A 57,671-nucleotide genomic window follows, 5' to 3' on the forward strand; every position below is an offset into this window, starting at 1 on the left:
GATTTATATAGGATTTTATCCTTATGAATCAGCCTATCCATAAAATCATAAAAAGTACCTATGCCAGGTATTTGATCAGCAACTATGCCTTCGGCTTTAAAAGGCGAGTAGCAAGCAGGGATAAAGCCTGACAGAATTGCATAAAACGGTTCTGAACGTAATGTCTTTATCCAAGATGATATGCTGGTTTCTTTACAATAAGCCATAATAATAAGTGATCTGAGTAAAGCTACCGCATCTTTGGGCGGAGCCCCTTGATTGGAGTTAGAATAAGCACTTTGTATTAGAGGGACAATTCCGGTTAGGTCGGCAGACCAGATTTTTGTTATTATTGAACTACGCTCAAACAAAGTAATTTCTTGATTATTTTGAATAAAGAATTTTTCTAGAAATGTTTCAACGAAATTTTGATATTGAGTATGTGAGGCCTTAACAGTTAACATAAAAATCACTCCTTATAAATGAAAAATGGTAATAATATACATAATTCATTTTGCGAAATTTTTACTGCTGTCAAGTCTTATTTAAAACTATTTAATTAAAATAAATCGATAATACTAAGGATAGCTTAGACTATCTATGCTATCCGAAAGATATAAAACTCGAAGAAATTCTGGGGTGAAGTTGATATATGAATAAAAATGAACCTAGAATTAGCAATGGCTTGAGAGTTTCCGAGAGTACTACTATTAAAAAAGTGAGGTGTTAAAAATGGCTATAGCCCATAAAACAGTTATTTCATTTGGCCTTGTTGCTATACCAATATCCATGTATACCGCAACACAAGATAACGACATACATTTTAATCAACTTCATAAAGATGACAATTCAAGAATAAAATACAAAAAATCATGTAGTCATTGCGGCAAGGAAATTACAACTAAAGATATTACCAAAGGATATGAATATGACAAAGATCATTATGTAGTCATAACCGATGATGATTTAGAAAAAATCAAAACCGAAAAAGAAAAATCAATACAGATAATGCACTTTGCACAACTTAATCAAATCTCCCCTATTTTTTACGACAAAACATATCAAGCCATTCCTGAGGCTGGCGGTGATAAAGCTTTTGAACTTTTGCGTGTAGCGCTTATGAGCGAGCAAAAAATTGCAATTGGCAAAACTGTAATGGGTACAAGAGAGACCTTACTTGCTATAATCCCACGTGAGGATGGAATACTAATCTCGAAAATGTACTATGAAGATGAGATTAAAGACCTTCCCAAATCTTATAATAAACCAGAAATAATAGATGCTGAGATTACTATGGCAAAGGCATTAATTAATTCAATGGCCACTCCTTTTAATCCGTCAGAATATAAGGATGAGTACCAGGTAAAGTTACGCGAGTTACTGGAAACTAAAATATCTGGTCAAGAGATTGTTGCTTCCAAACCCGAGACACCAAGTAATATTATTAATCTTATGGACGCATTAAAAGCAAGCATCGAGCAAAATAAAGTAAAAGAAACTCCAACAAATAAAGAAAAACGTAAAAGAACTCCAAAAGGTGCATAATGGATTTGTTTGATAATAAAAACATTAAGCCTATGTTAATCGGTGAAATACAAGAGGCATTTGACAGCCCTAATTATATTTATGAGTTAAAACTTGATGGTGAACGATGTATCGCTTATTTAGATAAGGACATGACAGAACTACGTAACAAACGAAATATAAAGATGCTTGTAAAGGTACCAGAATTGTCGAATATACACAAGCAGATAAATCACCGTTGCATTTTAGATGGTGAGTTAATCGTTATTAAAGACGGCAAACCAGACTTTTATGAAATTCAAAGGCGATCTCTGATGTCAAATACCTTTAAAATACAACTTGCATCATCTAAATTACCAGCCAGTTTCACAGCCTTTGATATTCTCTACTATGATGATCAACAGGTTACAGATTTGCCATTGATGGAGCGGAAAAAGCTACTTGAAAAAGCTATTAATGAAAATGAGCGCATTGCTATTTCTAGATATATTGAGAAGCGAGGGGTTGAATTTTATAAGATTGCTAAACAAAATGAATTGGAGGGCATAGTAGCTAAGAGTAAGGATAGTAAATATTATCTAGACAAACGCACTAAGGATTGGATTAAAATTAAAAATCTTCTGGATGATGATTTTATAGTGTGTGGTTTCATTTTTAAGCAAACCGGTGTAATCAGCATTGTACTTGGTCAATATTCAAGCAAAGGGTTGGTATACAAAGGCCATGTCACTCTGGGGATATCGACCGGAGACTTTCAATTAATAAAATCCATGCCCGGAATAATCACACACCCTTTTACTGATTTGCCTTCTGGAAACGATAATGCAGTGTGGATACAACCTAGGCTTGTATGCACCGTAAAATATATGATGAAAACAGCAAACGGTTCCTTGCGTCAACCCGTATTCAAATGTTTGAGGAACGATAAAGAGCCTGAAGATTGTATCGTAGAATAATTATTATAAAATTATTTTTGTTTAAACTAGTTTCTATTACTAATAATAAACCTAGTCTCAATACTCATTAGAAAAGATTTCAAGTACTATCCAACATCAACAACTATTATTTTGAATCACTTCCGATAAGTATGCTGATAAATAGAAAATGTAGCCTAACAGAACTATTAGGCTACATTTTACATTTAAATTTCAAATCATTTCAACTCCATTTGCATACTATCTGTAGACCACTCTTTCAAGGCTTCCTGGCTATTTTCCTCATTTTGCATCTAGACTGCTACTTTCAGAAGTCAGTTGGTGCTACTTAGCATCGGTCATGGATCTTTATAGCGGGAAAATAATAAGTCATGCTATGTCTAAATTCATTGATACTACATTAGCTCTACAGACTGTTAAAATGCTATACCGCTACAAAAGCCAACCAAGACGCTAATACTTCATAGCGATTTGGAATGCCAATTTACAAGCTGCGCTTTTAAAGCATATATAAATAGCACTAAAATTATTAAACTCTCATTTAGTGCCAATGGTTGCCCATATGATAATTCTTGCATTGAATCATTTCATGCCTCATTGAAAAAAGAAGAGGTTTACCATGTTAAATATTTTGATTATGACGCTGCAAGATTAGGAACATTTGAACATATAAAAGCTTGGTACAATATAAAAAGGATACATAGTAGTATTGGGTATATTACGCCTCAACAGTGTGAAGATTTGGCTAAAAAGGCTTCATAAAAAGTTCAACTTTTTATGTCTAAGATATTGACATATATCCACTGTCCCCTTGTCCCTTTTATTAATGAGTATACTATTATTAAATCAGCTTTTTCTAATTTATAAAAGTATATTCTTTAATTTGGTAAATAGGTATACAAAAGAGAAGTTCACCGTAGCGACTATAACTTAGACTTTTAATAGTCTAAAAAAGAACTGCTTCAGAATAATTAAAAACCTATTTTGAAGTAGCCCTTTATACTTTAGCTATTAAATTCATCTAGTGATGTTTAAACATTAAAATAAAATTTCTCACTTCTGAACACACACTTATTTTTATCATATCATTATTATTTGATGATCAAAGGGCGATTTCGATCTCGTTTATAATTCTGCATTAATTTCGAGTGTAATCTTCTTTTGCTGAGTAATAATTCTTCTTATACTTTTATCCGAAAGATAGTATTCCTGAGCTAAATCTAAAATTTCAGAACCTTTTATATATTCTAAATAAATTTCCGCATTTCTTTTTTTCAAAGTATCTCTTGAGCCGCTTTGTTCTCCCCATTTCTTTTGTTCTTCTTCTTTTCTAGGTATATATAAATATTCCCCATCCACATATTCTTGAATAACTTTTACTATATCAATCGGTAAAACCTTGTATGCATTACTATATTTCATATCTTTACTCCTCCAAAAAATTATTTTTGTTGAAGCAAAGACCAAAAAAACTGTTACAAAACTACGTTTGCAACAGTCTCCATTCTTATATAAAGGAAGGAATGAATGTATGAAATTATCTGTTAAATCACCTAATGCTGAATAATTGCGCACAACTAAAGCCCTCTAATATAAATCAAAAAGAGCTTAGCAAGACCATATAATTCAACATCAACTATTTTAACAAAATAATCTCCAAGCAAAGCATAGCCGATTTAGTTCTTATGGCCTTCGCAAGGAGTTGCTTTTAATCCTAATTCATTTTTGTAAATCATACTGTTCACACCTTCCATAAATACTAACTTCTAATTATATTAAGAAATAATATTTATAGTATACTATCTTTTCTTAAAGTTTTCAATTAAAACGATAAAATCTGGGGAGTAAAACTTCTATGCTCATAATCATTACAGAATTATTTATTAGATTGAATGTTTATTTTAAACTATGTTATGATTTCATTGTGCCAATCCAATAGAAGTTATCATTTCTAATTTAAGACAAGGTTCAAAAGAAAATCATTGTGAATATGAAGTACATTTTAAATCAGGATGATTATTGTTACTTTCATTTGGAGTAATAATAGTCATCTTTTTGTTAGCGGACTTATGGTAAAATGAACCTGGAAGTAATGTTATATTTACTTCCATAATAAAAATAAATTTTTTAGAAAAGAGGTGCTAGATTTTATGAAAGCTTTTATTAAAAAACATGAGTATAATTATATAAGAAAGCGCTTATATGATTTAAATAATGCTTTCAGAGTTTGTCTAGATATTAATATTATTGAAGTTACTAAAGCATATAAACACCTGCAAATATTAAATATTTTCACGAATTTATCCGAGGAAGAAAAAGAACTACTTGATATTAGTAAAATTATTAATATTCCTTTCCGTTTTATATTATAATTATGAAGAAAAAGAACTACTTGATATTAGTAAAATAACCACCCCATTACACATCGATAAATATTTAGCTGAATTGAATGAATATGTATATGGAATGCCAAACATTACAAATGCACAAATTAGTAGATTATTTAAAAAGGAAAAGAAATTCAAATTACCTAACTTAAATGCACAGGATTCAAAGAATGTATATTTAGGTTGGATTGATAACTCCATCAGAAAATTATTTGTAGCTTATAATATGGATGGTAAACTTATAGGTATGGCATGTAGCATTTCAAGTAATGGTTCCAATAACGCTCATAGATGTGTGCTTTGCAATCACTCGGCTGGTGAAAATGAAGTAAACTTTGTTTCACCTATCTGCAAAACAACTGGGGAAGGTGCATATAGGTCAATAGGCTTTGATCTATGTTTAGATAGCAAGAAGTGTAACGAACGAATTGTAGCAATCGAAAAGCTTGAGAAAATTTTAAAGGATGTTAACAATATAAAGTGATAGCGGAGTTCGTCAACATAGTTGTCGTAATTTTTATTTTTAACCTTTTTATGAAGATGCCTTCTCTATTCAAACAAGCTCTTCTTCCTTTATTGGATTTAATACCACATATTTTGGCAAATCCCAATTTCTGATTTTCCTACTCCACCTTTCAGGATGATTCCTCTTTGCCATTTCATACACTTTTTTTCTATTCTCTATGATATTTTTATCTAAACTATAGTGGCGCTGGTATGGGGTCAAATATTTGATGCCACTATGCATATGAACATGGTTGTACCAGTAAACAAACCTAGTCACCCATTCTCTTGCGTCAGCAATGCTTACAAAACCAGCATTAGGGAATGAAGGTACATATTTCATTGTTTTGAATAATGATTCCGAGTAAGGGTTGTCATTGCATCCTCTAGGCCTTGAAAAGGAACTCTGAACCCCTAGTTTCTCTAATGTAGCAAGGAAAGTTGCAGCTTTCATAGGACTTCCATTATCAGAGTGAAGTATAAGAGGCTTACCTGATATTTTCTGAGAAAGAATGGCGCGTTTAACAAGGAGTTGGGCATACTCTGCATTCTCTGTTTCCCAAACTTCATAACCATCTGAAGCAATGTAAATTCCCTGATCAGCAAGCTTTTGAACTATTTGTGCAGGTACTAAATCAGCATACTCGTGGCTATTTATAACTTGTACAATCTCAGCTCTTTCTTCATCACTAACCTTGTTTTTAGGGGGATTCCTATGTACTATGGGACGTTTATCTTCCGTGGATTCTGGCGTTAGCGACCATCGTTCATAGGTCCTAGTCGATATTCCAACTTCGTTGCAGCATGGGCTCACCCGAGCACCAGCTTGCACCGCTTCATTAATCAGTTTTAAAGCTTTAATGCGATCTGAGGCACTGATTAGTCTTCCTCTTGGTCCCCCAAAATCGCATGGACGTTTTTTCTTAGTACTAAAAGTGCCGCTGTTTCGGCTAAAGCTTTTTCTTTGAATCTAAGTTCTTTTTCAATTTTTCTGACTTTATCTTTTTCTTCTTCTCATTAAACCTACAAACCGATTACTCAGAGTGCAGTTTCGAGCGGGGATACGTTTAGTAACTAACGCAGTTTCTCACGAAACACTACTATTTAGCGACTTCTTGTCGCACCGAACTTTATGAAAACTACGAATTAAAAACATTTTAAAATAGGGTTGCTTGAAAGCATAATATACCATTACTAAAACCCTTGGTAAGATTTCCTTCATGTTTTAAATAAATTGGATTATCACCATAAACAGGATAAATATATTTTACTTCTATTTTATTTGTTTGAGTTTTGTTACAAAGTTCTTTCAAAATAAACAAGCCTTGCACAACAGGATTTTCAGAAAGATGAATAGAATTAGTATCTCCTGTTAGATGACTAAAATCTGCGATTTCTTCTTTTGAGAAATTACGCCATAAAGTCTCCCCGTCTTGAATAGTTTCTGTTTGAACAGATTCTTTAACAGTTACATTCATCATTAAATATACTGTTAATGTCTCTGCAATTTCATTTTCAATATATCCACTACAGTTGGCTATACAAAGCCTTTTATTACTTTTTACAACTTCATTTCTATAAGTTTCTTCATTTAATTTTAGCTTGAAACGTTGATATTTTGCTTTAGCAATAAATGCACCGTCATAAAAAAAATCTTCTGTTGTAGAAAATGCTCTAAATAAATCTATCATTTTTATTCTCCTTATATCTTCATAATTATTAACTTCACACAAAATTACAACCTAAAGTATATATTTAATAATATAATTATTACCACATATTTTTTGTATTTATTTCTTGGCGTAATTTAAAAAAATTCGAATTAATTATTTTTTATATAAATATAATTTACCATTTTTAGGTCTTTTTATATTTTGTCCATTAGCACCCCTACTTTTAAGTTCCTTTTGTAATGTGTTCATAAAGAAACCATGACAAACAATTAATATATTGTTATTTGATTCATCCTTAATACTATCCAAAAACTCATTCACTCGTTTTTGAGTATCTTTTTTATTTTCTATTTGAGATTTGCACTGAAAAAGCCAGGCAAATCTTCCACTTATACACCAAAATATATAAGGTATTTTTATATTGGTATTAAATATCGGGGCCATAGGCACTTCTCTTAATAATTGAGTTCTTATTATTTCACCTTTGAAAATAGATTGTGAAGTTTTAATGGCTCTTGATAAATCACTTGAAAAACATTTGTCCCATTTTATGTTTCCTATTTTAAATTTATTTTCTATAACATTACTATTATCATACTGTTTTACCCATTGCTTAAAATCATTTGATGTCATAAACATCTTTGTATAACAATTAACTTTAAAATGTCTAACCAATCCTATATTCATTTCTCCTCCAATAATACGCAATTTTATACACTTGTTCATTTATCGTAGAATGTCACGGTAAACGTACTAGTCACCCAGTACGCCCCGTACAGATCCCGGCGTGCGGAAGTACCGCACCGGACTCTTCAAATATATTCACTTCCGTAATCACTCAAAACAGATTTCGATTCTCATTTGTGTTTCTGCTCTTTCCACTACTCTAGGTTTAATTAGTCCATACCAATTCATCTTTTTATTAAACTCTTCCCAGTTGAAACCCTTTCTTTGACTTCTACGATTCATCCATTTATACAATATTTTTAGGGATGGTCCATAGAACTCACTAAGTCCCTTACTATTTCCTATTACTCCGTAATAGTTGAAATATCCTCTGTATTTAGAATTTAACATTGCCACTATCTTTTTAATTCTCTTATAACGATTTTGTTTACACCATAAATAAACGCCTTTATTGATTTTCTTAGTTTGCTCCTACTAGTTATTCTTTTTATTGTATCTTTTCCTTTAAGAGAAACTCCCCATCGAAATTCAAATCCAAGAAATTCAAAGCTTTTCCTCTCATATTTCCTGAAGCGTAATTTGAAGTATTTCTTACTATAGAAGTCTAAAGTCCAATTTTCATAAAGCTCACTGTGAAAGGTAAATGTTTATACTTTCTTGTACCTGTATGTATAAATCCTAACCCACTGTACCAATTCCTTAATTTCGTACTTTCTTCAATTACTCCAATAGTCATTTTATTACTTCCCATTTGTCTGACTTTATCCATTGCAAAAATAATCATTTCTCTGCCATAACCTTTATGGCGATATTCTACCAATACAGCAAGATTATTCAGCTCAAAACTCCCACCATCATTCTTGCCAAGCGAAAAATAACCTACAATGATACCATTATCAAGACACGCAAACATTGGTCGACCTTCATCATACTGCTTATATAATTTTTCAACTTTCATAAAACTTGCATTCCCTGGACAATTCTCTTTTGTAAGATTAAATTCTTGTGCTACCGTTCCAAAACTTTTTCTGATTACTTGTACACATACTTTAATCTCATCTCTTTCTATCTGCCTTATCATTTTTATCACTTCCATACTCACATTTTGAATAGGTTTGGATTCAGATGTTGAGCCGATAAAAACTATCACCTTAAGTATATACTTAAAAGATGATAGCCACTAAAATTGCTCAATTTCTGAAACAAGCTATAGAACGATGCCGCGTTAGCACTGCTATGGGGATTCAATCTTCTCCCTCTTTCTGAAATTAGCTTTAACATTAAGGTTATTAACTGTAATTTCCAGAAATGTATCTGCACTCCTTTTAAATTTTGATTATTTTCTAAAAATAGACGTACTTTCCCCCTCCCCTAAATAAACACTTTATGCTATTCTATTTGTTTCTCCTGGCGGAGAATAGTTTTGGCGAATTAACTTCTCTTTTGTCATCATTTTACCTTTACCACAGCATGAACAAATATTTATATCTATTCCTGTGAGCTTAAGAAGAAGCTCCGCTGCATTTAATTTAACCTCTGAGTCTTGTTTTTTACTTTGTACTCCACCTATAAGCTCTTTGCATTTTTGAAGCTTGGTTGACCTATTTCTGTTACTTAATATCCCGTAGTGTCTAATTTTAACAAACTTTCTTGGCAAAACATGCATTAGAAATCTTCTAATAAATTCATCTACTGTTAGAGTCATAAACTTTTCCTTGTTATGCTCTTTATAATCTCTCCACTTGAAAGTGACATAGCCATTTTCTAAATTTACAATCCTATGATTAGATATAGCTACTCTATGAGTGTATCTTCCAAAATATTCAAGCACGTACTCCGCACTACCAAAAGGAGGTCTACAATAAACAATCCATTCTTTTTTATATAACTTATCTATGAAACCCTGAAATATATGTTTTTCTGTTAATTCCTCAATACCAGTTGTGTATTTAAGGGCATTACTATAATATGCTCTTTTAAGGTAAAATAAAAATTTACCTCTAAATTTTCTTGAAAGCACTTTAACTGGGATAAAAAAATCTTTCTTCGAGTTTATCCATCGGTTACCATCTAAAGTTAACCCACCACTTGGAACTATACAATGTATATGTGGATGGTTCATTAAGTTCTGACCCCAAGTATGTAAAATTGCCATAAACCCAATTTCGGCTCCTAAATATTTTTTATCTCTTGAAAGTTCAAGCAGTGTTTCTGAAACAGCTTTAAAGAGAATAGAATACATCTCCTTTTGGTTAGTTAGAGTTATATAGTTAAGTTGCTCAGGTATAGTGAAAACAATATGAAAATACCCTACGGGTAATAAATCTTCTTTTCTTTTTTCAAGCCATCTTTCCTTAGCTAAAGTTTGGCACTTAGGACAATGCCTATCTCGACAAGAATTATAAGAAATTCTCATGTGACCACATTCATCACACTCATCTACATGACCACCAAGCTCCGCTGTTCTACAGGCTTCAATAGAAATCATAGTCTTTTGAATATGTAGTGGAAGCTTATGATTTCTTCTGTATTCATCACCATATTTATTAAATATATCTTGAATTTCAATCATCCTGTTCACCTTTATTATCTAAGAGTATATCCAATGGACTCCTTATATTAAGTAAATCCATTCTCCTAAGATGTAAATAAATAGTGGAGTTATTCGAGTATGTCCTAAAAGCCTTTGAATATAACAAATATCTGTACCAGCATCTAGCAAATGAGTTGCAAAACTGTGACGAAGGGTATGAACCGTTGCATTCTTAGTAATTCCAGTTTTTTTTATAGACTTCTCCAACATTTTTTCAACACTACGTGATGTTATTGCATCTGTACGACCCCTTCCAGAAAATAAAAATTCTTTAGGGTGATATTTTTTCCAATACTCTCTAAGAATTTCAAGATTTGAGTTTGATAACAATGAATATCTATCTTTTTTACCTTTACCTTGTCTTATTAATATTTGCATATTTCCACTATCAATATCTGTTACTTTTAAATTACAAACTTCACTAACCCTTAATCCTGCGGAGTAAACTGTCATAAGAATTGTTTTATGCTTAAGGTTTTCAGTAACATCAAAAATGGATTTAACTTCCTCAGGGGACAAAACAGCAGGTAATTTTGTTGGTTGTTTGACTCTTGCTAGCTTATCCATATTCCAGTATCTATTAAGAATTTTTGTATAAAAAAATTTTAAACTTGCATTAATATAATTAACTGTACCTTCACTTAATCTTTTTTTCATGATACAATAATGCAGATAGTCACGTATTTCTTTTTCTCTTAAAAGCTCTGGTGATTTGTTGTAAAATTTAGCGAAACTACTGACGTTATTGATATAATTTTTTATTGTACTTGGGCTATAACCACGTAGTTCCATATCCATTTTCATTCTTTTTCTTAATTCTGACATAAATAATAACACTTCCTCATTTTTTATTTCAACAATAAAAGTTTAAAGGAAGTGTACATTATAATAAAGAAGTATCTTAGTCAAATAGGATACTTCTTTCTATTTTATTTAAGCAAAAATTAAATTAATGTAATTAGCACTCGTCTACCACCGTTTTTAGCGGTTTAGTTCTCTATTAATAATCTTTACTTTGTATTAAACTACGAGTTCGACATATCGCCGGTCTTTAACGAAGAGAAATGTCTGTAAAACATGACTTTTCAGCCGACTACGATATTCCCTACACGCATCAATTAACATATACCTTAATTATACTACAAATTTTATCATAATCTCTTTATTTTACCTTTGATATTTCTTTTACTTTTATCTACGATTTAAACTAAAACCGCTCCATCTAAATTACTAGCCTAACAAAAAAAATAGCAAAACCTTATAACAAAGTTTTTATTATCTTTTTCTAATTATCATACCTCTATTTTCTTACGGGTAGCGAACAGCACTCCACATGCCTTGATACGTTAAAAAGAACATATTTTAGCTTTATTAGTTATACTCCTTTTTCACACAGTGTGTTGTACGTTGAAGATAAATACACATCTTCAATTGTATTCTTATAGAAAAGATGCCTGTAAATGCAGTGTTTTAGCCGACTGGCTTGATAGTCGAGTTGCTAAATCGGGCTGTTTCGTTGACATAGGGAAATGGTAAGTATAGTATTGGAAGTGAAAAAATACTAGGAGGAATTTCTATGGAAGATAAAAAGTCATTTGGAGAATTTATTACGCAAAAAAGGAAAAAAGCAGGATTGACTCAGAAGAGTTTCTCAGAGAAAATATTTGTAACAGAATCTGCAATTTCAAAATGGGAAAGGGGAATCTCTTATCCTGACATCACCCTTATAAGTGACATCTGTGAGGTGCTTAAGATTAACGAACATGAACTGTTGACCGCCAGTGAAGACCTTCAAACAAGAGCTACTGAAAAATTAGCCACAAAATATATAAAAATATTAAACAGATATAAATATACATTATTTTTTATGTATGGAATATCTTTATTAGTATGTTTTATATGTAATCTGGCTGTTCAACATAATCTGTCGTGGTTTTTTATTGTGCTGACTGCAGAATTGATTGCATTTACGTTAACACTGCTGCCTGTTTTGGTGACTGAGTATCGTGGAGAGATCACGCTAGGATCTTTATTTACTTCGCTTGTTCTTCTTTTGATGACTTGCTGCATTTATACGGATGGAGACTGGTTCTTTGTGACATTTATACCGTTGCTGTTTGGTATGACGGTTGTTTTTTTACCAATTATACTAAATCGCATATGGCTTCCGGAGTTCTTGGCAAATAAAAAAGTATTGCTGTGTTTTATGGTAGATACCGTGTTACTATTATTACTGATTTTTGTATGCGATATGTATACAGGCGGAGGATGGTTCTTAACGAAGGGTCTTCCGATTACGTTATTATGTCTGATTGTTCTGTGGAGTATGATGCTTATTATTAGATATTCTAGAATCAATGGGTTACTGAAGACTTCAGGATGTTTCGCTGTAATTTCTGTATTTGAATTTTTTATACAAGGTCTGATAAATATGGTATTGGGGCTTGAACCTTCTGTATTTGGATTTCAATACAATTTTCAAGATTGGAGTGACAAATATATGAATGGGAATATACATATGATTATAATCATTTTGTTATTGGGAATGACTGCGTCGTTTGCAATAGCAGGAATTATAAAATCAGTAAATAAAAGTTCTAAAAATTTGAACACTAATTAATAACTTTAGCAATTTTAAAGGAGTATCTTAGATGAAAAATAAAAAAAAATTGATGAAAATTTATATACATATCGGAGTAATTATTATAGCATTGCCAATAATGGCACTTCTCTTCCCTACATGGACTCCGGATATAAAAGGTGAAAACAGTATAAGTGTATTAGAACAAGTAAAGATAAATGAAAGTAATCATGAAATTATGATACGCGGTAATGATAGGACTAATCCAGTTATTATTTTTGTACATGGAGGACCTGGATGTCCGGAAATACCATATGCTGATAAATACCAAAATTTATTGGAAACCAAATTTACAGTTGTTAATTACGACCAAAGAGCTAGTGGAAAATCATATCAATTTTTTGAGGACTATTCGAATCTTTCAACAGACTTATTGGTTAAGGACTTATTGGAGATGACGGATTATATCTCAGCACGTCTTGGCAAAAAAAAGATAATACTGAGTGGTCATTCTTTTGGTACATATATTGCAATGCAAGCTGCCTATAAATCTCCTGAAAAATATGAAGCATATATTGGTATTGGACAGATGAGCGATACAACAGAAAGTGAGATCGACAGTTTGAATTACTGTATTAATCAAGCTCAAAATGTTGCCAATACAGATGATGTTTTGTATCTACAAGGATTAACTAAAGAAATCAAAAATGGCAATATGTATACCCCACGATCTTATGTTATTAAATATGGTGGGGCTTCAATACTTATTGATGCCCCCGATAATAATAGTATAGGTTTTTTATTCAGTAGTGAGTATAACTTGTTAGATGTTATCCGTTATGACTATGGGATATCCTTATCTCAAAAGATTTTGGTAAAGGATTTATTAAAAAATCCTTTACCAACTATAGTAACAAAACTTAAATTACCATGCTATTTCATCATGGGTAAATATGACTATATGACTTCAGCTAGTGCAGCAAAAAAATATTTTGATATGATTAAAACGGATAAAAAAGAATTTATTGTCTTTGAACAATCAGCTCATTATCCGCAATTTGAAGAGAAAGAAAGATTTAATAAATGGATGTGCGATACATTTATTAAATAAATATAATGCAAACTTGAATTAATTTGCCATCCTTACTTACTACAACTTATGTTGGGCTACAAAAGCAACTGGCGAGCTCCAAACCCATTCACAAAGATTGGGGCTTACTGAGAAGATATTTGATTATAAGGATATTATCTATTTTAGATGATATTAATTAAACACAAAACAGAGTAGAGAAATTTAATAGAGTTCGACTAAATTTATTAAAAATCAGTTGTCCAATAAGAATACTTAATTTTCATGTTATAGTTTAATCGAGTAGGAGGCTAATCATTATTTGATTAGCCGACCTCTCACACCACCCTGCATACCGTTCGGTACAAGGCGGTTCTATAAGAACTAACAAGTTCTAAGATAATATTTCGTTATACTGATTAGACCTAGACTTTCTAGGTCTTTATCTTTATATGCAATATTCATAATTGGACTCTTGGATATTCTCCAATAACTTCTTCGTGTATTTGCATATTCCCAAGACTTTTGTTTTGATAGCCCTCTCTTTTTAAGTTCCTTGAATCTCGTTCTGACCCTTTTCCATTGTTTCCATATACAGAGGCGTATCCTTCTCCTTAACCATCGGTCTAGCTCTTTTGCTATAGTTTTCATATTAGCTATTCTGAAATAATTTATCCATCCTCGAAGTTTCTGATTCAGTTTTTGGAATCTCCATTCTAGGCTTTTCCCATTACTTCTTGAAGTTACTTCTTTGATGTTTTTCTTAAGTTTTTCTATAGCTTTCGGGTGTACACGTACTTGAATTCCACCTTTGCCATTGTAAAATGAAAAACTTAAGTATTTCAGTTTCCATGGCCTAGCTACCTTACTTTTGTTTAGATTTATTTTCAGTTTCAGTTCTTCCTCCAGAAATTTTGTAACTGACCTCATTACTCTTTCCGCAGATCGTTTGCTCTTAACGTAGATATTGCAATCATCTGCAAAACGACAGAACCTTAATCCACGCCTTTCCAGTTCTTTATCCAATTCATTTAGATAAATATTACTGAGTAGCGGACTACATGGACCACCCTGCGGGCATCCGAGGTCTGTTTCTGCGACCACTCCGTTTATCATTACACCTGATTGTAAATATTTCCTTATTAATCTTAATACCTTTTTGTCATCTAAATCCTTGGATAGGATGGACATGAGTTTATCATGATTTACAGTATCAAAATACTTAGATATGTCAATGTCAACGACCCATTTATAACCGTCGTTGATGTGTTCTTTACATTTTTCAATCGCTTGGTGTTGACTTCTTCCTGGTCGGAATCCAAAACTTGTTTCTGAAAACTTTTCCTCGTAGATTGGTGTTAACACTTGGGCTATCGCCTGTTGTACTACCCTGTCTACTACCGTAGGTATTCCTAGAAGTCTTTTCCCACCGTCGGGTTTATCTATTTCTACCCTACGGACTGGCATTGGGGTATAACTTTCTTCTATTAAATCCTTTTGAAGTTGGCTGTTGTTACGTTTTAGGTATTCTAGTAGTTCATCTACTGTCATTCCATCCACGCCACTACTTCCTTTATTTTTCTTCACCTTTTTGTATGCTTTGTTCAAATTGCCACGATGAAGAATTTGCTCCATTAGGTTATTAGTATCTCGTTTCTTGTCGTCTCTTCCATTCCTTGACGCCGAAGAAATACTCATCACTTCTATGTTATCTTGGATTTCCAACCCTACCTCGCATAGATAGTCTTCATTATGAAGTTTTCTGATTTCTACATATTTCTTTGAGTTCTTCAAAATTTTCAAAACCTCCTATAGTTCAGCCCTTCCCAAAATATTTATAAATATTTTGGTACTATGGCGTCGGCTGACTGCTCATGATAAATCTTATTTCAACCATGTATCGAAATACATCTTAACATGTCCATGAGCTCTCCCCGGGTAAGAACGCAATCTTTCTCTCCATGTATCTGCTACATTTACACAGTATATTTTTTTGAATAGTTTTGGGCTTCAATTTGTTTAGCAATTTTACCCAGTATACCATGCCTTATATGTAATTTCTGTTCGTCAGACTGGAAATTTGTCTACACCTGCCTTCAGATTCCTCGTCGCCGAGGACACCCTTGGTGTTCAACTATGTGCTTGGCACTATCAACCCGCACTCGGGACTTTCACCCGTTAGATTACGACCATGCCGGGCACACTAAAATATAAACTAATATTTACAGATATTAGTTTTTTATATATACTTATTTAGTATATAATTTATAAAAATTTATGTGGGTGGGGTTATTAATATATGGATAACATGTTTGAGAAAATAAAGGTAAAAAAAGTCGTACTATTTTATATACTTGCAATTATACTAACTTTTTTATTATTAGAGATACCTATTATTGACAATATATATTTGAAAGATAAGTACGTAGCTGAAATTATGTTAAATATTATATTGTTAGTTTTTGTTAGCCTACTGGTATTTAGAGGTAACAATGCAATGAAAAACGATTTAGTTAGTTGCATTAAAGAAATAAGTTATAAAAAGATAGCTCGATTATACCTATTGAATATAGGTCTTTACATTGGAGTAGGTCTTATTTTATTAGTAGGTACACATGTAACTACTACAGGTCTAACTTTAAGCTATTTAATATTCGGAGTAACAACAGCGCCAATAATTGAGGAGTTGTTTTTTAGAGGGGTATTGTTAAATAAATTAACGTTTAAGACGGGTATCAGACTTGCAATCTTAATATCTGCGACAATATTTGCAATAGTACACTTTGATTTAAACTTTATAGGTAGGTTTTTTATGGGTGTGTTAAGTGCATTATTATATATAGAAACCAAGAATATTGTAAACTGTATTATTTTTCATATGTTACACAACTTTAGCGTTTTTATATTTGTTGTTCTATCTCAATATGTTTATATACCTATGTTCAATTCAGATGGTACGGCACAACCTTTAGTCGTAGTTGTAGTTTTTGCATCTATAATCATATCTATTGTAATGAATATTAAGTATATAAAGGATAATTTACCAAAAAAAAGAAGTGTATCATTATAGACGAACTTTAAGAACATTGAAAACCAACTGCATAAATATAAAATTATTTTTTCTAAAGGCAAATATTATAAATACTTTACAGGATTATCTAAAATTTCTTGAATTTTATTAAAGTAATGTCCAACATGTACTCCATCTACCAGTGAGTGATGTACTTGAACAGATAGTGGTAACTTTATCTTTCCATTTTCCTCAAAGTATTTACCCCATGCTATCATTGGGACACTAGCAACAGGGTTCATTTGAATTGGGTGAGTTATACTAGTAAATGAAACCCATGGAATACTTGTAGTATATATAAGGTCATCACGACCTGGTTCATTTCCAATACTTACATTATTTTTTGTTCTTTCTATTTCATTTGATGTGTTAATCTTAAATTCTTTAAATCCATCTATAAATTCAGCTGTACAAAAACTAAATATTTCATTTGAAGTTATTACTGTAAAAGACGGACTGACCATTTCATGTTCAATTACTTTATCTTCTCTTATCCTATAACGAAATTCCTTTATGCTATTTGCTGTTTTTGTAACAACATACAACATTGATATAAAAAACGGATTATCTTTTTCCTTAATAAATCTATAAAATTCAGTAATATCAACATTCCCACAAATGTTAAAATGAGGATAATCAAGTTGTTTAAAATAATTGTAATGATTTTTTCTTTCCCAATTTTCCATGTCTATAAACTTCACCTGTATACCACTCCCCCTAAAAATTTTCCTAACCTAAACTTAGTCTTATTATACAAGTTAGACATATCCGCCGTTATTCTTTAACGGAGGGATAGCTTTGTATAACCATGACCTTTCAGATATTTCTTATATTCCCTACACTCATCAATTAAGTGTTCATTTTTCCAGCTTCACATTATAGCCACAACCTGCCCAAATAATCTATCTCTTTAATAATTTTTACATTTGGTTATGACGAACTATATTTGTATTAAGTCTTAACATTTTAACCTTTTTATTAAAATTACACCTACTATACCGGGTATTATTTGACCTATACAAAGACTAATGGCTAATGCGAAATATGGTATATGTAATAGATATGAAAGCCATATAGGTACTAATAAGCCTGGAATAAATACTATTGGAATAACAATCAGCCACTTATTTAAATTAAATCCTTTTATAAGATATATTAATGATGTTGTTATGATTCCCACCATTGTTCCGCCTATCATATCGAATACTCCTAAGCCACCCATTAATGTATTGCTTAATAAATTTGCAACTCCCATAGGAACTATTAAAAATGGATATATATACCCTAAAGCATATAAACTTGTTGCCATCCTTATTTGATAAGGTCCGAATGAAAACCCTTGTGTTAAATACATTATTACTATATACATCGCCATGACTAAGGCTGCTATAGTTAATTCCTTAATTTTTATAATAAACACTCCTCACAAAACTGTAACTTCAATTTTACCTTTTATTAAGTATTATATTATTCAGCAACTTTTATACGCCACCAAATTCCCTCGTCTGTTTCCTTATATTTTACCATTCCACATTTTTGCAAAACTCTGTGTGAAGCAATATTGTCTTTTTCTGTTTCTGCAATGATAATAGAAACATCATGTTGACTAATAGCCCACTCACAAATAGCCTGTGCTGCCTCGGTCATATACCCATTATTTTGATATGTACTATTGATACCATATCCTATTTCAACCTCACCATTTTCATCTGGACATTTCATAAAACAAGCACTACCAATAGCCTTATTTTCTGATTTTAAAATAATCTGCCAATTTGTGTACCAAAAATATCTTTCTTTATTTTTTACAGCTTCTTGATATAATCCCTCCATTGCTTCTTGAGTATCTCCATCTAAACATTCATTTGAAGCACTTAACTTTAACTCCTTCTCCATCTTATCGATTCCATCAAGCAATAATTTAAACTGATTAAGTGTCAAAGGTATAATTTTTAAACGTTCTGTACTTAACTCCATTTAATTTTCTCCTTTCTATATTAATAAAAATTTCTCATAATCCCACTTATGTTTTCTAAATCTACTGAATTGCAACATACAAATAGCAATGTGCTTTGCCATCTTTCGTATATTCACTTGGAACAGTGCTCTCAAAATCTGCTGTAAAGGTTCTATGTATATCGCCCGTTTTTTGCTCAGACCATACCTTTTCCCATGCCTTTCTCGTACAAACACTTATTTCTCCATTTTCATCTTTTTCATCATCTTTTTTATAAAAGCCTTTACTTGCTTCTGCATCCATATTTTGAAAAAAATCCGCTGTTACAGCCATTATCGTTAGGTCATAATCTCCATTTTCATCACTAGAATAATTACTGTATTTTGAAACTGGAGAAACACCCTGTTGAAATACATGTTCACTATCAAAAATAATAGGTAATTTCCCACTTGTGATATCTTTCCAAATATCACCAATATCATCTATTCCATCTTTGGAATTATTCGCTCTTATTGTTATTTTTTTAATTTATATGCCATAATTTTACTCCTCCCATTATCGAAATGCTTCACACTTCAAATTACTATTTGTCTGCAGATTATATAAATAATCTTTATTTCGCAGTTTTATACCAGCGTAACTCAATTTAAGATTACTGTTCATTTTTATTCTATTTTAAATAAGTGTAAATCAATTGAAGTATTAAGCCAATAACAATAATTATTGTCACTATTATATTTACAATAAAAACATCAAATACAAACCAATAAAGTAACAATACCATTACACTAAAAGGTATCATCTATAAAGTTCTAATAAATTTTCTTCTATAACTTAAATTCCAGTAGGTAGGTTCAAAACCTTTGTCCACTTTATTTTCCCTTGACATATTGTGCCCCCTTTTTATTTATAGTATAGATTCTATAGTAGTAACTAATTTATACACCTTCGACCTAACTCTATAGAAATTATAGCATATTATACATATTTCTACATTCCTATAATAGTAAATACTTTCATTTTTTAATACCGGATTATTCAATTTCCAAATTCAATAGTTATGTTGCCTAATATCTTATCTTCCTCAACATTTAGTATTCAAAAAGTAGCAGACCCTTAGAGCAACTTCTCTTAAAATATTCTATTTAACACAATATATTATTAGCCAAAAAACTAAATTGTCTAAGCCATTTCTATGTGGTGTAGTATAGATAATCCGACAAAACCAACGTTAAGGAATTATATGGATAAAAGAGACCATAAACGACCATTTTAGATACTCTCAAATAAAATAAAACTAGAGTGTTTTTTACTCTAGTTAGTTAACACTATAAAAAAAGTATGAATTAACTATAATTACGGATTATACTTATTAACTTTATTGTTGTTTCTTATTTTTGTTCACTATTTTCGCATCTATTGCTGCTCCACTAGCAACCCCTATAGCAATACCAATAGCCAGATTATTACTTAATAATCCAAATACAACACCGAGACTAATCCCAATAGCAAGGTAAGACCCATTTTTAGAGTTCTTTTTGTTTTCATTGATGTTTTTTCTATCGTTACTCTTTTTTAAATCAGCCATAGTGAACTCCTCCTCATAAAATATAAATTAACCTTACTTCGCATAACTCTACAAATTCGACGTATCGCCGTTATTCTTTTTCCCTACACTCATCAATTAAGTGTTCATTTTTCCAGCTTCACATTATTGCTCATAATCTTATAGTTCAACTGTGGTTCCCGTACTAAAATATTGCAACCGTTCTCCCAGTTTCTCTTTCAATACCTTATAAGCAGGATTACCAGTACAATGACCAGTATATATATGCTTTACATTCAAATCAAATAGTCGTTTTCCTAATGCTCTAACCTCTTCCGGTTTTCCACTCATAGACTTGGTGCCTATAATCCCCATTAAATGAAAACCACCGATTATAGCCAGAACTTCCTTTCCGTTGAACGTTTCCATTACCTCTTCAATAATGTTATCAACGCCCCCATGACAGCAACTATTTAGAATAACTAAACCGTTCTCTACTTCAAACACCAAACTTTGTTCATGCTGAAAATCATCGGCAACAAATCCTTTTTCTGTTTTTCGATACATATGTGCTTTCTTTCCCCGTGCTGCTAGCCCAATCGTTTTATGAGAAATTAACCATACACCTTCATCAATTTCATAATCTCCATCTACAAAGACAAATCGGTCACTATATGTATCTAAAATGCCTCGTGGAATACCATTATATATTTTAATCAATCCTAGTTTGGCATAATACAGTTCCCTTGCTGCGCTTTGGAGATATACTTTTGCTTTACTGTTTTCAGAAAAAAATCCAACATATCCACCAGAGTGGTCATAATGACAATGTGATAACGCAGCAGTATCAATATTTTTTAAATCTATGCCTAGTTTATTGGCATTATTCTGGAACTTATTTGATGCACCAGTATCTAAAAGATACTGTTTTCCATTGTATTCGATATGAACAGCAAGTCCATGTTCCCCACTCAAATTACCAGTAGCTTTATTTTCAATAAGTGCCGTTAGTTTCATTACACACCTCCATATACACTTAATAAAGTAAACCCATATCATTAGGTATGGGTTTACTTGTGACTACTTAGAAGCATATTGTGACCTGATTCTGCCTATTATTTACGATTTCTATAGCTGCTTTACCTGTTATATGTTCGATTTTGATTTCAAGTAAACATACTCTATTCCATTCACTTTCAATTTCTCGCTGTCCTTCTTCAATATAGTCAGGTGAATACTTTTCAACTAAACTTTCAATGGCATATCTCCTCTCGTCATCTTCTGTAAGAATCCTTGCTCTACCAAAAACAGACACACTACGAAAATGGGTAGTAAAAGTTTTTTGTATTACTTCGTCTTTTTCTATGACACAAAATGTCACCTTATCATTCCTTTTTATGCTGTCAATCTTATGCCCTTCTTTTGCACCATGAAAAAAGAGTTTTCCGTCTTTATAAGCATAACTTACGGGAACGGTATATGGGTAATCATCATCGCCTGTTACACCTAAAACTCCAGATGTGCACTCTTGTAGAATTTCAATTGTTTCTTCTTTGGACAATAACTGCTTTTTTCTTCTCATTTCTCTGAACATAATTACACCCCTCTATAATTCTTTCATTATTATTAAGCCCTTGTTTTTATTACGTTTCCTCAATAAATATTATCATTAATTCATAAATTTTCATAGCACCGCAATATTTTATAAATTTATCATAAAATATATATTTAATCATATCATAATTATTAAAGCTAATAGACTGTATTTTGCTTGAACCTGATATTGAAATACTCCTATTAACCTCTTTTCAAATGTAATGACTAACAAAACTTATTAGAAATATAACCGTCCTATGATATATATCGACTTAAAAAATTAAAAAACAAGGTTATTTTAGAAATTGTATTGCTATATTTTTGTAAGATGTAACTGTGAAAGCAAAAACCCTACGTAAATGTATACGGGGTACGGCAACGATTCGTGCAAAAAACAGCCACAAGACAGCATTTTCGATGAACTATAAATCAAAAATGGAACTACTATTTTGTGGCTGTTATGACGTACTATAAGAAGGTTGCGACATAACTCAACTTTATTTTGAATTAATTTCACCATTATTCTTAGTAGTAATAGATACTATACATACAAAAGATTACAGACTGATTGCCTAAACTATAATGATTTTATTCTTGATTGGATAATATAAATCATTAAAAAATATAGGTACACTCTTACCCTGCCAATATTGTCCCTCTTCGCATTTTGATACTTGCATATGCAAATGAGGTCGAGGGGTCAATCCACTATTTCCTATTTTCGCTAATCGTTGTCCTAATTTCACACTATTACCTACTTCTACCGCTATGCTGTCCTTCGCCAAATGTCCCATAACTATATAATAATTATCTATTTTTAATATTACCCGATTTCCAACATAGTAAGGATATATTCCATTAAATGGGATATTGTTCTCTATTCCATTTACTATTTCAACTACAGTAGCATCACATGGACAATATACCTTTTCGTGAAATACCTCATAATCTTTATTTTCTTTAGTGAGAAGATTTTTTACTGTAAATCCAATTTTATTAAGCTTGGCTATATCAATTGCATACCTCATAGATGTATTTGATTTTCCATTTTTATGTATCTGAGCTTTATTATGATAATTGAGTAATGAACTAATCCTACCATCTCCACCATCTGTTATAATATATTTGCCATCTTTAAATGGTAATGATAAATTTATACAATCCTTTGGCTTCTTTGAAGCACGAACAGAACCAATATTAAAATACATTAAAATTAAAGATAGAACTAAAACTAAAACATCTACTAAAACTTTAATACCAAATATACCTTGTATGCCTGTATTAATAAAAAGAAGATTTCTGAAAGCAATTATTAAATAAATCAAAACTAAAACATGTCTAATATAGTAGTTTGTAAATTCCCAAGGAGCAGTCTTAAATAATAAAAATATGAAATTACCCACAAATATAGTATATATAATACTATCAATAAGATTACCTTTTCCAAACTGAAAAAGACCAAATAAAATTAGGATAGGTAATACTATATTTAACATTTTTGTTGCAATAAATAATTGAACTCTACTTAAAAACATTACTATTCTCCCCCTGTCATTATTAAATATATATTCTTCGTAATAAAATACAAGTTAGACATATCCACAGCTATTCTTAACGGAGGGATATCTTTATAAAACATGACTTTTCAAATATCTCTGATACTCCCTACGCTCATCAATTAAGTATTCATTTTTCCCCCTTCCCATTATAAGAATAATAGGTAGTTGAGAAAAGGTATATACATTTATCATTTGCCAATTAATGGAATCTACAAGCCTTAGTCAGACAGACTTGTCGAAGGAATGTGCCTTATCGTTGGTTTATGACTTTCTCAGCTCGAAAGATACTCTTGAATAATATGTGGCTTATTCGTTATATTAAAACACTTCAAAATCATTAGCTACGTATGATAATTTCAGATAGACTTGAAATGTCGTATAACATACCTTACTCCCGACGTTTGCCAGCCTAAGATAGCTCCTAACTTAAGCTGGCAAATGTGCGTAGCGAACGGAAGTATTTTGTTATATGACGACTATACCGGAAACTTTGCACTAAATTCATTATTACTACTTAACTCTATATGATGACTTTGAATTATTAATTCGTACTTCACGTGCGTTATATCCATGCTTAAACAATAAAAAGAAGATATCTTCTTCAGTTACTTGGGAACTAGGGCCAATATTTATTTCCGTTATTATATCTCTACTAATTAATTTTTCAAAAGATAAATCAGCATAACCAATTATCTTATCATCTCTAGCGAAGTAATTAAGTGGTTTCAGAACAAAGTTATTAAACCTCTTTTCCTGAGTAAAAATATTTGTTAAGTCACCATCATAAGATTCAGGAGTTATGTATGGAGAATAAATAATTCTTACTTCATCTTCTTCCTCAAAAGATGGATTTTTCATATAACAACTAAGCTCTGCCAAGTCATCACAAACAACTTCGCAAAAGGCATCAAATTCTTCAACAAAATACTCATTAAAGTCACCACTCACTCTAACTTTATCATTTTCAAACATATTTTTGATATAACTAATTGCACTAACTACAGCAAATTTTATTTCATCAACTTGCTCATCTAATTCATACATAACATCTTCAAAATAAACTTTATTCTTTTTAATTGTTTTAGAAATCAATGTTGAATTAAAACCAATTGAAACTCCTTTGCCGTTATCGCCATATGCCCTCCATTGACTAAGCAAATCTCCATTTCTAGAAAAACAAGTGATATAACTTGAGCGCTCTACAAAGCACTTAAGCATATCAAAGATAAATGCAAGATGATTATGAATTCCCTTATCATACCAATAATCTTCTTTTAAATTAATTGTGATTTCATTTTCTTCAAATGCCTTAATTAATGAATCTTCTAATATATTAAGTGTCCACTTTCTTTCCATATAGTCATTAGTCTTGCTTAAATCACATAATCTTAGACTTTTATTAGAAATTATTGCTATGAATGTATCTAAACTACAATAATGATAATAACATCTGCTCATATTAACCTCCAATTCATACTAGGTATAGTTGTCATATAACGTTTCTTGTTGCCGACGTTTCCCAGCTCTAGTGCGACGCATTTGGGCTGGGTAATGTGCCTTGGCAAGGGATAATTATTAGCCCATATATAGATTCTAAGTCATAAATTTACATAATACTATATAAAAATAGTTCACAAGCCAAGGTGAACGGCAACATTTTGTTATACGGAGTTTAGTCCACAAAACTCTTGTATTTTTAGTATATAAAGTATATTTAAAATACAAATCATCCTTGTAATTGAAAATCCTCCAATTATCAATCATTGGCTTTCATATCTATAATTATTAATTTTGCTTTTTTATCATTAAATAATCTTTATTACACAATTCTTTTGACTTCGTCATTAGGTTGGAAATCCATTATACGCTCATTCCAAATTCTTATGACATTAATTTCAGTAAGGTATTGCAACGATTTCATAATTCTAGACGGTCCATACATATGAGTTTCAGGAACAAATCTTGAAATATCTATATTACCAACATCAGTTTCTCCTTTAAGCAATTTAATACCTTCATTTTTATATTCTATAAACTTCATGTAATTATCATATAAATCTTTTCTGTTGTTTAGTAATAGTGTTTCAAAATCTTTATATTCATATTTATCAATTATTGAATATGCAAAATATGGTGTTATATATCCATCCATAGGATTAACATAAATATGATTAAGGTAATCTATGTCTACAATACATCCATGAACCGTTCCAGTCCCGCCAATCATTTTAATACTGCTTGATATAGAATTCAATGCACGATTATATACATTGAATAACCCTTTTATCATATCAGAATAATAGCCCATTCTCTCAAAGTAATAATTTATTTCACTATGATCCAAATTATTGATTGACCCACCGTTTAGCAGATATAACTTTCCTGTTTCAGAATTTCCAAACAAAAAGCAATAAACATCGCCTTTTTTAAGCATATGTATTTTACCTATTCTATTAAACGTTATGTTAATTTCAAATCCTCTGTTAAATTCCAAATATTGTTCACGCGAAACATTATAAATGCCCTCAGGATAATATCTGAAAGTGTCATATACTCCAGACAGATTGAAGTGCTTTAATCCGATATTTGTGGAATGAAATCCGATTTGGTTATCTGAATAAACAGTTTTCTCTTCGTTGCAAAAATAATTATTTCTATGAGTATGTCCATTTACATATATCCATTTACGGTTATAATTTTCTTTTGACCAATTTTCTTTCGGTGTATGGGTTAAAACTACAACTTGATCATTAGCTAATACCCTTCTTAATTTATTGTAAATATATTCAAAGCGATTTGTTTGCTTGATATCTTCATCTAACGACATAATTGTTTTCCTGTAGATTCCTTTTGTCGCATTGAAATCTGAACAAAGGCCTGAAAATCCCACTCCACCAAATATTACAAACGAACTTGTTAAGCATTTATTTTTCAACTCTTCATCACCAATTGACTTTAATTAATCTTCAGAAATAACTGTACCATTAGAAAGCATCAGGTCATTTTGCAAAAAGCAAACACCTAAACTTGAGAATAAATCACGATATTGCAAAATAATTTTATCTAAATCTAATACATGAACACTAGAATTATCATCTTTATTAAAATTCCACAATTCATGATTTCCTAGCACCACTACAATTCTACGCGAACCCCAAAGCTTTACCAACTCTTTATAAAACAATGTTGCTATTTCAAAGTTAAAAGATATATCACCTGCTATTAATAAGTAATCTGTATATGATTTAGTTTCAGCTGTTTCAACCATTTTTTTAGCAAGGTGTCTAATATAAGTTATAACTTCTAATTCAGTGGCATGAGATGGAAACGCATCGATAAGTTTATGGTTTAAATGAAGATCGCTGATATAATATATTTTCCTATAATTATCATTTAATGTTGTATTTGTGAATAAATCAGTATCATGAAGAACAGCAATAGCTTCTACTTCTTCATTTTGCATAGAAGGTGTCAGTTCTATATTACTATTATAATCCCTAATATTTTCAGAATAAAATGAAGCGTCATATAGATGCTGTTCAACTAATACATTACTGCTAATATAAGAACCTTTGATATTAAAATCTCTCAGATTAATTTTCTTAAAGTCAAAATCATATAGATTAGCATTCATCAAATCCGCATTTAAGTGCTCATAAATTCTATAAACGAATTAAATTCTAACATCTCATCCATTTCTTTATAGCAATTTTTTTCTATTGTAATAAACTTTAAACTTTCTTTATCAAAGTATTTCTCCTTGAATTCACGTGCTTTTAATTGTCTTTCTAACTTGATTATGCTAGTGTTATTATTTACATCATTAGGAAGCCTAGTGACTATTCCTCTGATATATGAATAATCGTTACTTTCTATATCAGAATGACTTCCATAGTGGTTTAAGATAAAATTGAGCATTCCACTGCACTTATCTATAGTATACATAGATTCTTGCACATAAAGAAATGCTCTCCAATCTGAATTAACCGCCATATTGCAAAGGTCAGGAGTTTTAACCCTATCAGAAACACATTCCAATGCCAATGGATTATTACTAATCGCTATTATACATAACGCCTCGCTTTTTCTATTGTTAGGCACAAATTTCAGAGCCAATCCATTCTTCTCAACGGCAATCTCAAAAAACTCTTTTGACACAATTTTTCGTGGTACAAATTCTAGAGCTAAACCATTTTGCTTAATGGCATTCATGCATAAGGATTCTAACTTCCATTTTTCAGGAACAAATTCAAGCGCTAATCCATTTTGAAGAACTGCTTTCATACAAATACTTTTGGTTTTATTCTTATCAGGAATATATCTAAGAGTTCTTCCGTCCTGTTTTATTGCTTCAATATATAATTCTTTTGTTTGAAATGTCTCTTTAATATTAGATAAGACTTCTGGGTTATTTTTAACAGATTCTAAGCAAATTTCATAAGTCAACACCTTCGATGAAACATATCTAATAGCACTCCCATTTTGTTTAACAGCTTCAAGACACATATCAATAGTATGTAACTCTTTAGGAATCACTCTTAGTACCATACCATTTTGCTTAACAGCAGCAAAGCATCTTTCAGAAGTTTTTTCTACACTGTCAATACTATAACCGTTCTCATGTATCGCTTTCATAATTTCTTTTTCGTTCATCTTAACAATTGTGGTCAATACATCCATACAATTCATCTCCTTGATGCTTATAAAATATCATTTTATATCATGTGCACTCTCAATATCATAACATTTTTTATTACTTGATCATCTATGTTTGTTAGCTTTAAAAAAATGTCATTTATTGCATTTCCTAAACCTTTTACAAATCATAAAATTCATTCGACTGCATCATTTCAACACGCTGTATATCTATACCACATTCAATTAAACTGTCAAACATTCGCTGCATTTCACTATTACTATAATAGTACACTAACCACTTTGCTTGTTTATCAGTGAAAATATCAATGTTTTTTAAATAAGAAACATCAACACCTGAAAGAGAATGACCGATAACTATAATTTCTTCAATGTCTTTTTCAATCAGACTGCGTAGTTTAAACATATATTTACTTATGTCTTTATAGGTTCGATTATAATAGTTTTCTACTACCTTGCATATACTAATTTCTTTTTCGTCAAAGAAACGTTCAGCTTCATGTCGCTTTTCTTGAATTTTAGCAATTCTATCTTTATTCCCATGTCCCAAAATAGGCTCATTATCTCGTTGCCTAAGAGAACCATGAATATGTATAATTTGTCCTTCACTCACACCATAAACCCTTTCCAAGACAGCTGTATAATTGAAGGTTACGTACAATGCCTCTAGTCGCTTTATGGATAGCCGTTGTTTTAGGTTGCACATCCCTTATACGAATAGTTCTAACCCACTGTTCTAGATATTTTGTTAACAGACTAATATATTTATACTCGTTACTAAAATATTCATATAATGTATCCTCTATACCAACATCGCCGCTTTCCAAATTCATATCAATACTAACTGCTTGTTCAATAATTATATCTTCATCAATATTAGCTAAGTTTGTCTCTAACTCATTCCATAGCATTTCCTTCTTTGCTACTTCATCCATTCTCGGGTAAATATAATAATGCTCCTCAAAGGAATGTAAAAATTCTGGATACATATTTTTCAAGTATGTTCTGAAATCCCAATAAGAAGTTGACAATCCATGCCCTTTATCAAATCCATTTCCTATTATATACAACTTCACTTTTATATCTCCTTTATTTTACCTTAATCTACATTATCGATTCCAGCTAAAAATCTGTTCAACCTTTAGAATTTCTTATAAATATACAATTGGGTATCAATTTCACCTTTCTTTACGAGTTCATTAATTAGCAAAGGATATGAATAATACTGCTGTTTATTTTCATTTATTCCGGTTATTTGCCGGAACCTTTCTTCCTTAAGACAATCATTTTCATCCATATAGAGAAGTAGACTTGATAAATTGAAAAAAGAGTCTGCTATACCCATTTCTTTTATCTTATAGCCTCTAAATAATTCCAGCCTAGCTTAGCTGAAATTACATCTGTCATATTTTTCTTCAGAGATTCCTTTTGCACAGCAGCAGCAATTCGTTTTCTTAATAATTTTAAATCCATACATGCCTCAACATTAGACCTTTTGACATAGGTCTCATATTACATATGTAGCGCAAGCGAATTTTCCCTTTATAATTTGAATGAAAATGATTATGACAGTTGCTACAAAGAGATACTGTATTTAGTTCCTTATCTAAACAAACTTCATACCGATCAGAATATGCCATAGGCACTAGATGATGTGGTTCAGTATTGTTAGCCATCACTACTTATTAAAGCCTTTGCTAAATTCCATTAATGAACTTGATTAAGCACAGCGTCTTCTAAGTCATTCAATATCATATTAAAGGATTTTCGAACTTTTTTAGTAACTAGACTAATCACGTTTTATATTTACTGAACTTTGGTTTTAATTTTCTTAAAACCCTAATTCCTTCGTAATAAAGACCTCTCCTTGTTAAATTGCCATCTTCATCAATAATTCCCTTTTGTTTGCCACTATTTTATAGATCAGTGCCCTATAACAGCAATTAATAATTGTACTTTAAATCTTTAATGATGCTATTAAAACCTATTCACCCTTGTATAGTTACTAAGATTCCATTCTCAAATATAAATATTTGGAGTGCTTTATAAGTTCTAATCTTGCGATAATAAGTTGAACTTATTTTCACTAATGTTAAGTAGATCTATATCTATTTTAAGCTCTTCTAGAATTATTTGCATAAATTAAAATTACTTTCCCATGAATACGAAATGTCTTCAAATAAATTATCATCTATTACCTTAAAACTTGCATTCCAATACAATCATCTTTATTATTTAGGAAGCCATAGCAATATATAATAAATCTTCTATAATATTTTGCTAAAGTTCCTTGTTTGAAATATATATCACTTTAATATTTACATTGATAGTCTAGACCATTTAATCTAACGTTTTCCTTTAGTCTTCCTGCTAATTCAATTACACTCATTAATTCTCCCCCTATAATTAGTTATATTTATATTTATGATTTATCCTTTAAAACTTCTTTCTCTATTTCATCTAACATTTCTCTCAGATACTTAGAAACAACAGCATAGTCTTCAATAATCCTTTTTAAGATAAATGACGGATGGTCCTTGAAATTAAAATCATAATCACTTATGGTTGTAACATTAGGTGAATTTCGATGTGTCATTTTATTTCTACAGTCATTAGTATATTTGTGATTTCCTTTCCATTCCCCCTCTATACCTGTCTCATCTTCTTGCAATATATACTTGTTAATGCCTATTGCCTTTTCTTTAAATTTAGCAGCAAGTGATGAATTTGGATTAAAAATTTTATTATAGTAAATCCTGTCTTTTTTAATATTTATCTCATAAAACAAACGGTATAACTGTGCTAACATGTCCCATAAACTTGAGGTTCTAAATAAAGCATTTTCTATATAATAGTATGCTAAACTTTCTTCTTCTGAATTAATGTCAACCAAACTAAAATTTTCTTGAACCGATTCAGAATATGCATAGTCAATACCTTTTTTAAGTGAGATTTTTATTTTCCAATCTAAATTTTGTAATGTATCATATATAGTCTTATATTGCATTAATTTACTAAATGGTGCTTCTTCAACTTCAGGAGAAATTACACCAAATAAGAATCTATCTTCTCCAAAAAACACCTTGAAACGTTTTGGATTATATGATACTTCTGAAATTTTCTTTTTTAAATATTCCACTTCTTTATTATTAATTTTACTCATAAGTTATGTTTAGTAAGCTAATGTATAACAAGTATACAATGCTTATAAACTCTCACTTCCTTTCTTTTTATACTCTTTAATGTGTATAACCTGTTGAAAGAAGATTTCGGCATAACTAAGTTATCAGTTACTTTATTTACATAGTAACAGTATTATTTTTAATTTTATCTATCTTATATTTATCATATAATGTTTCAAATAGTACTTCTGCTAACAAATTATCTAGCAGACAACAAACACCTAGTAGAATCCAATTTAATCGACTGTATTCAGAATAGTCAAAACTACATTGATTCATATGTGCTAGGGCAAATTCTTCAGATTTTACATTAAATGCAATAAAATCTCCATGTCCAATTTTGTTTCTCATCTGCCTCAAAAGGCGCGTTACATTTTTACACTCAGTACCATAAGTAGGTTCTAAGAATATTGCTAGTTTTCCATCTAGCTTCTCTGTTTTTTCACCTGATTTTAAAAGTAACATTTCTAGCAGTGAATAAGATCTAAACAAATGATTCGTATTATATTCGTTATCTTTATATAATGCATTTACTATATAATCAAACTTGTAGTAATCATTTTCATTTTCAAGAAATAGATCTAAACTTTTACCCCACTTTTTAAGCTGTGATATATATTCATCTAATGTTTCTTTTCTCTTATAAGTAAAAGATAATATTGATATAACCCTAGTTTTCTCAAAATCGTTTATATTGCTAGAATATACACATGTAGGAGACAGCAATTCTTTATTGTTTTTCCTTACAAAACGAATAAAACCAACAATTTTTTCAGCATAATCTTCTTCACAAAGACGGCCATCAAAACAATTAGTTTCCCAATCAAAAAATGGCATATCTTCATTTTCATAATCAAAAAACAAATAAATCATATTATCTGCAATATAATTTAAATAATTAGATATATCACTTTCTTCCATTCCATCAGGAGTATTAAAATTATCATCAACTATTCTTTTTAGATAATTTATATCATATGATGTTTTAAGCTTCTTTCCATAATCTTTCTCGAATTCAGAGTCATCAAGCTCTTGTTGGCTAATCTCTCGTTCCATAACTCTTACCAACTCTTGTTTCCAATCATTATCTTTTTCATTCGGTAAATTAGCTATATATAGCTGTAATTTCTTAGAAATTAGCGTTTTCTCTATCTTTCCATATGCATCTATTACTATCATTATTTCACCTTCAAATTCCGATTTATCAAGTTGTTTACAATAATTGATGCGTCTCATTTTTTTACTATTGTTCATCAATCGTAGTTTCATTATTATGCAGTATTTATGAAAAATGTGAACTAAAAATTTTTCTCATTTTGTACATGCTTGTTTCTTTCTCCTTTTGCAGTTCCAATAACTCTTTCGATAAAGGGATTTTTTCCTATGGCATAATTATTTATATTTTCAAAAACCTCCTTTTCTAAATGTTTCTTGAGATTAGAATCCTTAATATTATTGCTTGATTCATTCTGTAAAATAGCTTGATATATACTGCATGAGTTGCTCATACTGGATTGCTTTGGATTATGTCCGTATCAGTTTAACAAAAGAATTTGCGATTACCTTTCCATCAGTTTCTGACTCAGCTGTCTTATTGGCCCAATTTGTTTTTCAAACATCAAATCCCATATATCAAGACATTCTTTGGCAATATTTTTGATTTCAGGTAGTGGCGAGCCATCCGTCTCGTCATATAATCCAATTACTAACTTAGATATTTCATCTTCTATTCCCCAACTCCCATCGTCTCTACCACTTCCGTCTTTAATTAAATGATAACTCATTGATAGTATAATATCTTTGTAATCAACCACTGACTTTGACTCTTCTTCAAGATAATGTACAAATGCATGCAATGTTCTGCGGCTTAAACCCGAACTCATTAGTTCAATTAAAAAATCCTTATCTCTCTCTAAATCAATAAGATTATCATAAAATAATCTTGAAATCGGCATTTCCAAATCTAATGTACTTGTCTTAAATTTACGTATCATATTTTTGGCTAATGTGTTAAATTCATCTTTATTGAAATAAATAATAGCCATATGAAGAACTGCTTCGGCTTGTACTACACTCATTGTATCCACATTATCAATTATATCGACAAATTCATTTTTCAGAATATACATTTCCGATAGACAATAAGCTCCCATTTTAATAAGTTCTTTATCTTCGGACTCGAAACATTCTTTTATAATTTTTAATATACGTTCATTATATTTAGGATACAAGAAAAATAGCATGTTTTTTGTACCATGGAAGCCTGCTAACCTGTAATCTTGTTCATAGAGGTTTAAAATTTTTTCAGATGCCCAATCTTTTTCAACGTTATACGAAGGCCATAATGCGTATAAACTTGCCAATTTCACTGCCGGGTTTTCATCCAATGTCAATTTTTCAATTGTATCTTTAAACTGTTCAAACAGAGTACTGTCTTTCCATAATAGTTTAGCTATCGATTGAGCAGCCTTCCCCCTTACGCAGTTTATTGCATTACTTTGTAACATATCAAAACTGTGCATTTCTTTATCCTCATTATTCGTTACATTTGGTTTACCGATTTTTGGGTTTTTATGGTTAATTGCAATATCCTTAAGAACATTCAATATCTTCTGTGACCATTCTTCATTCTTCCTGTTTTCAATAAGTGAGCAAATGTAATCTGCTCTGTGTGAAGTATAATCATATGAATATCTGAAAATCATTGTTTCTAACAACTCTAACGGTACATTATCCAAAGCCTTACTATATGCTAGTCCACTAAATAGGGAATCGACATATACATCCAAAATCTCCTCCTTATTTGAAAGAGCTAGATTTACCATTCTTAACGGTTCTTCAGAAACAGCATTACTAAAACTTCTTGCAAATTCTTCAATAGAACTTTCAATAAATCCCCCTGGAACCTCTTTCCAACAGGAATGACTTGTATGCTTAAGTTTTTTGTTAGTTAAAACCTCAAACCACCTTTTGTTATTTAGTTTTTTCCCCGCAATGGGTGAACTCACCCCTCCACCATGCCCGTCTGAATATTTATATGAAGTTGCCCCTTTAGGGAATTTACGATTTAAAACACGTATTAAATCTTTTGCTTGATCGCTCAATCGATTATAGGGTAACACTTCGAGAAGTTCTTTCTGCAATTCACCCCAAAAACTCCAATATACTTTATAGCCATTTTTTTCTCTATTGTAATCAATTCTACGTTGAAGTAACTCTTTAGCTTTTGGTGATAGATAACTTAAAACCGTCTTTTCTAATATAGCGAAGATATCTTCACTACAATATTTAGAATGCTTTCCTAATATCTGTTTGACAAGAAATAATTCATCATTATTGCCACTTGTCTTATCAAATATGTTGCTATCAAAGTCACTACATAAATATGTAATCACTACATCACTATATATCTCTGGTAATCGATATAATCCATCCATTATAATTTCATTTGATAAATCATTGCCTTTACCCATGAATTCTTTATAGCGTTCCAAAAATGTTTCTGGTTTTAAGGCAATTATTGCTGCGTTAGCTTTCCTAATAATTTGTATACAAGCCCTTTCAAGACCTCTTTTATAAAAATATCTTCCAGACCAATCACTGAAACATAGCATTACATCCTTTTCCGTAGGAATGTATCGCAATAATAAATTAACAACCTCTATTCCATTTTTAATTAGAATTTCAGAGTCTTCATATAAAAATTCCTTTTCATATTTATAAATGTTTTTCCCTTTACCTTTAATTTTATTTTCCAATAAAAGTGCTAATAGCCTTATTGTTCTCATTTCACAATTTTTGAACATCGACTTAAAGTCAAGATATACATCAGCCATTTGCGGATACCTGTTATAAAATCTCATTCGCAATTCAAACAACTCATCCGTATCTTGATTTATATCATGTAAAAAACATCTTGAGAATTTATTATCATCTTCTAGCGATTGAAATGCATACTTTTCAATAAATGCAATATCCTCAATTTCATAGTCCGAGCTCATACTTATAAGTAAATTGAAGACAATATCTTTTTTTTGCGGATTGTTAAACCATTTATCTAAAACACCATATTGTCTAAGCAACCTAATATATTTAGGCCTGGAGAATATAACGTTATCTATAATATGATTACCATATATTTCGTTTCCACAGTTATTAAGAATAAATTTTTGTATATTTTCATCTAAAATATCTATTTGATTTAATACCTCAAGGAAAACGAATTTAACAAAATATCTAATTTGCTTTGCCTCAAACATCTTTTGGCCTGCATTAATAAAATCCTGGCTATCGAACTCAGATAAATTTTGTATAAACATTTGCACTTGATATCTTTTTCCAGGAGTTTGCTTTTCTTTACTTCCAATAATATCTGCAATATCTTCACCGGCATAATATCTCTTAGTCATCTTTTCGGACAAAAAACAGTCTAATATTGATTGATGAGCAAAGGAAACTTTATTATCTTGAATTATTAAGAAAGCATTTGAAGATAAAAACTCTAAGTATGATTTATTGACACTTAATATACTCAACGGAATACATATTCTACCTAGATTTTCCAGAATGGTTACCACTTTTTCTTTAGTAACATTTAGATCAGTTTCACTTAATCCATATTCAAAACATTTTTCGGACAACTGGCCCCACCATTTTGAGACCAATTGACTTGCGGTAGAACATTCGTCATATTCTTTGCTTGGATCTAACCGTTGCCAAATATATAAATTGCTTGGAATCCTTAGTAACTCTTTCAGTTTACTTGTTAATTGCTCATAACGCTTCCCAACAATGTCCTTTACTTTTACCTCATCCAATTCATTAACCTGAACTTTATTCCATTGAATAACTTCATCTTTCTTATCAATTTTTTTAAATAATGATTTAATATTATTATCATTTTCCAGGTCATAGGTTCGACACACAAAAACGACAGATATCTTATATTTTCTTTCAAAATTCAATCTCTCTACTCGGTTTATAATTTGTGCACATACTAATAAAGCATCTCTGGAGTGTGCTTGAGTCCAACGTAGAGCATCTAATTGATCTAAAATAATTACTGCTCTTTCATTTTTAGAAATACTATGAATGCAATGAGCTATAGATGCAGGTAAACCTAAATCTCTGCCCCATTTCTCCGCTGTCCCATTTGGGATATGTTTATCTAATTTAATTGCCAAATATGGTATGGTATTTTCTTGGCAATAATTGATAATGTCTACTGTACATCCACTTTTCCCTCTTCCAGCTTTTCCGTGTATTATTAGAGAGCCCCCTGAATCTATTGCTTCTCTTAATGTAGAAAATTCTTTTCTCTTAATTAACCCATTATCTAACGGAATAAATGCTGCCATATATTCCTGATTCAATTCCTCTAACCTAGGCATGATACGTTCATCAGTTGCAAGATTTTTAAACCTTATATTTTTTCCTTTTAAAAAAGTGTACAAAACGGACTGGTTAATTGTTTTTCCTAAAATATTTCCATCTACTATCCAAGCAATAAATGTATCATATATTTTTTCTTCAGTACCTATTAACAAATAACTAATTTTGGATAAAATCAGTTCTTTTAATTCTGTATCCGGAAATTGACGATATGCTATTCTATTTAAATAAGAAATGCACTTTACTAAGTCCAAATCTTGTTCCGGATTTATCTCCATCACTTTGCAAAATTTTTTGAAGAAATTAGAAAATTCTTTGCTAGCATTGAGTATTTGGTTATTATAAAAATCTTTAGGATTTTCGCTAGTATTTTTTGCTCTTTCAATTAAATCCTCTAGTATTGTGAAAGCTAAAGGTGAAACTAAAGCAACAGTATTCGACTCATCTCTATCCAATTGATACTTCCAATTCGTGAAGATTCCTTTGGCATTAGTAGTTCCATAATCCCAACATTCTTTACTCCCGTTTCTCCCTTTACATTGCTGCCCTTCTCTGCTGCCATTTTTTTTTCCAATCCAAATGTCAATACCGCGTTCATCGTCACCAAGTGCTTCCAAAACAATATAATCTAATTTCTCATCCAAAACTTTTAAAATTTGAAATATTGCCCATTTAATTTCAAATCTATTTCCACTTTTATCAGCTCTGCCCCCTAAATCATATGGCATACCAAACACCCCCGATTTATTTCTATTAAAATATAGAATAGTTAATTTAGTTGCATGAACACGGCGGCCCTTGCATCATCTTTCCGACAACGTTTCATGTTAAAGAAGCCTAGAGCGACTGCACTATCCATATGTAATGATGTTAGTTTTTTATTTTTATTCGTCCAAACCTTTTACTTAGAATTTTTTACACATCTGAGTATTTGCACGTGATAGACTCACTTTCAATGAAGTTGTAATCCATAAAATAAATTATTTTAATTTATTAACTGTTTTAGGCTTTTTTAAGTTATGAAATTGCAACAATTTAAAATAAAACTACATACGTAATCTACTTTTTATATTTTTTAATAATAAGTTTGATATCTTTATCGGATTTAGCTATACCTCTTCTAAAAACAAAACCTAGTTCCTCGCAAATATCTCTAGTGAATTTTGTAAGATTTCTCTGCAATAAATATTCATCCCTCACTTGGTATCCTAACAATGCTTCTAACACCTCATTTTTATTTCTAAATAACTTTTTATTATAACTTTTAATTAAATTCTCAATATAACTATCAGGATATTCTATTCTTTTTCTAATTAATTCCATTGCCTCGTCTGAATGATAATTATAAAGGTTCTCTATCTGGAACACTTCAGCATTATTCTTTGCTTTCTTGATAAAAATTTGTTCATCCTCTGAAGTTCCAATATTATCTTTAAGATAAATCCTAATCTTGCTATCACCTAGAAAATCCTCATATGCTTTCACCTCAAAAGAAAACTTTAGCCTATCTCCAAACCCATCTTCGTATGGACTTAGATTAGTGTTAAATTTAAAATTAGGTATCCCTTTCAAGGAAGAATTACAGAATTTACAAGAAGGAACAAGGTTGAAAATTGATATTGAAAAATAAGGGTATGTTGCCTTATTATAAAAATGATCTAAATCGGCTCTCATTTTTCCATTCTCCGTATACAGCGGGCTTACATATTGACGATTACAATAAGGACATGATTTTATTCCCAGTTCCATAAGAAAATGGTATGCACCCCACTCGTTCTCATATTTTGCATTATATATGTCTATATTTCTAATAGTAATCCCTATATCATGAAACTTCTTATCATTTTTTAATATATTATATGCAGTACCTATAATACCTTTAACTCCCTCCCAAAACTCTCCAATACCAATTGATTTACCAGCAGCATTAGCAACTGGTAATTTGTTAATTTTTTCATATAATTCTATTAACAGAAATTTCTTTAAAACATTATTTTCTTTATCGTAATGATTAATTTCATTAATATCTACTAAAATATACTCCTTAATAGAATTCAAATTATCTACAGAATATAGATGTGGTACTTTATCTAGCATTAATTTAGTCTTGTACCCATTAATTTCTCTTAATAATACTATCTTTTCAAGCTCATATTTATAATAATAGTTCATTGTTTCATAAGCAAATTCAGTATATCCTAAACAATTCCTTAGCTCAGAGGCATATGTATTTTCTTTTTTTTCATTTTTATTTTGTATACAGGATTGAATTTCAAGAAATTCATAAATATATTTGAATTTTTCTTCCATATGTATGTTTTTTTGATTTAATCTACCTGGGTTAGCTAAGAAAATATTATTACAATTGATAAGATCTTTGCAGCTCTTTAAATCATCTGCTTCTCTTATTAAATAGTTTATGAACTTAATATGCTGTCTCAATAGCTTTTTCTGTTTTTTAGAAGTGAAATTCTTCAAAAAAAATCTATGGTTAGAATACTTTTTTTCTTTATTCCCATCAACTAGCTTATTCAAGTATTCAAGGTTAAAAAACTTTATATTTCTCTGAAACTTTTTTAACCTTTCATCAATATTTTTATTTATTAAATATTTTTTATGTTTTTCTAAAAGTTCTGGTTTAATTATTACTTTTATCATCAAATTCCCTCTCATGTAAAACATTTTCAATATCTCTTTTAAATCTTCGTAAATCTTCGTTTGTCATTTGCTGAAACCCTATAATTTCATTTTTGTTATCCTTCAATACTTCTTCCTTTAACCCTAATCTATCCAATTTTCTAGTATACATATCTAATAGCTTATTTCTAATAAGTGCTTCACCAATTATAGATATTTCCTTTTTTAACTTTTTCAAATCAATCATACTTCTTGTTACATTTCTTTTGAAACTTTCATCATCATTATTTAGTATGTCAATAATATAGTTAATTTTTTCCCTAGCAAATTTGCCAATAATATCATTTTTCATAAAAAATGAGTTACTAATCAAAATATGTATACTGGCTCCAAAAGTTTCCTTAATGAATCGTTCTTTCGCACACAACAGAGTCCTTCTTCACTTTCTAGAAAAATTATATTTTCTCTAGGCATATCTGAAATTACTAAAGGTGAATTGGATGTAAATATAATCTGTATTTTTTTCTTTAGAAATATTATTGGTAAAGCTTCAAGTAATAAGTATATATACATTCTTTGCCATTCTGGATGAAAGTAAGTCTCACCTTCATCTATAAGTATTAATAAATTTTTAGCAGTACCAATTAATTCTTTAGCGCTGTAAAATCTTGATATGAGGTTAATCATTGCTTTTTCTCCAGAACTCATATCATACCAATCAAGATCTAAAAAATCGAAACTTTGTATAAACAGTTCCTGGGTTTCATTATATGCCTCAAGGATAAGCTGTCTATAACTATTTATATTCTCTTCTTGTATCATCATTTTAAAACCTTCACCATTTTCATCAATAAGCACAATATTCTGCTTAACAAACTTGTTGAGACATTTTATAAAACCTCCTAATTTTGATCCCAAATCACCATTACTGCCTTCGTAAGCTTGAAACAATTTTAATATAGTAGCAACTGTTCCTAATCTACCTTCTAAAAGTTCTCTAATATATGGCTTATCCCAATTATCCCTAAAGCTCTCATCCTCGTGATTTGTTCTATAAAATACAAAAAAGTAACTTAAACACACTCTAATTTTCAGTTGTTCATAAGAATTTGCATTATTTAACTCCGCTAATGCACATCTTCTAAATTCTTGTAGTTCCTTATTTGCAGGGATATATTCTAGCATATCAATTTTTATTTTTTCTTTTACATTTTTGTGTTTAAAATAAGCTTGTCTTACATTTGGTATACTTTCAATAAACTCAACGATTTTGTCCCAAAAGTAAATGTTAATTGTTACCGTATGATCAAACTCTTTTTTGATTTTTTCTGCTATTGAAAATGATTCTTCAGCATTATATGGTAAATTGGTCGCAATATAATATTCCTTAATGTTATTTAGATTATAATTATTTTCTGATTTTATAAATGAAGACTTTGATTGACTATTTTTATACTTGCGAATATCATTCTTCACTTTATTATATAATTCTCCATACTTTTGACTTATATTTTTCTTTTCACTATTATACTCCTTAAATACGCAATTAATCGCTGAATATGTTTCAGGGTTATACATATCAAATCCAGCTTCAGAATTCCAAGCTTCTCTATTCCAAATACCTGTATTAAAATAATTAGAGAATACTTGAAATGCTACCTCTTCAAAATCAAGAGCATTCTCAGGTTTTACTATCTCACTTAAATAAAAAAACGGAGAAAAACTACATCTTAAAAAATCTGGATACTTAAACGGTAATTTGATTTTAATTCTGCTAGCTATTAGGTTAAGTTGTCCTTGAATTTCGATTAATCTATAATTATCATTTTTTTTAAGTAAGTGATTAGTTGATATATCAATAATATTAGAATTTGTATGATAATCGTTTTTAGCATCAAAAATATTTGAATAATATAATATTCTGTAATTATCGTTATTTGATTTTATACTATTATTTATTACTTTATGCATCAAATTTCGGTCTTTTATTGTTATTTGATTAACTATAGTTGAATTTACATAAATATATAATGTATTCCCATCTTTAACTATAGCAAGCATTTGTTCATCTTTTTCATGTTTATAAAAATCTCCTGATATAAAGCAATTAACCCTCTCAATAATATAATCTAAAATTGAACTTTTACCTGAACCATTTTCTCCAATAATTCCAGTTACATTTATAATTTCTCCATATTCTTGTATGAAAATATTAGAATTTAGCTTAAAGAAATCTTCAGGTATTGTATCCAGTTTAATATCAACATTTATATTTCTGTCTTTATCAAATTTACAAATGTATCTTTTACTAAAATTAAATTCTTGATTGTGTATATTATGATATTTTTCAATCCATACATATAGTAGTTCCATGAGCTACATGTCCTTTCTTATATATGACTTTTCAAATGTCAATATCTTTTGTTGTCATTTTTTCATTATGTTCCACATTAACTCTTTTATTTTACTTTTGGATGTCACTCATCAGACAATGATAATTAAAACATATCTATTTTAAATTTACATCTAAAAGTACACATGTATTTAGGTAAATTTGTTATATTTCTGCTGACAATTGATTATCTCTTTCTTTAAACATTTCAAATAAGTCTTCATTATAATATTAAGGAAAAAAAATGTTCACGATGCTTATATATTTAATAACACTCCTACCTTCTAATCATAAGTTCGTACATTCATTTGAATAAAATCGTATTTAAAAATAATATTATTGCTTACATTCCAACTTCCCATTATAGACATTACCCACACTTCACCCCACCAATTAACTATAAAAACTTCTCACCTACATAATTCAATATTGCCCCATTATTATCCTTCTATATTTGTAGAATAATGTAATAATAAGCACCCAAAAGTCCTATATCTTACTATTTTTAAGAAAAAAACTAATCAGACCCAGCAATTATAGAGTGCAACCTAAATTAAAGTAGCCTGAGTATTACTCAAAGCTACCTTAATCATTTTTTATTATGACTATGTTTAAGAATGATGTTGATTATATATCAATTTTTAAATGAACCCCCAAATGATATGCTCCCCTTAATTTAGTCTACACTACTTTTTAGTTTCGTGTCTACTTAAGTGGGTATAGTTCATGACAGGGGGCTGTTCAAAATAGATTCCTTTAGTTTTATTTTTATTATATTATGATTTGTTTTTATATGGGATATATTAAGAATACTACATTTGTAGGAATAATTTTATTGTAATTTTCATCACCACACTTGAAAAATTCGATACATGTATAATTTATATCATAATAAACACATTCAAATTCATCACTACCAATTATAACCTTATCCTTTTTCATAATTCATCTCCATCTTTATTGATATATTATAACATATTATTGAAAACTACCCATTTTCCTTAGATACATATTAGGATAACTGCCTAAGAAACATTCAAGTAAATAACAAGTCAGTATGACTTTCGACCGAAGTGACTTGTAATAAGAAGAGCAGAAACATTGAAACTTCATTTAGAAATTCTTGTTTTGCTAATATTAAATTCTCGTGATCCTGACAGGAAGTCTGGCTAGCGAACCGGCGGGACGCCGAATATGAGTGCTAGAGAATTTAATATTTGCGAAACACTAGAATTTCTTAATGAAATTTCACGTTTCATTCTCTTATTGCAAGTCAAGCAGGGGAAAGTTATACAGATACACTATTTCCTTGATAATTCCCCTATTTTCATAGCACTTTCCAATCTTTTAGCAGATGCTATAAACCCTGCTTTGTAACAAAATATAGCATCATCTATTTTAAGAATAGAATTTATTTTATTTCTTCACTTGATTTTCCTCTAATTGATTCTAATAAATCATTTCTTGCTTCAAAAGTATCACCAGTTTTCTTTACAGTTTGAATCATATACTCTGCATTATTATCATTTGGAGAAATAACGAACAATATTTCATTTAGTAATCTCCCTTACTTTCAATAAATCTTAGATCGTCAGTTTTATAATAACCCAAATCTTTTAAACATATATTCCCTTTTTCCACTTCCTTTTGTAATTCAGTGATGTAAGAATCATCATTTTTATGGCCTGACATAACCTCACAAAGAATAAATTTTCCAGTTAATAAATCATACTGAAGCTGTATTTTAGCACCTGATTCACTTTCCTCACCTTTGTTAAATCTGTTGTCTAACGCTTGTGGGGTTAACAATACATCATCTTTAGTGGATAATTTATTACATAATTTTGTTAGAGCCACTGAACATAAATCTTCATAAATCACACATAAATTCAAAAGTTTTTTTCCTGTAAGCCTGCTCTTTCGCTTAACAAATTGATGCTTTAAGGCCATTTTCTGAATTATTTCAGAATCAAATAATTTTTGTAAATTTCTTGTAAGTTTTCTTATATTTTTATTCATTATTAAACCTCTTTCTACTTAAAGATAGTGTTAACACTATCTTGGTTCTATTTATTTGAAACCCTGCTATTTCAAGGGTTATAGCTGTTTTTAACACAAAAATAAATGACACCTATATCTACGATAACTCCGGTGACCACGTGCAACTTTGGTGCAAAATTTGTGATTTGCATTTCAACAAAAACAAGGTCGATTTGAAGAGTGAAAAACTCATTTGTCCATTTTATGGACATACCCTAAGTAAAAAGAAGGACCGTAAAAATTTCTATATCCATAAATATGTTAACAAAAATGTAGCTTTTACTTGAGTTCCCTTGCAAATCTTTCTCTTGAAGATATTAAAGAATATAAGAAAGATAAACACAAATTCAAACTGCATTATATTTACAGGGAGTTTACCACAAATTATTTTGACGTGGATTTATCTTCTATGCCAAAGGGTGCTACTCACTTAAATTTTAGAAATTTTTCGCCTTATGTAATGGGCCTTTGCCTAACATATAACGTTAATTTAGGACTATCTACACGCCATACAGCGCGAGATCTTTGGGAAATCCATGGGGTTAAAATGTCTCATGTAATGGTTAGTAAATATGCCGTTACAGCTGGCGCTTTAGTTAAAACCTTTGTGGATAGTTATGACTATAAACCACTAACTATCTCGCTGCTGCTGAAACAAAACTAAGGTTAAAGGAGTACATCAATATGTCTGGCTTGTTATGGATACCATCAAGGAATCAATTCTAGGATACCAAGCGTCTTTTAGCCGTGATACTGGGCCTTGCATTTTAACTATGCGTATGGCTTTTAATAAATTTAAAGTTTTCGCCGGCAACGCTCTTAAATTCGTTGCTGATGGTTATACCGCATATAAGCTTGCGGAGCAACAGTTTAAGCTTAATAACATGGACTTTTACGTAACACAAGTAATCTGACTTACTAAGTCTGATCCTATTTCAACTGAATATCGGTTGCTTAAACAAATTATAGAACGTCTCAACAGTAGCAAACAAACAATATTTGTAACGACCTCGGAGGACGTAACAATAACTGGAAGTTGTTGTTTGCTATATTGATAATAACATTAGCAAATATATTGATGGGGAATATGGTGTTGACGTTATAGGACAATTTTATGGTGAATTCTTAAAATACACTGGTGGCGATGGGAAAGGACTAGGAATCGTATTAACTCCTAGTCATATTACAGAACTATTTATGGAATTAGCTGACGTAGATGAAAACAGTATTGTACTTGATACTTGTACTGGAACAGCTGGATTTTTGATTGCAGCATTGAAAAAGGTTTTTGCTATATTAGTGTCAGATAGTAAAAAAATTGATATAGTTAAAAGGAAAAATTTTATTGGAATAGAACATAAAGAAAATATGTGCTACTACTTATAATAATGGAATGTTAACCTCGGCGGAATGTTTGCCTAGGTATAGTGAAAAATGCATAACCGTAGCTAATGCAGGCGATGGTGGTGGTGGTGTTGGTTTTGCATTCTACCAGCCTTTTGAATTTGATGCTATATCTATAGTTAATATATTATATCCTATTGATTTTGATTTGAATTTTTACGTAGGCAATTTCTTAGCAACTTTAATTCATTTAGAACGATTCAGATTTTCTTTCGGTAGAGGTTGGAGCAAAACAAGAATGGGAAATTCTAAAATTAAACTTCCTGTAGACTCTAATGAAAACCCAGATTGGGCTTTTATAGAGAGATATATGAAGAGCTTAAATTACTTAGCATAGACAATATTGCTTGTAAAAATCAAAGACACTGTTATAGTGTCTTTTTTAATAAGCCCATTTTAATTAAAATAGCTTTGTATCCATGTTACAAATTATAAGTAAATTACAAAGTCATCCTCAGTGAATCCTATTTCTTTTATTAGTATTGAGAGGTTATTTTTTTTTGCATCAGAGCTTAAGTTAGTATTCACAAAAAATGTAGTATCGGCTAATTGTCGAGATTTAATGAACAAATCCTCATCGGTGGAGAACATCTTTTTAGATGTAATTAATTCGCTATTCATTATATCTAAAAAAACTTCAGGGTCAAAAGAATAAAACAACCCTATTATTTCAACGTATAATTGAGTTATGTCTTTTATTTCATGTTTTTCATCCATGAATGTAAAATACTTAGGTTTCTTATAACTCCAATCATCTTCAAAATCTAATATCACATTATAAGCATTTTTTGTATCTTTAATTGTTGGCATCTTCCATATATTAATAGCTATAGTAAAAAGCATTTTAGCTCTTTTAATAATTTCATTTTCATTCCATGTATCTAAGTTTCTTAAATCTTTATTTAACCAACATGCACTGTCTTTAAATCCACCTTTTATATCCCTTTTTTCAGTAAAAAATTTATTGCTCATTTCAGAATTATATCTTGTAAGTGATAGATTACCTATTGTATGGAGATATTTACTATGAATTTCTTTCCAATCATCGCCTAATGCATTAACCCACTTATCAGAAAGATTAGTTGATTGTGGCATAATATGTTCTATTGTAAATTCCTCAATATTTAATATTTCTTTTGACTCGGAATTCTCTAGCTTATCTAAAATGAATCTTCTATTTGAAGGCTTTAAATTATAAACATCTTTCAATATAAAGTTATTTTCAAATTCGTCATTTCTCGGAAATCTTTGATTTCCCTCTCTACTCATTAATATTTTTTCAACCGATTTTATATAATTCATCTTATCAATATTTTTGATAAGATTTAAAAATATTTTACTTAATGAATTTGTTGGAGCCCCACACATAATTCTTCTAACAATGCAACTTTCTAATAAATTCAATACATATATAAGCTGTTCTTCATTAATTATTTTCATTTCATAATCGTAGTATATCTTTAATAACAAAGGATTTATTACTTTTAAATCTAATTCATCAAAGTCAATTAAGTATTGATTTATTTTAGATTTTTTTTCTTGTTTTCTAATTACTTTTTCATAAATATTAGAATAAGTATATAACTCCTTAATTAACTTTTCAATATCAAGTTCACACCTGGAAAAATTACTCATAAAATATTTTTTAAATTCTCCATATACTTCTAATTTGTTTGGAATTTTTTCATGTTTTATTGTTAAATAATCTCTAATAAATTCAGATAATTCTTCTTTATCCTCCCTTAACTTATTTTCAATTTGAAACCAAAAATCATTGTAAATTCTACTTTGAAATTCAATTTCTAAATCCATTAATAAATAATTTCTTATTAAATCTGCTTGTGTTAATTTTACACCCGTAGAGTTAAGACTCTCAAATATAAGTTGGGGGTCATCTTGAGTCCTTACAAGCGAAACATCTACAATCATTAATTTTGCTATACCATCATATAACTTATCTATATCAATGGAATCTTTTTTTATGGTTTCATAAAAATATTTGTAATTTGTATAAATATTGTGTGTTACATCTTCAACAACATCATTTTTAATCAATTTAAAATATATATCTTTATCATGTTTTGTGAGTTCTAATTTAATGTAATTATTCTCATATTTATTTTTATATGTGTTGTTTGTTAAATATTCATTAAATAATTCTTCTGCCGTAGTTTCAAATTTATCAGGGTTTTCTTTTAGATATTTACACATAGCTAATAACAGCAATGATATGGTAGCTATTCTTTGCTGACCATCAATAATGCTCAGTTGATTTATTTTAGTTGCTTGATAATATTCATCGGTTATATACACAATCGAACCTACGAAGTGCGTCTTGTTCTTAAATGCACTCACTCTTTTAATATCTTCTAACAATTGCCTGCAATTGAATCTTGTCCACTTGTAAGTTCTTTGATAAACGGGTATTTTAAATTGTTGCTTTGGCTGCTGCATGAATAACAGCATACTTGTTTGTATAGCTATCATAGTTAACACCTCTTATGTTTTAAATTACCATTTTATTAAATTTTATCATATCTTGTAATACAATATACTTGTATTGCTGAAAGTATGAGTATATTTTTAATCTGTTTTATAAAATAAAAAAACACCTCCATCGGTACTACCTTAACTATCTTTTACTTATATATATACATTACTCTACTCATATATTAATACTTAAAATCTAATCTCTCTATTATTTATACTTTAAATACTTAAAATACCGTATGGAATAATACTATATATAACTATATAAATCATTTTCACCTTACTATGATAAGTTTTTTGAAGTAACTTCAATACTTCTAGGTTATCTCCTTCAATATAAATATTCTCTGTGGCATCCCAATTCTTACTTTTTTCTTTGCATGGTCGTAATGTACCTGTTGAAGATGTCTGTGCAAGTCTTATTGATTTAGACTTACCCTTCCAATTAAAACTATATCGTTCTTCTTTATCCTCTGTGTATTCACCTAAGACTTCTTTTAATTTTTCAAAATCTATTTTATCCTCACAAAATACTTCTGGAAACAATCCTTTCATTTTAATAATATTTTCAGCAACAATGTTCATACTTTTGTCGCCTAACTTCTCCATGATTTTACCCCCATATTAATTGTTAAGGTTTTGAATTAAATCTTTCACATGTTTAATATTGCTACTGAGTTTTAGCATTTTAACATCCAACTTCTCAATTTCGTCTGCTATAGCCTTAACTAATTCTTTATATGCATATATAGTGAAATATGCAGAAACAACCGATACCTTAGAACCTGTTTTTACATGTTCCTTAATCTCATCTCCAATTTTTCCAACTCCCTTATTGTCTAATATCTTTGATTGCTGCATTTTTTCACCTCTATTTACAATATATATTTTTACTTGTAGTGTTTTATGCTGGCAATTCAGATAAATAATATATATCTAAAGTAGTTGTTTAAGACCTTTTTCTGATTTTTAAAAAAGCTGTTCAATTTCCTGCCATTTTTTATGTGAGCATTTTTAACCATAACAAATGGCACCCAACCATACTGTTGAATGCCATTTGTTATACCTAAATATTTATTTGATTTTACATGGTCACTTCATATCCCTCACTATTTTTATTTCCTATATTCCAACTTATCATTATAAGAATAATGGGAAGCTGGAATTGTTTTTATTCTAGCTCAAGCTACTAATTTAGCATATACCTTTTGATATCATTAATCTCCCATGGTTCATCATTTTGGTTATAAAATTGGGTTTTTATTTCAGCAAGATTCTGGTTACAGAAACTTTTAGACTCTTCATTATCACTGTTTTCATCTTTAGCCTTTTCAAGTTTTTCCATTACTATAGTGGCACCATTCTGACATATATTTTTCAATGCTTTATAAACACTATTATATAATCCACAAAAACGATTATCTTTAAAACCTTTACTAATAGAAAGTTCACACAATTTAATAATACGATCCAAATTTCTTACTTCTTTTATTTCTCTTATGGCTTCAGTAAGTGGTGCTATATTATTATCATCTGTCAAATCTGGGATCGAATTCTTTATCTTTGCAATATCATAATATTTTTCTAATCCATATTCACTTTCCATTAGTATTAATGATTTAAGATACGATACTCCATCTTCTAATAATTGATTTGCTTTTATTAACCGCTCAATAAGTCTTGCATCTTTTTTTTGGAATCAACTTATCAACAATCAAATTCAATAGCACCGTATTTGCTTTAGGCATAATATTTTTTAATATATATCCCTCTCCAGCTAGCAAACAATGTAACGACCTCGGGGGACGTAACAATAACTATGTCAGGGTCTCCGAGGTGCTTGAAGAAATTGGTATGTAATGAAAATTGCTTGTTGCTATTTTAATTTTTAAAATCTTTTTCAGCTTTATTTTTTATAATTTTTTGAAGCTTATCTGCACGTTCATTATAATTATTGTGAATCGCGCATCTAACATAATAAGGGAATAGTTTTTTCGCGCTTTTTTGATAGCCAATTCCATCCTCAGGATATTTATGATTGGTAATTTCAATTCCATTCTTACCATTTTGTATATATAGAACTACGGGAAGTGATACTCCACTTTCAATGCCTAGCTTACCTTCCTCTTTAAAATAACCTTCTTTTGATAAGTAAACATATATTTTATCTTTATCTGTTCCTAAAATTGTAAATGCACTATACATTTTCCCTTCCCTTGCTTCATTAATATCATTTGTTTTTGTATCAAGATATTGTAAAATTGTTTTTTCGTCTGTTTTAGTAATTTCTAAAGAATTACCCCGCTCATCATAGACTAAAAATGCAATGATAATAATTATTATTATTGAAATAATTAAATAGTTTTTTTTAGTATATATATTCTTATTATTTATTTCATTATTATACATTTCATTTTCCTCCCAATCATTTAAGTTTGAGTATACAATATTAAAAACAAACTATAAGTAATATTGCACCATAATTATGGTAGCATAGGAGTTTATTAGAAGCGAGCATAATTAGTGATTTTAGGTATCGAACGGGAACTTGATATAAATGCTGTTACATTAGAAATTGCAACCGGTTTAGCTATGAGTTATGGCATAATATTTATATATATGTATAATAAATGTTAATATATAAAAGTAGAATAGAGACTACAAAATACAAGATGCAGGTAGTATATATCCGATGGTCAAATTACAATTAATTTCATTTTTGAGAGTGTATATTTATTGTATAATCATAGAATATCGTCATAAAGTATAAAAGGAGGAAGTATGAGTTTAGCTTTTCTAAATATTGTTATATATATAGCAAACAAAAGTTGTTCACTTCATTTCCATCATTTGTAACGACCTCGGAGGACGTAACAATAACTAGAAGTTGTTGTTTGCTAATTCAACGCTTGAACAGCCAAAGAATATTGCAACATTACTTATTCCATCAAATATTTCTCTCCTATAACCCATAAAATCTACTACTAAATAACTCTGTTCACTTTCCTTTACCATTAGTTGCATATAGGCTGCCTGTACATTTTTTTGCTTCTTCAAATATTCAATTAGATTATTACACCTTCAAAATGATCCATTTCATGTTGAATTATTTGTGCTGTAAACCCATTAAACACTTGCTTTTGCTTATTAAAATTTCTATCAAGATACTCCACCTCTATCATTTCATATCTCTTCATTTTTCTAAAGCCAATTAAAGATAAACAACTCTCTTCTGTTTCATAAAGCTTTTCTTTTTTTAATATAACTGGATTTATCATAGGCACAATAAGGTTGTCTACAGTAAATACCAATATACGCTTTTTTGCTCCAATCATATTACCAGCCAATCCAACACAATGCTCTAAGTTTGCACTTAATGTATCTATTAAATCATCAATTACTACTATATCATTTTTAGTTGCCTCTTCTGATTTTTGTCCTAAAAACAATATATCTTTTACAATTGGTTTTATCATAATTTATACCTCTTTTTCAGTTATATTTTTTATAAAAAATAAGACATGATTTTAAAATATATCGTATAACCTAAGCATATTAAATAAATTTGCTTGACTATATCCTTTCCCATAATTAGCTATAAGTTCTTCACTTAATACACATCCTTAACTCAAAAAAATTATAACATAAACCAATGACACTTTTAATATCATTGGCTTATTTATTAAGAATATAAGCATGAATGGTAATAGATCCAATCTTAGAGATATACCTTACTATCTTCTACTCTGTACCCGACAAATCGTATAGTTGTTCAGCGCAATTTTGGTTAGATCCTTGTGTTGACTCTGTTGAAGAAGGTGTGGTATTTTAAATATCCCTATGTTCCAAAGTTTTGATTTTCACTCCTCTAGGTAGAGCCCTCATAACCACCTTTTCCCATGGGGTTCCTATTACTTGGTCCATGACAGCTATTGCTCCACGGTCATCCTTAGTTCTAATTAATCTGCCACAACCTTGTTTTAACTTCAATCCCATTTCAGGGTAATCAACGGTTATAAGTGGATTCATCCCCTCTTCTTCTGCTTCTTTGCGCCTCATTTCAATCAAAGGGTCTAGGGAAGGAAAGGGAAGCTGCCAAACTACAACGAGAGATAAAGAATCCCCGGGCACATCAATTCCCTCCCAAAAGGTAGAACCTACTAATACAGATGTAACTTCCGCACGAAACTTTTGGACAAGATATCCTCGCTCACCTTTATCCTCCCATAAAACTTCAAAAGGTAGCTCATAGCCACTAATTTCTTTTCTTATTTTCCTGACTTCCTTCAAAGAGTTAACAAGTATCAACGCTCTTCCTCCATTCTCTTTCAGCAAACATAGTAATTGTTTGATTTTGCGTGAAAACTTGGCACTGGAAGTAGCCTCAAAGGATGGCTGATGTAAATAAACCACCACCTGTTCCTCAATATCAAAGGGACTCCCAACCGTTGATATTGCTGGATCTTTTAAGCCAAGAGTCCTCATAAGGTAACCAAAATCCCCCTTATCACTTAAAGTTCCTGAAGTAAACACCACAGGCAATTTTTTCAAAAATAAATGTTTATCTAGCATATTGCTCAAATTCCGCGGAACTACCCAAAAGCTGCCGTCTGCCCTATCTACCCAAGTAATAACCTCTCTACCTTTATTCCTACCAAACCTAGCTAAGGCTGTAATTGATAGTTCTATTTGAATTTCAAAGGTATGTAACGTGCTTTCCGGTAGCGCGTCTATGTATAGCTCTTCCTCAATTTGTATATCTAAAAGCAACCGATCTAGTGCCTTATGAAAAGTATCAGCTGCTTTCAGAAGTATATCATCGGTGCGAACCCCCAGACGCTCTGATTGCTCATCATCTATTACGTTTTGATTAAGTTTTTCGAAAAAGTTAGAAGTGGCCTGGTCCAAGGCAATTGCACTTACAACCAGTGAAGTTCTTGCTCCCTGGATTTCCTCTATCGAAATGATAATATTATCAATATCCTCTTTATGAATTTGTCTTCCAGCACCCATGGCTGCCGGCAGTATGACTTTATGCCCTTCATCAAAAATCACCAGCGAGTAATCTGGAAGCATAGGCATTTTACCGTCTGCAATTCTTTCATCCCTTGTCCACAGGTCCTGAAAAAAGATATTATGATCAGCGATAATTAAATCCTTGGAAGATCTGTAATGTTCCCTTACCTTAACAAGCTTACAAAAGCCTCTTCTGGGACAGGCATCACAGGGCATAGTCTCATCCCATCCAATCTGTCTCCATACACTATCGGATATATGCGGCATTTCTGAGCGTTCACCTTTTGTAGTCCTGGCTAACCATTGATTAATCTCATCAGAGGCTGTCGCATCGCCAAACATTCCCCCTATTCCACTAACTCTCTCATCACAAACATACTGACGAGGATCCTTTGCCATTGGCGCATCTATTTCTAATCCCAGTATTCGGGAAAGTGTTTGAATATCTCCCTTTGGCCCTGCCAGCTGTTCCTGAAGTGCTGTTGAGGCACATGCAATTACTACAGGTTTTCCGCTAAAACCAGCGTAGGCAATTGCAGTGAGTAAGTAGGCGAATGTCTTTCCGGTACCGACCTCAGCCTCAGCCAGATGAACTTTTTTATTACAAACTGCATCAGCAAGCTGAAAAGCAGTATATATTTGCTCATCACGTATCTCATATCCGTGTTTCGGAAGAATATCGTAAAAAACATCGCCAATCCAATCCATCAACTTACTTGGAAACTCTTTTTTTGTTTTATAATCAAAGGTGGCCCCTATTTTCTTATACAAAATTTTATCCTCCTGTTAACCTATGGAATACCATAGAAAATATTATGCGAAAATTTACTGTCAGTTATGTACATGCACATAGTTTTTCTTTATATACTAAACATAAACACCCTTACATTCTAAACTTTTTCAATAAGTATTATAACATTAACAATGGAGAAAAAATTACCTCTTTTAATAATTCTAATTTATATTACATAAAATCTAGTCACTTTCCTGGGATTGCATAAACAAGAAATAGAGTATTTACTACTAATACTATGCGATAATAGAAACGTGTATTGAATACAATAATCATGGAAAATTGCATAACAAAAAAAATAACAACTTTCGCTATTTTTATTGTACTTATGATAGTAGGCGGATATATACTTACTTTCACCTCAAAGTCGATCCCAATACCAGATACTGATACTCCCACGCCTAAAGGCATGGGGTTCTTAGATAGATCACCTTCTCCTATACTCTCATTTATAAAGAATCTATAAATTACAACATATAAGAACTAAACAACTTCTCTAAAACTTTCACTACCAATTATCCCAATGGATAAATTAACGATAGTTTAAAGGCTCATATCAAAACCTATTAAATTTTTTATTAATTTTTTTTAAATTCCCATACTTGATATTTTTTTATTATTACTGCTTAATAATCTATTAATTTCTTTATCATGCAAATGTTTAAAATTATCATAAGTTCCAAAACATAAATCTCTATCTATTTCTTCTAAATTTTCTTTTACATTCATTATTAAAAAACTACTATATAAGTCTCTTTGAATTTTAATTTCTTTATTGTCGACATTGAATGTGTTCCAACGTTCACTTAATTCTTTTTTATTATACTTCTCATCAAAATGGTTGTATTGTGATGCTTTTATTTTATAAGTATTAACTTTATATAATTCAGTATTATTCCACTTTAATTTATTGTCTAATATAATTAAAAGCATACTTGGGGCTTTATTTGCTAAAGACTTTCCAAATCTTTTTTTCTTATTAAATTTTCCTGTTTTCTCGTTAACGATAGTATTTTGAGAACGTTTTTGCAATCCTTTATAGTTCATTGTTTCTACTAATATCCTATCTCCTAAACTCACTATTTTATTAGCAAAAATATTATGACTTTGCTTTCTTATATCAGCTTGTTTCCTTTGAATATCTCTTAATTCATTTTGGGTTTTAATATATTTATTTGATTTAACCCATATTAATTTTGCACCATGTTTTATTGTACCATTTTCATTAAAATTATTATGATTGTTGACTCTTCTTTGTCTATCTAGTTTTCTTAATAATCTTCTTTTAATTGTTTCAATATTATTAACCTCGGGTGCTAATTCTAATAATTTAACCTCATGTTTTGAGGCAATCGCTATAGTTTGAGTACCAATATCTATTCCAACATTACCCTTTCCAATACTATTTTTAACTTCCCCAGTTTCTTTATTATATTTCAAAGGTGGAACTCCCTCTAATATTAATTGAATATAATATTTGTACTTTCCACGAATAAATTTTCTAACTATTCTACAATATTTAACTTCGTTTAATAGCGAAATTTCTGCATATTCATCGTTGTTTTTAACAATAGGATTGATTTTAAGCCCATTCCAAATTAATTGATTATCTTTAAATCTAATCCCCGTTCCATTGGACTTCCCTTCAACACTGTTCATTTCTCCATATTTCTTAAAACAAACCTTATTTGCCGTATGGAACATTAATCCTTGAAATGCACTAAAACACCTTGAAGCTATTTTTTGAGTGGTGAAGCTATCTACATTACTTTTAAAATGTTTTTGAATAGGTTTTACAAATTTATGAAGTGAATACTCCGTCAAACTATATTTTTTATTTAATTCATTAAATTGTTTATTACGTTCTTTTCCTTTAGCCATTTTAACAACTTTCTTATATTCCTTAGACTGTCTCATATAATTATATCTTTTATATAATTCACCTAAACAGCTATTATATATATTACTACTTATCTCTAATCTCTTATCTAAAATATCTTCTTGATATTTTTCTGTATCTAGTTTTAATGTTAAAATATAATTTGACACAATATTCACCTCCTAATTATATCTTGTTTTTTGATTTTCTACATATTTTTTCACCGTTTCACTACTCACATTTCCCGCAGTTGATATAAAATAACTTCTAGTCCATAAGCTAGGCATCTTCTTTAATTCAATAAATTCGTCTCTCAAAACTCTACTTGTTGCACCCTTTATTTTTTGCATAATATCAGAGGGACTTAATGTTGGCATACAATTCAAAAACATATGAGTATGGTCTTTATCACATTCTATAGCAATGATTTTAATTTCCAACTCGTCACATATAACTTTGACCATATGCTTAAATCTTTCTTCCACACTAGGTATTAAAAATATTTTTCTTCTATATCTTGGGCAAAATATAAAATGATAATTAATTAATGACATGGTTGTTTTAGTTGTTCTATATTTATTTTCCATAATTAAAGTATATCTTAAAGCGTGTATATTATCAATGATAATATACACGCTTAAAATTTAATTTCTTATGCTATCCATCCCACACCTCAAGGAGTGGGCTTTCCGCACAAATTCATTGTAAATTTAATCGCACCATAATTGCATCCATTATTTGACTTTACTGTTATAATATTATTAGAAGGTAACTATTTCATAAATTACAATTATAATTTTAGGGGGTATTTTTTATGAACAAACCAGTAATATCGGAACATTTTAAGAAAAGGATGCCATCAGCCGTAAGAATTGGACAAATGAAATTTAATGAGCGTAAAGTTAAACCTGAGTTGGTCAACGTAGCGATTGGAAACGTTTCCCTACCAACAAATCCTGCTATGCAGAAAAGAATGTTTGCATTGGATTCACCTGAAAGCCCATTTGCAAAGGGTACTGTAAGATATTCAGGTACTGCCGGTGTAGCCGAGGCTCAGGATGCATTTAAAAACATTCTCAATTGCCAAGGGTTTGATACTAGCAAATTATTTGTTCAGGTAACCGATGGTGGATCCACTAGTATTGAGATGTTATTACTTGGTGTTTGCGGAGCTGCAGGCACTGATGATAAACCTCTTATGATGATTGACCCAGCCTATACAAATTATATTTCTTTTGCAGAAAGAATTGGCCGTAAAACTGTTACAGTAAAGCGTCATTTAGACGATGATGGCAAGTTTAGCCTTCCAGAACTAGATAAAATTGAAGAATCTATTAAAAAGAATAATCCCGGAGCACTTCTTGTAATCCCTTACGACAATCCTACAGGGCAGCTCTACGACTATGCAACTCTTAAAGAACTTGCTAAAATATGCGTAAAATATAATATGTGGATGATTAGCGATGAAGCTTATCGTGAACTATATTATGTCAACAGTGACCTCATAAGTATCTGGGGAATCACTGATGCAGATGTACCTGGCATAGAGGGCAGAAGAATAAGTCTCGATACCGCATCAAAGATATGGAGTGCCTGTGGTTTAAGAATAGGGGCTTTAATCACTGATAATGAAGAGTTCCATACTCAATCAGTAGCTGAATATACTGCTAACCTTTGCGCCAATGTAATAGGTCAGTATATCTTCGGAGCACTAGCTCATGAAAGCAAAGAACAGCTTGATGAATGGTGTATAGGACTCCGTGAGTATTACAAAAAACTCTTGTTTAAATTCTATAGTTGTATGAAGAAACTGGACCCAGGTCTTATTGTTTCTAGCCCTGATGCAGCTATATACTCAGTAGTTGACGTTAGAAATGTTGTAAAACCAGGATTTGATTCAATCGAATTTGTTATGTATTGTGCCCAAGAAGGCTCAGTGGATTTCCACGGAGTGGAAACAACTCTTCTGGTAGCACCTATGAAAGGTTTCTATGACATTAAACCAGGCGAATCTAATCCAGGAAGCACTCAGATGCGTATCGCATTCGTAGAAACTCCAGAAAACATGGCAAAAGTTCCTGAGTTATTCGTTAAGCTTCTAAGAAAATATGAGGGTATACGTTAATCATAC

56 protein-coding genes and 1 pseudogene (1 of these 57 cut by a window edge) are annotated in these 57,671 nt (G+C 30.5%); 11 read left to right on the forward strand and 46 right to left on the reverse strand.

The features are described from left to right. Positions 1–443, reverse strand: the beginning of a protein-coding gene (locus ACWJKS_RS10400) for a transposase (protein ID WP_462959514.1). Its footprint begins 1,093 nt before the window's first position; 443 of the gene's 1,536 nt are visible here — the first part of the coding sequence; its start codon is at positions 441–443; its stop codon lies off the left edge, out of view. 268 nt (positions 444–711) lie between these two features. Here ACWJKS_RS10400 and ku point away from each other — a divergent pair, with 268 nt between their 5' ends. From ku to ACWJKS_RS10415, 3 genes are all read left to right on the forward strand, one after another. Continuing rightward, entirely contained in the window at positions 712–1,524 is an 813-nt protein-coding gene (ku, locus tag ACWJKS_RS10405; protein ID WP_462959515.1) for a non-homologous end joining protein Ku, read from the forward strand. Further along, positions 1,524–2,459, forward strand: a complete 936-nt coding sequence (locus ACWJKS_RS10410; protein ID WP_220319528.1) for an ATP-dependent DNA ligase — start codon at positions 1,524–1,526, stop codon at positions 2,457–2,459. Before ku ends, ACWJKS_RS10410 begins: the two co-directional genes overlap by 1 nt. Before the next feature lie 450 nt (positions 2,460–2,909). After that, positions 2,910–3,200, forward strand: coding sequence for an integrase core domain-containing protein (locus ACWJKS_RS10415; protein ID WP_462959516.1), 291 nt, complete (start codon positions 2,910–2,912; stop codon positions 3,198–3,200). A 363-nt stretch (positions 3,201–3,563) separates the two neighbouring features. Here ACWJKS_RS10415 and ACWJKS_RS10420 read toward each other — a convergent pair whose 3' ends face one another. After that, positions 3,564–3,860 (reverse strand): CD3324 family protein, encoded by a 297-nt coding sequence (locus tag ACWJKS_RS10420; RefSeq protein ID WP_462959517.1) that lies wholly within the window; start codon positions 3,858–3,860, stop codon positions 3,564–3,566. 728 nt (positions 3,861–4,588) lie between these two features. Between ACWJKS_RS10420 and ACWJKS_RS10425 the strand changes: the two are divergent. Beyond that, positions 4,589–5,309, forward strand: a pseudogene (locus ACWJKS_RS10425) (elongation factor G-binding protein). Between the two features lie 69 nt (positions 5,310–5,378). On the opposite strand, the gene ACWJKS_RS10430 reads toward ACWJKS_RS10425, so the two are convergent. The 7 genes from ACWJKS_RS10430 to ACWJKS_RS10460 all read right to left on the reverse strand — a co-directional run bounded on the left by ACWJKS_RS10430 (position 5,379) and on the right by ACWJKS_RS10460 (position 11,107). After that, entirely contained in the window at positions 5,379–6,143 is a 765-nt protein-coding gene (locus ACWJKS_RS10430) for a transposase (protein ID WP_462959518.1), read from the reverse strand. A gap of 343 nt (positions 6,144–6,486) precedes the next feature. Continuing rightward, positions 6,487–7,020 (reverse strand): MaoC family dehydratase, encoded by a 534-nt coding sequence (locus tag ACWJKS_RS10435; protein WP_220285854.1) that lies wholly within the window; start codon positions 7,018–7,020, stop codon positions 6,487–6,489. A gap of 135 nt (positions 7,021–7,155) precedes the next feature. Next, positions 7,156–7,689: a phosphoglycerate mutase family protein gene (locus ACWJKS_RS10440; RefSeq protein ID WP_462959519.1), complete on the reverse strand. Its 534-nt coding sequence runs from the start codon at positions 7,687–7,689 to the stop codon at positions 7,156–7,158. A gap of 147 nt (positions 7,690–7,836) precedes the next feature. Then, positions 7,837–8,085: a hypothetical protein gene (locus tag ACWJKS_RS10445; RefSeq protein WP_369811882.1), complete on the reverse strand. Its 249-nt coding sequence runs from the start codon at positions 8,083–8,085 to the stop codon at positions 7,837–7,839. A gap of 208 nt (positions 8,086–8,293) precedes the next feature. Beyond that, the gene (locus tag ACWJKS_RS10450) at positions 8,294–8,770 is read right to left on the reverse strand and encodes a GNAT family N-acetyltransferase (RefSeq protein WP_216303715.1); all 477 of its coding nucleotides are present in this window, start codon (positions 8,768–8,770) and stop codon (positions 8,294–8,296) included. 303 nt (positions 8,771–9,073) lie between these two features. After that, positions 9,074–10,261: an IS91 family transposase gene (locus ACWJKS_RS10455; RefSeq protein ID WP_462959520.1), complete on the reverse strand. Its 1,188-nt coding sequence runs from the start codon at positions 10,259–10,261 to the stop codon at positions 9,074–9,076. A gap of 42 nt (positions 10,262–10,303) precedes the next feature. Continuing rightward, the gene (locus ACWJKS_RS10460) at positions 10,304–11,107 is read right to left on the reverse strand and encodes a site-specific integrase (RefSeq protein WP_462959521.1); all 804 of its coding nucleotides are present in this window, start codon (positions 11,105–11,107) and stop codon (positions 10,304–10,306) included. A gap of 751 nt (positions 11,108–11,858) precedes the next feature. On the opposite strand from ACWJKS_RS10460, the gene ACWJKS_RS10465 reads away from it, so the two are divergent. After that, entirely contained in the window at positions 11,859–12,902 is a 1,044-nt protein-coding gene (locus tag ACWJKS_RS10465) for a helix-turn-helix domain-containing protein (RefSeq protein ID WP_216303716.1), read from the forward strand. Between the two features lie 31 nt (positions 12,903–12,933). After that, the gene (locus ACWJKS_RS10470) at positions 12,934–13,974 is read left to right on the forward strand and encodes an alpha/beta fold hydrolase (protein ID WP_216303717.1); all 1,041 of its coding nucleotides are present in this window, start codon (positions 12,934–12,936) and stop codon (positions 13,972–13,974) included. Between the two features lie 342 nt (positions 13,975–14,316). Here ACWJKS_RS10470 and ltrA read toward each other — a convergent pair whose 3' ends face one another. Further along, complete coding sequence (gene ltrA, locus ACWJKS_RS10475; RefSeq protein ID WP_165415056.1) at positions 14,317–15,726, reverse strand: group II intron reverse transcriptase/maturase; 1,410 nt, start codon at positions 15,724–15,726, stop codon at positions 14,317–14,319. Positions 15,727–16,231: 505 nt separating this feature from the next. Between ltrA and ACWJKS_RS10480 the strand changes: the two genes are divergently transcribed. Then, positions 16,232–17,002 (forward strand): lysostaphin resistance A-like protein, encoded by a 771-nt coding sequence (locus ACWJKS_RS10480; protein ID WP_462959522.1) that lies wholly within the window; start codon positions 16,232–16,234, stop codon positions 17,000–17,002. 65 nt (positions 17,003–17,067) lie between these two features. Here the strand turns inward: ACWJKS_RS10480 and ACWJKS_RS10485 are convergent, their stop codons facing one another. The 26 genes from ACWJKS_RS10485 to ACWJKS_RS10610 form a co-directional block, all read right to left on the reverse strand. Further along, complete coding sequence (locus ACWJKS_RS10485; protein WP_462959523.1) at positions 17,068–17,703, reverse strand: CatA-like O-acetyltransferase; 636 nt, start codon at positions 17,701–17,703, stop codon at positions 17,068–17,070. Between the two features lie 257 nt (positions 17,704–17,960). Further along, positions 17,961–18,422: a QueT transporter family protein gene (locus ACWJKS_RS10490; protein ID WP_462959524.1), complete on the reverse strand. Its 462-nt coding sequence runs from the start codon at positions 18,420–18,422 to the stop codon at positions 17,961–17,963. Between the two features lie 47 nt (positions 18,423–18,469). Continuing rightward, on the reverse strand, positions 18,470–18,979 hold the full coding sequence (locus ACWJKS_RS10495; RefSeq protein WP_462959525.1) for a GNAT family N-acetyltransferase: 510 nt from the start codon (positions 18,977–18,979) through the stop codon (positions 18,470–18,472). 61 nt (positions 18,980–19,040) lie between these two features. Then, positions 19,041–19,262, reverse strand: coding sequence for a hypothetical protein (locus ACWJKS_RS10500; RefSeq protein ID WP_462959526.1), 222 nt, complete (start codon positions 19,260–19,262; stop codon positions 19,041–19,043). Between the two features lie 1,075 nt (positions 19,263–20,337). Next, a complete protein-coding gene (locus ACWJKS_RS10505) occupies positions 20,338–20,547 on the reverse strand; it encodes a hypothetical protein (RefSeq protein ID WP_462959527.1) in 210 nt (69 codons plus the stop codon). A 138-nt stretch (positions 20,548–20,685) separates the two neighbouring features. Beyond that, positions 20,686–21,522: an MBL fold metallo-hydrolase gene (locus ACWJKS_RS10510; RefSeq protein ID WP_220319522.1), complete on the reverse strand. Its 837-nt coding sequence runs from the start codon at positions 21,520–21,522 to the stop codon at positions 20,686–20,688. A 67-nt stretch (positions 21,523–21,589) separates the two neighbouring features. Continuing rightward, positions 21,590–22,099 carry a pyridoxamine 5'-phosphate oxidase family protein gene (locus ACWJKS_RS10515; RefSeq protein ID WP_462959528.1) on the reverse strand — a complete coding sequence of 170 codons (510 nt, stop codon included), beginning with the start codon at positions 22,097–22,099 and terminating at the stop codon, positions 21,590–21,592. A 574-nt stretch (positions 22,100–22,673) separates the two neighbouring features. Then, positions 22,674–23,636: a M23 family metallopeptidase gene (locus ACWJKS_RS10520; RefSeq protein WP_462959529.1), complete on the reverse strand. Its 963-nt coding sequence runs from the start codon at positions 23,634–23,636 to the stop codon at positions 22,674–22,676. Positions 23,637–24,170: 534 nt separating this feature from the next. Continuing rightward, positions 24,171–25,118: a DUF2971 domain-containing protein gene (locus ACWJKS_RS10525; protein ID WP_462959530.1), complete on the reverse strand. Its 948-nt coding sequence runs from the start codon at positions 25,116–25,118 to the stop codon at positions 24,171–24,173. 361 nt (positions 25,119–25,479) lie between these two features. After that, on the reverse strand, positions 25,480–26,595 hold the full coding sequence (locus ACWJKS_RS10530; protein WP_462959531.1) for a hypothetical protein: 1,116 nt from the start codon (positions 26,593–26,595) through the stop codon (positions 25,480–25,482). Positions 26,596–26,619: 24 nt separating this feature from the next. Next, the gene (locus ACWJKS_RS10535) at positions 26,620–27,294 is read right to left on the reverse strand and encodes a metallophosphoesterase (protein WP_462959532.1); all 675 of its coding nucleotides are present in this window, start codon (positions 27,292–27,294) and stop codon (positions 26,620–26,622) included. 11 nt (positions 27,295–27,305) lie between these two features. Next, positions 27,306–28,340 carry a DUF4116 domain-containing protein gene (locus ACWJKS_RS10540; protein ID WP_462959533.1) on the reverse strand — a complete coding sequence of 345 codons (1,035 nt, stop codon included), beginning with the start codon at positions 28,338–28,340 and terminating at the stop codon, positions 27,306–27,308. Positions 28,341–28,476: 136 nt separating this feature from the next. Beyond that, a complete protein-coding gene (locus ACWJKS_RS10545) occupies positions 28,477–28,929 on the reverse strand; it encodes an AbiH family protein (protein WP_462959534.1) in 453 nt (150 codons plus the stop codon). After that, on the reverse strand, positions 28,922–29,392 hold the full coding sequence (locus tag ACWJKS_RS10550; RefSeq protein ID WP_462959535.1) for an AbiH family protein: 471 nt from the start codon (positions 29,390–29,392) through the stop codon (positions 28,922–28,924). The genes ACWJKS_RS10545 and ACWJKS_RS10550 overlap by 8 nt, the downstream gene beginning before the upstream one ends. Positions 29,393–29,666: 274 nt before the next feature. Continuing rightward, entirely contained in the window at positions 29,667–29,789 is a 123-nt protein-coding gene (locus ACWJKS_RS10555; protein ID WP_462959536.1) for a hypothetical protein, read from the reverse strand. Positions 29,790–30,738: 949 nt separating this feature from the next. Then, entirely contained in the window at positions 30,739–31,479 is a 741-nt protein-coding gene (locus tag ACWJKS_RS10560) for a hypothetical protein (protein WP_462959537.1), read from the reverse strand. 136 nt (positions 31,480–31,615) lie between these two features. Then, the gene (locus ACWJKS_RS10565) at positions 31,616–32,677 is read right to left on the reverse strand and encodes a hypothetical protein (protein ID WP_462959538.1); all 1,062 of its coding nucleotides are present in this window, start codon (positions 32,675–32,677) and stop codon (positions 31,616–31,618) included. Positions 32,678–32,796: 119 nt separating this feature from the next. Next, positions 32,797–33,006 (reverse strand): hypothetical protein, encoded by a 210-nt coding sequence (locus ACWJKS_RS10570; protein ID WP_462959539.1) that lies wholly within the window; start codon positions 33,004–33,006, stop codon positions 32,797–32,799. Between the two features lie 51 nt (positions 33,007–33,057). Further along, positions 33,058–37,617 carry a hypothetical protein gene (locus ACWJKS_RS10575; protein ID WP_462959540.1) on the reverse strand — a complete coding sequence of 1,520 codons (4,560 nt, stop codon included), beginning with the start codon at positions 37,615–37,617 and terminating at the stop codon, positions 33,058–33,060. Between the two features lie 331 nt (positions 37,618–37,948). Beyond that, a complete protein-coding gene (locus ACWJKS_RS10580) occupies positions 37,949–39,547 on the reverse strand; it encodes a hypothetical protein (RefSeq protein ID WP_462959541.1) in 1,599 nt (532 codons plus the stop codon). After that, on the reverse strand, positions 39,528–39,899 hold the full coding sequence (locus ACWJKS_RS10585; RefSeq protein WP_462959542.1) for a hypothetical protein: 372 nt from the start codon (positions 39,897–39,899) through the stop codon (positions 39,528–39,530). Before ACWJKS_RS10585 ends, ACWJKS_RS10580 begins: the two co-directional genes overlap by 20 nt. Beyond that, a complete protein-coding gene (locus ACWJKS_RS10590; RefSeq protein ID WP_462959543.1) occupies positions 39,896–41,899 on the reverse strand; it encodes an AAA family ATPase in 2,004 nt (667 codons plus the stop codon). Before ACWJKS_RS10590 ends, ACWJKS_RS10585 begins: the two co-directional genes overlap by 4 nt. Positions 41,900–42,707: 808 nt before the next feature. Then, complete coding sequence (locus ACWJKS_RS10595; protein ID WP_462959544.1) at positions 42,708–42,860, reverse strand: hypothetical protein; 153 nt, start codon at positions 42,858–42,860, stop codon at positions 42,708–42,710. Positions 42,861–43,219: 359 nt separating this feature from the next. Beyond that, the gene (locus ACWJKS_RS10600; RefSeq protein WP_462961068.1) at positions 43,220–43,333 is read right to left on the reverse strand and encodes an MYG1 family protein; all 114 of its coding nucleotides are present in this window, start codon (positions 43,331–43,333) and stop codon (positions 43,220–43,222) included. Next, complete coding sequence (locus ACWJKS_RS10605; RefSeq protein ID WP_462959545.1) at positions 43,330–43,464, reverse strand: MYG1 family protein; 135 nt, start codon at positions 43,462–43,464, stop codon at positions 43,330–43,332. Before ACWJKS_RS10605 ends, ACWJKS_RS10600 begins: the two co-directional genes overlap by 4 nt. 8 nt (positions 43,465–43,472) lie before the next feature. Beyond that, on the reverse strand, positions 43,473–43,937 hold the full coding sequence (locus ACWJKS_RS10610) for a transposase (RefSeq protein ID WP_462959546.1): 465 nt from the start codon (positions 43,935–43,937) through the stop codon (positions 43,473–43,475). A gap of 304 nt (positions 43,938–44,241) precedes the next feature. Between ACWJKS_RS10610 and ACWJKS_RS10615 the strand changes: the two genes are divergently transcribed. The 3 genes from ACWJKS_RS10615 to ACWJKS_RS10625 all read left to right on the forward strand — a co-directional run bounded on the left by ACWJKS_RS10615 (position 44,242) and on the right by ACWJKS_RS10625 (position 45,699). Then, positions 44,242–44,622: a hypothetical protein gene (locus ACWJKS_RS10615; protein WP_462959547.1), complete on the forward strand. Its 381-nt coding sequence runs from the start codon at positions 44,242–44,244 to the stop codon at positions 44,620–44,622. 437 nt (positions 44,623–45,059) lie between these two features. Next, complete coding sequence (locus ACWJKS_RS10620; RefSeq protein ID WP_462961069.1) at positions 45,060–45,344, forward strand: N-6 DNA methylase; 285 nt, start codon at positions 45,060–45,062, stop codon at positions 45,342–45,344. A gap of 28 nt (positions 45,345–45,372) precedes the next feature. After that, on the forward strand, positions 45,373–45,699 hold the full coding sequence (locus ACWJKS_RS10625; RefSeq protein WP_462959548.1) for a hypothetical protein: 327 nt from the start codon (positions 45,373–45,375) through the stop codon (positions 45,697–45,699). A gap of 92 nt (positions 45,700–45,791) precedes the next feature. On the opposite strand, the gene ACWJKS_RS10630 is transcribed toward ACWJKS_RS10625, so the two are convergent. The 10 genes from ACWJKS_RS10630 to tnpA all read right to left on the reverse strand — a co-directional run bounded on the left by ACWJKS_RS10630 (position 45,792) and on the right by tnpA (position 56,127). Next, entirely contained in the window at positions 45,792–47,849 is a 2,058-nt protein-coding gene (locus tag ACWJKS_RS10630; protein WP_462959549.1) for a DUF262 domain-containing protein, read from the reverse strand. Positions 47,850–48,071: 222 nt separating this feature from the next. Beyond that, positions 48,072–48,461: a hypothetical protein gene (locus ACWJKS_RS10635; RefSeq protein WP_462959550.1), complete on the reverse strand. Its 390-nt coding sequence runs from the start codon at positions 48,459–48,461 to the stop codon at positions 48,072–48,074. 15 nt (positions 48,462–48,476) lie between these two features. Then, on the reverse strand, positions 48,477–48,713 hold the full coding sequence (locus ACWJKS_RS10640; protein WP_462959551.1) for a hypothetical protein: 237 nt from the start codon (positions 48,711–48,713) through the stop codon (positions 48,477–48,479). 328 nt (positions 48,714–49,041) lie between these two features. Next, entirely contained in the window at positions 49,042–49,458 is a 417-nt protein-coding gene (locus ACWJKS_RS10645; protein ID WP_462959552.1) for a hypothetical protein, read from the reverse strand. Between the two features lie 275 nt (positions 49,459–49,733). Then, on the reverse strand, positions 49,734–50,261 hold the full coding sequence (locus tag ACWJKS_RS10650; protein ID WP_462959553.1) for a hypothetical protein: 528 nt from the start codon (positions 50,259–50,261) through the stop codon (positions 49,734–49,736). A gap of 471 nt (positions 50,262–50,732) precedes the next feature. Further along, positions 50,733–50,876: a hypothetical protein gene (locus tag ACWJKS_RS10655; RefSeq protein ID WP_462959554.1), complete on the reverse strand. Its 144-nt coding sequence runs from the start codon at positions 50,874–50,876 to the stop codon at positions 50,733–50,735. Positions 50,877–50,917: 41 nt separating this feature from the next. Beyond that, positions 50,918–51,328, reverse strand: coding sequence for a peptide deformylase (locus ACWJKS_RS10660; protein WP_462953772.1), 411 nt, complete (start codon positions 51,326–51,328; stop codon positions 50,918–50,920). Between the two features lie 352 nt (positions 51,329–51,680). After that, positions 51,681–53,639 carry an ATP-dependent DNA helicase gene (locus ACWJKS_RS10665; RefSeq protein ID WP_462959555.1) on the reverse strand — a complete coding sequence of 653 codons (1,959 nt, stop codon included), beginning with the start codon at positions 53,637–53,639 and terminating at the stop codon, positions 51,681–51,683. Between the two features lie 610 nt (positions 53,640–54,249). Further along, entirely contained in the window at positions 54,250–55,710 is a 1,461-nt protein-coding gene (locus ACWJKS_RS10670) for a nuclease/transposase family protein (protein ID WP_462959556.1), read from the reverse strand. Positions 55,711–55,722: 12 nt separating this feature from the next. Beyond that, positions 55,723–56,127 (reverse strand): IS200/IS605 family transposase, encoded by a 405-nt coding sequence (gene tnpA / locus ACWJKS_RS10675; protein ID WP_462956055.1) that lies wholly within the window; start codon positions 56,125–56,127, stop codon positions 55,723–55,725. 227 nt (positions 56,128–56,354) lie between these two features. On the opposite strand from tnpA, the gene ACWJKS_RS10680 reads away from it, so the two are divergent. After that, complete coding sequence (locus ACWJKS_RS10680; protein WP_462959557.1) at positions 56,355–57,665, forward strand: pyridoxal phosphate-dependent aminotransferase; 1,311 nt, start codon at positions 56,355–56,357, stop codon at positions 57,663–57,665. The last annotated feature ends 6 nt before the right edge of the window (positions 57,666–57,671 follow it).

This window comes from Clostridium sp. CM038 (assembly GCF_055081105.1).

Coding starts and splice junctions, on each gene's coding strand:
- ku (WP_462959515.1), top strand. CDS start 712: ATGGCTATAGCCCATAAAACAGTTATTTCATTTGGCCTTGTTGCTATA.
- ACWJKS_RS10410 (WP_220319528.1), top strand. CDS start 1,524: ATGGATTTGTTTGATAATAAAAACATTAAGCCTATGTTAATCGGTGAA.
- ACWJKS_RS10420 (WP_462959517.1), bottom strand. CDS start 3,860: ATGAAATATAGTAATGCATACAAGGTTTTACCGATTGATATAGTAAAA.
- ACWJKS_RS10435 (WP_220285854.1), bottom strand. CDS start 7,020: ATGATAGATTTATTTAGAGCATTTTCTACAACAGAAGATTTTTTTTAT.
- ACWJKS_RS10440 (WP_462959519.1), bottom strand. CDS start 7,689: ATGAATATAGGATTGGTTAGACATTTTAAAGTTAATTGTTATACAAAG.
- ACWJKS_RS10450 (WP_216303715.1), bottom strand. CDS start 8,770: ATGATAAGGCAGATAGAAAGAGATGAGATTAAAGTATGTGTACAAGTA.
- ACWJKS_RS10455 (WP_462959520.1), bottom strand. CDS start 10,261: ATGATTGAAATTCAAGATATATTTAATAAATATGGTGATGAATACAGA.
- ACWJKS_RS10460 (WP_462959521.1), bottom strand. CDS start 11,107: ATGTCAGAATTAAGAAAAAGAATGAAAATGGATATGGAACTACGTGGT.
- ACWJKS_RS10465 (WP_216303716.1), top strand. CDS start 11,859: ATGGAAGATAAAAAGTCATTTGGAGAATTTATTACGCAAAAAAGGAAA.
- ACWJKS_RS10470 (WP_216303717.1), top strand. CDS start 12,934: ATGAAAAATAAAAAAAAATTGATGAAAATTTATATACATATCGGAGTA.
- ACWJKS_RS10480 (WP_462959522.1), top strand. CDS start 16,232: ATGGATAACATGTTTGAGAAAATAAAGGTAAAAAAAGTCGTACTATTT.
- ACWJKS_RS10495 (WP_462959525.1), bottom strand. CDS start 18,979: ATGGAGTTAAGTACAGAACGTTTAAAAATTATACCTTTGACACTTAAT.
- ACWJKS_RS10500 (WP_462959526.1), bottom strand. CDS start 19,262: ATGGATGCAGAAGCAAGTAAAGGCTTTTATAAAAAAGATGATGAAAAA.
- ACWJKS_RS10505 (WP_462959527.1), bottom strand. CDS start 20,547: ATGGCTGATTTAAAAAAGAGTAACGATAGAAAAAACATCAATGAAAAC.
- ACWJKS_RS10510 (WP_220319522.1), bottom strand. CDS start 21,522: ATGAAACTAACGGCACTTATTGAAAATAAAGCTACTGGTAATTTGAGT.
- ACWJKS_RS10515 (WP_462959528.1), bottom strand. CDS start 22,099: ATGTTCAGAGAAATGAGAAGAAAAAAGCAGTTATTGTCCAAAGAAGAA.
- ACWJKS_RS10520 (WP_462959529.1), bottom strand. CDS start 23,636: ATGTTTTTAAGTAGAGTTCAATTATTTATTGCAACAAAAATGTTAAAT.
- ACWJKS_RS10525 (WP_462959530.1), bottom strand. CDS start 25,118: ATGAGCAGATGTTATTATCATTATTGTAGTTTAGATACATTCATAGCA.
- ACWJKS_RS10535 (WP_462959532.1), bottom strand. CDS start 27,294: ATGAATGCTAATCTATATGATTTTGACTTTAAGAAAATTAATCTGAGA.
- ACWJKS_RS10540 (WP_462959533.1), bottom strand. CDS start 28,340: ATGGATGTATTGACCACAATTGTTAAGATGAACGAAAAAGAAATTATG.
- ACWJKS_RS10555 (WP_462959536.1), bottom strand. CDS start 29,789: ATGGATTTAAAATTATTAAGAAAACGAATTGCTGCTGCTGTGCAAAAG.
- ACWJKS_RS10560 (WP_462959537.1), bottom strand. CDS start 31,479: ATGAGTAAAATTAATAATAAAGAAGTGGAATATTTAAAAAAGAAAATT.
- ACWJKS_RS10565 (WP_462959538.1), bottom strand. CDS start 32,677: ATGATAGTAATAGATGCATATGGAAAGATAGAGAAAACGCTAATTTCT.
- ACWJKS_RS10570 (WP_462959539.1), bottom strand. CDS start 33,006: ATGAGCAACTCATGCAGTATATATCAAGCTATTTTACAGAATGAATCA.
- ACWJKS_RS10575 (WP_462959540.1), bottom strand. CDS start 37,617: ATGCCATATGATTTAGGGGGCAGAGCTGATAAAAGTGGAAATAGATTT.
- ACWJKS_RS10580 (WP_462959541.1), bottom strand. CDS start 39,547: ATGATAAAAGTAATAATTAAACCAGAACTTTTAGAAAAACATAAAAAA.
- ACWJKS_RS10590 (WP_462959543.1), bottom strand. CDS start 41,899: ATGGAACTACTATATGTATGGATTGAAAAATATCATAATATACACAAT.
- ACWJKS_RS10595 (WP_462959544.1), bottom strand. CDS start 42,860: ATGAAAAAGGATAAGGTTATAATTGGTAGTGATGAATTTGAATGTGTT.
- ACWJKS_RS10610 (WP_462959546.1), bottom strand. CDS start 43,937: ATGAATAAAAATATAAGAAAACTTACAAGAAATTTACAAAAATTATTT.
- ACWJKS_RS10630 (WP_462959549.1), bottom strand. CDS start 47,849: ATGATAGCTATACAAACAAGTATGCTGTTATTCATGCAGCAGCCAAAG.
- ACWJKS_RS10635 (WP_462959550.1), bottom strand. CDS start 48,461: ATGGAGAAGTTAGGCGACAAAAGTATGAACATTGTTGCTGAAAATATT.
- ACWJKS_RS10640 (WP_462959551.1), bottom strand. CDS start 48,713: ATGCAGCAATCAAAGATATTAGACAATAAGGGAGTTGGAAAAATTGGA.
- ACWJKS_RS10645 (WP_462959552.1), bottom strand. CDS start 49,458: ATGGAAAGTGAATATGGATTAGAAAAATATTATGATATTGCAAAGATA.
- ACWJKS_RS10650 (WP_462959553.1), bottom strand. CDS start 50,261: ATGTATAATAATGAAATAAATAATAAGAATATATATACTAAAAAAAAC.
- ACWJKS_RS10655 (WP_462959554.1), bottom strand. CDS start 50,876: ATGCAACTAATGGTAAAGGAAAGTGAACAGAGTTATTTAGTAGTAGAT.
- ACWJKS_RS10660 (WP_462953772.1), bottom strand. CDS start 51,328: ATGATAAAACCAATTGTAAAAGATATATTGTTTTTAGGACAAAAATCA.
- tnpA (WP_462956055.1), bottom strand. CDS start 56,127: ATGGAAAATAAATATAGAACAACTAAAACAACCATGTCATTAATTAAT.
- ACWJKS_RS10680 (WP_462959557.1), top strand. CDS start 56,355: ATGAACAAACCAGTAATATCGGAACATTTTAAGAAAAGGATGCCATCA.